At 57.1% G+C, this 57,671-nt stretch carries 48 protein-coding genes, 1 tRNA gene, 2 rRNA genes and 2 pseudogenes (2 of these 53 running past the window's edge); 21 read left to right on the plus strand and 32 right to left on the minus strand.

The features are described from left to right. From ABDK74_RS10285 to ABDK74_RS10295, 3 genes are all read left to right on the plus strand, one after another. Positions 1-1,623: ribosomal RNA gene (locus ABDK74_RS10285) — 23S ribosomal RNA — on the plus strand (it extends 1,114 nt beyond the left edge of the window). An 85-nt stretch (positions 1,624-1,708) separates the two neighbouring features. Then, positions 1,709-1,823, plus strand: a 5S ribosomal RNA gene (gene rrf, locus ABDK74_RS10290). A 48-nt stretch (positions 1,824-1,871) separates the two neighbouring features. Further along, positions 1,872-1,945, plus strand: a tRNA-Met gene (locus ABDK74_RS10295). Positions 1,946-2,135: 190 nt separating this feature from the next. Here ABDK74_RS10295 and ABDK74_RS10300 read toward each other — a convergent pair. Together ABDK74_RS10300 and ABDK74_RS10305 are read right to left on the minus strand one after the other, a co-directional pair. Next, the gene (locus ABDK74_RS10300; RefSeq protein ID WP_346003717.1) at positions 2,136-2,849 is read right to left on the minus strand and encodes a response regulator transcription factor; all 714 of its coding nucleotides are present in this window, start codon (positions 2,847-2,849) and stop codon (positions 2,136-2,138) included. Next, on the minus strand, positions 2,846-5,752 hold the full coding sequence (locus ABDK74_RS10305; RefSeq protein WP_346003718.1) for an ATP-binding protein: 2,907 nt from the start codon (positions 5,750-5,752) through the stop codon (positions 2,846-2,848). The genes ABDK74_RS10300 and ABDK74_RS10305 overlap by 4 nt, the downstream gene beginning before the upstream one ends. Positions 5,753-6,102: 350 nt before the next feature. Between ABDK74_RS10305 and ABDK74_RS10310 the strand changes: the two genes are divergently transcribed. From ABDK74_RS10310 to ABDK74_RS10320, 3 genes are all read left to right on the plus strand, one after another. Continuing rightward, a complete protein-coding gene (locus ABDK74_RS10310) occupies positions 6,103-8,535 on the plus strand; it encodes a TonB-dependent receptor (RefSeq protein ID WP_346003719.1) in 2,433 nt (810 codons plus the stop codon). Positions 8,536-8,679: 144 nt separating this feature from the next. Then, on the plus strand, positions 8,680-9,837 hold the full coding sequence (locus ABDK74_RS10315) for an MBL fold metallo-hydrolase (protein WP_346003720.1): 1,158 nt from the start codon (positions 8,680-8,682) through the stop codon (positions 9,835-9,837). A gap of 36 nt (positions 9,838-9,873) precedes the next feature. Then, positions 9,874-10,794, plus strand: a complete 921-nt coding sequence (locus tag ABDK74_RS10320; RefSeq protein WP_346003721.1) for a LysR family transcriptional regulator — start codon at positions 9,874-9,876, stop codon at positions 10,792-10,794. Here ABDK74_RS10320 and ABDK74_RS10325 read toward each other — a convergent pair. The 7 genes from ABDK74_RS10325 to ABDK74_RS10355 form a co-directional block, all read right to left on the minus strand. Then, complete coding sequence (locus ABDK74_RS10325) at positions 10,758-11,192, minus strand: CopG family transcriptional regulator (protein ID WP_346003722.1); 435 nt, start codon at positions 11,190-11,192, stop codon at positions 10,758-10,760. The genes ABDK74_RS10320 and ABDK74_RS10325 overlap by 37 nt on opposite strands. 115 nt (positions 11,193-11,307) lie before the next feature. Further along, positions 11,308-13,104, minus strand: coding sequence for a DUF3363 domain-containing protein (locus ABDK74_RS10330; RefSeq protein WP_346003723.1), 1,797 nt, complete (start codon positions 13,102-13,104; stop codon positions 11,308-11,310). 244 nt (positions 13,105-13,348) lie between these two features. Further along, positions 13,349-13,966, minus strand: coding sequence for a lytic transglycosylase domain-containing protein (locus tag ABDK74_RS10335; protein WP_346004209.1), 618 nt, complete (start codon positions 13,964-13,966; stop codon positions 13,349-13,351). A 46-nt stretch (positions 13,967-14,012) separates the two neighbouring features. Further along, positions 14,013-14,351 (minus strand): DUF736 domain-containing protein, encoded by a 339-nt coding sequence (locus ABDK74_RS10340; protein WP_346003724.1) that lies wholly within the window; start codon positions 14,349-14,351, stop codon positions 14,013-14,015. Further along, positions 14,348-14,887, minus strand: a complete 540-nt coding sequence (locus tag ABDK74_RS10345; protein WP_346003725.1) for a S26 family signal peptidase — start codon at positions 14,885-14,887, stop codon at positions 14,348-14,350. The genes ABDK74_RS10340 and ABDK74_RS10345 overlap by 4 nt, the downstream gene beginning before the upstream one ends. Next, on the minus strand, positions 14,884-15,378 hold the full coding sequence (locus ABDK74_RS10350; protein WP_346003726.1) for a DUF2840 domain-containing protein: 495 nt from the start codon (positions 15,376-15,378) through the stop codon (positions 14,884-14,886). The genes ABDK74_RS10345 and ABDK74_RS10350 overlap by 4 nt, the downstream gene beginning before the upstream one ends. Next, positions 15,375-15,701 carry a helix-turn-helix domain-containing protein gene (locus ABDK74_RS10355; protein WP_346003727.1) on the minus strand — a complete coding sequence of 109 codons (327 nt, stop codon included), beginning with the start codon at positions 15,699-15,701 and terminating at the stop codon, positions 15,375-15,377. The genes ABDK74_RS10350 and ABDK74_RS10355 overlap by 4 nt, the downstream gene beginning before the upstream one ends. 254 nt (positions 15,702-15,955) lie before the next feature. On the opposite strand from ABDK74_RS10355, the gene ABDK74_RS10360 reads away from it, so the two are divergent. Together ABDK74_RS10360 and ABDK74_RS10365 are read left to right on the plus strand one after the other, a co-directional pair. Continuing rightward, positions 15,956-16,960 (plus strand): hypothetical protein, encoded by a 1,005-nt coding sequence (locus ABDK74_RS10360; protein WP_346003728.1) that lies wholly within the window; start codon positions 15,956-15,958, stop codon positions 16,958-16,960. 44 nt (positions 16,961-17,004) lie between these two features. After that, a complete protein-coding gene (locus ABDK74_RS10365; RefSeq protein ID WP_346003729.1) occupies positions 17,005-17,562 on the plus strand; it encodes a hypothetical protein in 558 nt (185 codons plus the stop codon). A 32-nt stretch (positions 17,563-17,594) separates the two neighbouring features. On the opposite strand, the gene ABDK74_RS10370 is transcribed toward ABDK74_RS10365, so the two are convergent. The 3 genes from ABDK74_RS10370 to ABDK74_RS10380 all read right to left on the minus strand — a co-directional run bounded on the left by ABDK74_RS10370 (position 17,595) and on the right by ABDK74_RS10380 (position 20,447). After that, complete coding sequence (locus ABDK74_RS10370; RefSeq protein ID WP_346003730.1) at positions 17,595-18,755, minus strand: site-specific integrase; 1,161 nt, start codon at positions 18,753-18,755, stop codon at positions 17,595-17,597. Positions 18,756-19,145: 390 nt separating this feature from the next. Next, the gene (locus tag ABDK74_RS10375; RefSeq protein WP_346003731.1) at positions 19,146-19,616 is read right to left on the minus strand and encodes a hypothetical protein; all 471 of its coding nucleotides are present in this window, start codon (positions 19,614-19,616) and stop codon (positions 19,146-19,148) included. 198 nt (positions 19,617-19,814) lie between these two features. Beyond that, positions 19,815-20,447, minus strand: a complete 633-nt coding sequence (locus tag ABDK74_RS10380) for a recombinase family protein (protein ID WP_346003732.1) — start codon at positions 20,445-20,447, stop codon at positions 19,815-19,817. Between the two features lie 41 nt (positions 20,448-20,488). On the opposite strand from ABDK74_RS10380, the pseudogene ABDK74_RS10385 reads away from it, so the two are divergent. Together ABDK74_RS10385 and ABDK74_RS10390 are read left to right on the plus strand one after the other, a co-directional pair. Continuing rightward, positions 20,489-21,148, plus strand: a pseudogene (locus ABDK74_RS10385) (FkbM family methyltransferase); the annotation flags it as partial. 108 nt (positions 21,149-21,256) lie between these two features. Further along, positions 21,257-22,633: an IS1182 family transposase gene (locus tag ABDK74_RS10390; RefSeq protein ID WP_346003733.1), complete on the plus strand. Its 1,377-nt coding sequence runs from the start codon at positions 21,257-21,259 to the stop codon at positions 22,631-22,633. Between the two features lie 294 nt (positions 22,634-22,927). Here ABDK74_RS10390 and ABDK74_RS10395 read toward each other — a convergent pair whose 3' ends face one another. Together ABDK74_RS10395 and ABDK74_RS10400 are read right to left on the minus strand one after the other, a co-directional pair. Beyond that, complete coding sequence (locus tag ABDK74_RS10395; RefSeq protein ID WP_346003734.1) at positions 22,928-23,842, minus strand: hypothetical protein; 915 nt, start codon at positions 23,840-23,842, stop codon at positions 22,928-22,930. A gap of 392 nt (positions 23,843-24,234) precedes the next feature. Continuing rightward, positions 24,235-25,089: an oxidoreductase gene (locus ABDK74_RS10400; RefSeq protein ID WP_346003735.1), complete on the minus strand. Its 855-nt coding sequence runs from the start codon at positions 25,087-25,089 to the stop codon at positions 24,235-24,237. Positions 25,090-25,157: 68 nt separating this feature from the next. Here ABDK74_RS10400 and ABDK74_RS10405 point away from each other — a divergent pair, with 68 nt between their 5' ends. Beyond that, entirely contained in the window at positions 25,158-26,069 is a 912-nt protein-coding gene (locus ABDK74_RS10405; RefSeq protein ID WP_346003736.1) for an AraC family transcriptional regulator, read from the plus strand. A 184-nt stretch (positions 26,070-26,253) separates the two neighbouring features. Here the strand turns inward: ABDK74_RS10405 and ABDK74_RS10410 are convergent, their stop codons facing one another. Beyond that, on the minus strand, positions 26,254-26,985 hold the full coding sequence (locus ABDK74_RS10410; RefSeq protein WP_346003737.1) for a helix-turn-helix transcriptional regulator: 732 nt from the start codon (positions 26,983-26,985) through the stop codon (positions 26,254-26,256). Between the two features lie 194 nt (positions 26,986-27,179). Here ABDK74_RS10410 and ABDK74_RS10415 point away from each other — a divergent pair, with 194 nt between their 5' ends. Together ABDK74_RS10415 and ABDK74_RS10420 are read left to right on the plus strand one after the other, a co-directional pair. Beyond that, on the plus strand, positions 27,180-28,061 hold the full coding sequence (locus tag ABDK74_RS10415) for an NAD(P)-dependent oxidoreductase (RefSeq protein ID WP_346003738.1): 882 nt from the start codon (positions 27,180-27,182) through the stop codon (positions 28,059-28,061). Between the two features lie 70 nt (positions 28,062-28,131). Then, positions 28,132-28,643, plus strand: a pseudogene (locus ABDK74_RS10420) (NADPH-dependent FMN reductase). A 558-nt stretch (positions 28,644-29,201) separates the two neighbouring features. On the opposite strand, the gene ABDK74_RS10425 reads toward ABDK74_RS10420, so the two are convergent. Genes ABDK74_RS10425 through bdcA form a run of 4 tightly spaced genes read right to left on the minus strand, consistent with a single transcriptional unit; the run spans position 29,202 to position 31,443 of the window. Further along, complete coding sequence (locus ABDK74_RS10425) at positions 29,202-30,062, minus strand: NAD(P)-dependent oxidoreductase (protein WP_346003739.1); 861 nt, start codon at positions 30,060-30,062, stop codon at positions 29,202-29,204. Continuing rightward, the gene (locus ABDK74_RS10430; RefSeq protein ID WP_346003740.1) at positions 30,059-30,418 is read right to left on the minus strand and encodes a hypothetical protein; all 360 of its coding nucleotides are present in this window, start codon (positions 30,416-30,418) and stop codon (positions 30,059-30,061) included. The genes ABDK74_RS10425 and ABDK74_RS10430 overlap by 4 nt, the downstream gene beginning before the upstream one ends. Positions 30,419-30,427: 9 nt before the next feature. Further along, positions 30,428-30,733 carry an EthD family reductase gene (locus ABDK74_RS10435; protein WP_346003741.1) on the minus strand — a complete coding sequence of 102 codons (306 nt, stop codon included), beginning with the start codon at positions 30,731-30,733 and terminating at the stop codon, positions 30,428-30,430. Continuing rightward, positions 30,730-31,443: an SDR family oxidoreductase gene (bdcA, locus tag ABDK74_RS10440; protein WP_346003742.1), complete on the minus strand. Its 714-nt coding sequence runs from the start codon at positions 31,441-31,443 to the stop codon at positions 30,730-30,732. The genes ABDK74_RS10435 and bdcA overlap by 4 nt, the downstream gene beginning before the upstream one ends. Positions 31,444-31,512: 69 nt before the next feature. On the opposite strand from bdcA, the gene ABDK74_RS10445 reads away from it, so the two are divergent. After that, positions 31,513-32,115, plus strand: coding sequence for a TetR/AcrR family transcriptional regulator (locus ABDK74_RS10445; RefSeq protein WP_346003743.1), 603 nt, complete (start codon positions 31,513-31,515; stop codon positions 32,113-32,115). A gap of 225 nt (positions 32,116-32,340) precedes the next feature. Here ABDK74_RS10445 and ABDK74_RS10450 read toward each other — a convergent pair whose 3' ends face one another. Both ABDK74_RS10450 and ABDK74_RS10455 read right to left on the minus strand, forming a co-directional pair. Continuing rightward, positions 32,341-32,916 (minus strand): DUF6998 domain-containing protein, encoded by a 576-nt coding sequence (locus tag ABDK74_RS10450; RefSeq protein ID WP_346003744.1) that lies wholly within the window; start codon positions 32,914-32,916, stop codon positions 32,341-32,343. A 404-nt stretch (positions 32,917-33,320) separates the two neighbouring features. Continuing rightward, the gene (locus tag ABDK74_RS10455; protein ID WP_346003745.1) at positions 33,321-34,184 is read right to left on the minus strand and encodes an NmrA/HSCARG family protein; all 864 of its coding nucleotides are present in this window, start codon (positions 34,182-34,184) and stop codon (positions 33,321-33,323) included. Positions 34,185-34,289: 105 nt separating this feature from the next. Here ABDK74_RS10455 and ABDK74_RS10460 point away from each other — a divergent pair, with 105 nt between their 5' ends. After that, a complete protein-coding gene (locus ABDK74_RS10460) occupies positions 34,290-35,180 on the plus strand; it encodes a LysR substrate-binding domain-containing protein (RefSeq protein ID WP_346003746.1) in 891 nt (296 codons plus the stop codon). An 81-nt stretch (positions 35,181-35,261) separates the two neighbouring features. Here the strand turns inward: ABDK74_RS10460 and ABDK74_RS10465 are convergent, their stop codons facing one another. After that, positions 35,262-36,179, minus strand: coding sequence for a LysR substrate-binding domain-containing protein (locus ABDK74_RS10465; protein ID WP_346003747.1), 918 nt, complete (start codon positions 36,177-36,179; stop codon positions 35,262-35,264). Positions 36,180-36,267: 88 nt separating this feature from the next. Between ABDK74_RS10465 and ABDK74_RS10470 the strand changes: the two genes are divergently transcribed. Together ABDK74_RS10470 and ABDK74_RS10475 are read left to right on the plus strand one after the other, a co-directional pair. Beyond that, positions 36,268-37,284, plus strand: a complete 1,017-nt coding sequence (locus ABDK74_RS10470; protein WP_346003748.1) for an NADP-dependent oxidoreductase — start codon at positions 36,268-36,270, stop codon at positions 37,282-37,284. A gap of 69 nt (positions 37,285-37,353) precedes the next feature. Beyond that, positions 37,354-37,656: an antibiotic biosynthesis monooxygenase gene (locus tag ABDK74_RS10475; RefSeq protein ID WP_346003749.1), complete on the plus strand. Its 303-nt coding sequence runs from the start codon at positions 37,354-37,356 to the stop codon at positions 37,654-37,656. Between the two features lie 924 nt (positions 37,657-38,580). On the opposite strand, the gene ABDK74_RS10480 is transcribed toward ABDK74_RS10475, so the two are convergent. Next, the gene (locus tag ABDK74_RS10480; protein ID WP_346003750.1) at positions 38,581-38,997 is read right to left on the minus strand and encodes a hypothetical protein; all 417 of its coding nucleotides are present in this window, start codon (positions 38,995-38,997) and stop codon (positions 38,581-38,583) included. Between the two features lie 746 nt (positions 38,998-39,743). On the opposite strand from ABDK74_RS10480, the gene ABDK74_RS10485 reads away from it, so the two are divergent. Next, positions 39,744-40,013 carry a hypothetical protein gene (locus ABDK74_RS10485; protein WP_346003751.1) on the plus strand — a complete coding sequence of 90 codons (270 nt, stop codon included), beginning with the start codon at positions 39,744-39,746 and terminating at the stop codon, positions 40,011-40,013. Here ABDK74_RS10485 and ABDK74_RS10490 read toward each other — a convergent pair. From ABDK74_RS10490 to ABDK74_RS10520, 7 genes are read right to left on the minus strand one after another with little or no spacing between them, the layout of a single operon-like run. Continuing rightward, on the minus strand, positions 39,974-41,374 hold the full coding sequence (locus tag ABDK74_RS10490) for a TolC family outer membrane protein (protein WP_346003752.1): 1,401 nt from the start codon (positions 41,372-41,374) through the stop codon (positions 39,974-39,976). The two genes, ABDK74_RS10485 and ABDK74_RS10490, sit on opposite strands and share 40 nt — an antisense overlap. 51 nt (positions 41,375-41,425) lie before the next feature. Continuing rightward, positions 41,426-43,861, minus strand: a complete 2,436-nt coding sequence (locus ABDK74_RS10495; protein ID WP_346003753.1) for an ABC transporter permease — start codon at positions 43,859-43,861, stop codon at positions 41,426-41,428. A gap of 5 nt (positions 43,862-43,866) precedes the next feature. Continuing rightward, entirely contained in the window at positions 43,867-45,066 is a 1,200-nt protein-coding gene (locus tag ABDK74_RS10500; protein WP_346003754.1) for an ABC transporter permease, read from the minus strand. 5 nt (positions 45,067-45,071) lie between these two features. Continuing rightward, positions 45,072-47,501 (minus strand): ABC transporter permease, encoded by a 2,430-nt coding sequence (locus tag ABDK74_RS10505; RefSeq protein ID WP_346003755.1) that lies wholly within the window; start codon positions 47,499-47,501, stop codon positions 45,072-45,074. A 5-nt stretch (positions 47,502-47,506) separates the two neighbouring features. Then, on the minus strand, positions 47,507-49,951 hold the full coding sequence (locus ABDK74_RS10510) for an ABC transporter permease (protein ID WP_346003756.1): 2,445 nt from the start codon (positions 49,949-49,951) through the stop codon (positions 47,507-47,509). A gap of 27 nt (positions 49,952-49,978) precedes the next feature. After that, positions 49,979-50,662, minus strand: coding sequence for an ABC transporter ATP-binding protein (locus ABDK74_RS10515; RefSeq protein WP_346003757.1), 684 nt, complete (start codon positions 50,660-50,662; stop codon positions 49,979-49,981). A 26-nt stretch (positions 50,663-50,688) separates the two neighbouring features. Next, the gene (locus tag ABDK74_RS10520) at positions 50,689-52,008 is read right to left on the minus strand and encodes an HlyD family efflux transporter periplasmic adaptor subunit (RefSeq protein WP_346003758.1); all 1,320 of its coding nucleotides are present in this window, start codon (positions 52,006-52,008) and stop codon (positions 50,689-50,691) included. Between the two features lie 162 nt (positions 52,009-52,170). Here ABDK74_RS10520 and ABDK74_RS10525 point away from each other — a divergent pair, with 162 nt between their 5' ends. The 3 genes from ABDK74_RS10525 to ABDK74_RS10535 all read left to right on the plus strand — a co-directional run bounded on the left by ABDK74_RS10525 (position 52,171) and on the right by ABDK74_RS10535 (position 56,620). After that, positions 52,171-53,373, plus strand: a complete 1,203-nt coding sequence (locus tag ABDK74_RS10525; protein ID WP_346003759.1) for a response regulator — start codon at positions 52,171-52,173, stop codon at positions 53,371-53,373. 1 nt (position 53,374) lies between these two features. Further along, positions 53,375-54,595, plus strand: coding sequence for an ATP-binding protein (locus tag ABDK74_RS10530; protein WP_346003760.1), 1,221 nt, complete (start codon positions 53,375-53,377; stop codon positions 54,593-54,595). 909 nt (positions 54,596-55,504) lie between these two features. Then, positions 55,505-56,620 (plus strand): hypothetical protein, encoded by a 1,116-nt coding sequence (locus ABDK74_RS10535; protein WP_346003761.1) that lies wholly within the window; start codon positions 55,505-55,507, stop codon positions 56,618-56,620. A 234-nt stretch (positions 56,621-56,854) separates the two neighbouring features. Here the strand turns inward: ABDK74_RS10535 and ABDK74_RS10540 are convergent, their stop codons facing one another. Both ABDK74_RS10540 and ABDK74_RS10545 read right to left on the minus strand, forming a co-directional pair. Beyond that, positions 56,855-57,127, minus strand: a complete 273-nt coding sequence (locus tag ABDK74_RS10540; RefSeq protein ID WP_346003762.1) for a hypothetical protein — start codon at positions 57,125-57,127, stop codon at positions 56,855-56,857. A gap of 163 nt (positions 57,128-57,290) precedes the next feature. Then, positions 57,291-57,671, minus strand: the final stretch of a protein-coding gene (locus ABDK74_RS10545; RefSeq protein ID WP_346003763.1) for a TonB-dependent receptor domain-containing protein. The gene runs 1,875 nt beyond the window's last position; 381 of the gene's 2,256 nt are visible here — the last part of the coding sequence; its start codon lies off the right edge, out of view; the stop codon is at positions 57,291-57,293.

Genomic DNA, 57,671 nt, shown 5'->3' on the forward strand with positions numbered 1-57,671 from the left:
TAACGGGGCTCAAGCCACGTGCCGAAGCTGTGGGTGCATTCTTTAGAATGCGCGGTAGCGGAGCGTTCCGTAAGTCTGCGAAGGAGACGGGGTGACCCTCTCTGGAGATATCGGAAGTGCGAATGCTGACATGAGTAGCGACAAACAGTGCGAGAAACACTGTCGCCGAAAGTCCAAGGGTTCCTGCGCAAGGTTAATCCACGCAGGGTGAGCCGGCCCCTAAGGCGAGGGCGAGAGCCGTAGTCGATGGGAACCAGTTTAATATTACTGGGCCTGCCAGAAGTGACGAATGAGAGATGTTGTCTGTCCTTAACGGATTGAACAGGCTTTTCAATCATTCCAGGAAATAGCTCTGGCGTATAGACCGTACCCGAAACCGACACAGGTGGACTGGTAGAGAATACCAAGGCGCTTGAGAGAACGATGCTGAAGGAACTAGGCAAATTGCTCGTGTAACTTCGGGATAAACGAGACCCGCTCGTGGGCAACCATGGACGGGTGGCACAGACCAGGGGGTAGCGACTGTTTAGTAAAAACACAGGGCTCTGCGAAATCGTGAGATGACGTATAGGGCCTGACGCCTGCCCGGTGCCGGAAGGTTAAGAGGAGGTGTGCAAGCACTGAATTGAAGCCCCGGTAAACGGCGGCCGTAACTATAACGGTCCTAAGGTAGCGAAATTCCTTGTCGGGTAAGTTCCGACCTGCACGAATGGCGTAACGACTTCCCCACTGTCTCCAGCATCGACTCAGCGAAATTGAATTCCCCGTGAAGATGCGGGGTACCCGCGGTCAGACGGAAAGACCCTATGAACCTTTACTGCAGCTTTGCAGTGGCATCAGAGACATTCTGTGTAGGATAGGTCGGAGGCTTTGAAGCCCGGGCGCCAGCTCAGGTGGAGCCATCCTTGAAATACGACCCTGAATTTTTCTGATGTCTAACCGAGACCAGTAAGCCTGGTCCGGGACCCTGCATGGTGGGCAGTTTGACTGGGGCGGTCGCCTCCCAAAGTGTAACGGAGGCGCGCGATGGTGGGCTCAGGCCGGTCGGAAACCGGCTGTCGAGTGCAATGGCATAAGCCCGCCTGACTGTGAGAGTGACAGCTCGATCAGAGACGAAAGTCGGCCATAGTGATCCGGTGGTCCCACGTGGACGGGCCATCGCTCAACGGATAAAAGGTACTCTAGGGATAACAGGCTGATCTCCCCCAAGAGTCCACATCGACGGGGAGGTTTGGCACCTCGATGTCGGCTCATCACATCCTGGGGCTGGAGCAGGTCCCAAGGGTTCGGCTGTTCGCCGATTAAAGTGGTACGTGAGCTGGGTTTAGAACGTCGTGAGACAGTTCGGTCCCTATCTGCCGTGGGTGTAAGAGACTTGAGAGGATTTGTCCCTAGTACGAGAGGACCGGGATGAACATACCTCTGGTGCACCGGTTGTCACGCCAGTGGCACAGCCGGGTAGCTAAGTATGGACGGGATAACCGCTGAAAGCATCTAAGCGGGAAACCCACCTCAAAACTAGGTCTCATAGAGCCGTGAAAGACCATCACGTTGATAGGCCGGGTGTGAAAGTGCAGTAATGCATGCAGCTAACCGGTCCTAATCGCTCATACTTCTCACATCAAAACACATGCACAGAAATCAGCCACACTCTCTTCACACCGCACCAACCTCCACCCTCTCTCAAAAGACAGGGTGGGCTGGAAGACCTGGTGGCCATTGCGAGGGCCCTACACCCGATCCCATCCCGAACTCGGCCGTGAAATCCCTCAGCGCCTATGATACTGCACCTTAAGGTGCGGAAAAGTCGGTCGCCGCCAGGTCCCCCAGCCCACTCACATAACCCAAAAAACCAACATCAATCACACCACCGCGGGGTGGAGCAGCCCGGTAGCTCGTCAGGCTCATAACCTGAAGGCCGCAGGTTCAAATCCTGCCCCCGCAACCGTGAATTTCGTTTAATATCAAACGCTTAGGCCGCCCGTAGGGCGGCCTAAGCGTTTCCACACCCACAACTGGAATCATATAGGAATCATCCGGAAGCGAATTCCAGCGTAGCAGACGCGCGCGGGGCGGGGCTCTCGTGGGTTTGAGGGCACGAAGATGGAGGAAGAACTTCTTCAGCCTATAGCCAATCATCGGACGATTTGCGTACGTAACGCATAGCCTTGGTTCCGGATCGTCAAAATCTCTGGGAAAGCTTTACCCAAGGGAACTGTTTTGTGCCGCAGTCTCGCGACGATAACGTCGACAGTTCGCGTGTTGGGACTGGTTGCCGAGCCTGCAGAGATTGCTTCAGCGAGTTCGTCCCGACTGCATGGAGCGCCTGCCTTTGAGAGCAAAAGAAGGAGCAGAGCGAATTCGCCGCCCGTAAGGGGGACTGCTTCGGCGCTTTTCCCTTCGATCTGGCGCATGACCAGATTGATGTGATGTTCTCCGATTGGCACTCTCGGCCTTGCCTTGAGAACGGCCTCTTTCGCCCGACGTCGGGCGACGGATCTCACACGGGCGGCGAGTTCTCTAAGATTGATCGGCTTGGTGATGTAATCATCGCCGCCGTCGTCCAGCGCTCTGACCCGGTCGCTCTGACTGTCCTTCGACGTCACATAGATCAGGCCGGCCTCATCCTGGATGCGGAGTCTTTCGGCCATTTCACGTCCATCGCCATCTTGAAATACGATGTCGAGAATGACGATATCGGCATAGACCGTGGACCATATCTCCTCAAGCTCGCTCAGAGACAGCACCGATTGGACCTGATGACCACACGCTCTCAGATAGTCAGACATCAACTCGACGATCTCTGGGACATCGTCGGCGACGAGAATCGACAAAGCCCGGTTGTTCATCGTTCCACTTTCCTGCCGCCATCTGCCGTATTCTGAAGGGTACGGATGACCGATTTCAGGACGAGTTGCAGGCGATCGAGCAAGAAACCGTCTGTCGTGTCGGTCTTGATCGCGTGTTCCACCCGATCGCAGCAGTTTTCGAGTTCGCGATAGCCGAAAGTGGCCGCGCTCCCCTTCAGGCGATGGACGGCTCGCCTCATGCGCGTCATGTCGCCGACCGACCGGGCGTCCTCCACGTCAAGGGCACATTCGATGCAAGTGTGCGCAAAAGCGGGGGCAGCTCGCCTGATCGCTTGCCGGGCTATACTGTCCTGATAGGAAGGTGAAAGATCCCCGTTTCCGAGCACCAGCCTAAGCGCATCGAGCAATTCGTCAAAATTCACCGGCTTGGCCACCACGCTATCCACGCCCGCGGCGAGATAGGCCTCGACGTCCTCCGCCATCACGCTGGCCGTGACCGCGATGACAGGCGTGAGGGCTGCCACAGGGGATGTGTGCTGTCGCAATGCCGAAAGTACCTCCAATCCCGACGTACTGCCCAGGTTCATGTCAAGGAGGATGACATCGACGTCGGTGCGTTCCAATTCGGCGACGCATTGGGGAGCCGAATCGGCGCAAACGCAGGAAAAGCCCAAAAGAGCGAGATAGTCGGACATCATGATTCGTGCCTCGGGACTGTCATCGACGATCATGATCGTCACCCCGGTCCCTATGGGCTCCCATGCAGTGCCGTCCGTTGCCCCGCCGCCCTCCTTCTTCCGCCACGGGAGAGCGACCTCGAAGCGAAATATACTTCCACCGGTCGGTTTGGTGCCAACCGAAATATCGCCTCCCATCGCGCGTGCGAGTTGCTTCGAGATCGCGAGACCGAGACCCGCGCCCGAAAAATTTTGCGTCCGCTCGCCTCGCCCGAACTCTTCGAAGATACGATCCATGTCGGTGGCGGCGATTCCTGGCCCCGTGTCAGCGATCTCCACATGAAACGACGATCTGTCAGGGGATATGATTTCGACACGGGCCACCATCTCGACCGTGCCGGACAGTGTGAATTTCACAGCATTGTTGAGGATATTGGACAAGATTTGATGAATACGGGGAGCATCACCTTCCAACGTGACGTCGGCGCAGGCGATCCGACTCTCGAAAAGGAGATTTTTCCCCGCACATTGTGACGCATGGATGTCCGACAGTTCCTTGAGAAGAGCGCCAGGATCGAATGGTTCCGACCGCAAGTGTGTGGCGTTCGATTCGAGTCGAGCCATATCGAGAATATCATCCAACAAAGCGACGAGCTTGCTGCCGATGCTCCTGATGGTATCAAGCGACGCAGCCATCTCCTTGTCTAGCAGTCGGCGCCGCAACAGCGTCGCGGTGCCGAGAATGACGTTGAGCGGGTTCCGGACCTCATGGCTCAGATGGGATAGGAAGCGTGTGCGAATCTGGAGTGTTCGCTCGGCTTGGACCTTGGCGTGCTCGAGCCCCTCGATCGCGGCGCTAAGCGCGACGGTACGTTCTTGCACGCGGGCGTCGAGTGTCCTGTTTGCGGCGGCCAAATCGACGGAAAGATTCCGTGCGTGAGCGAGCGCTGTCGAGAACTGCCTTCCCTTGAGTGCGACATGCGCGCACATCAGGATCAGAGCGCCGGTTGGCGCGAGCTCGGTTACCGGCATGTATTTTCGATATTCGACGAAGTCATGAAGCATCATCTCGATAAAGATGACCAGGCCACAGGTCAGAATGATCGAGCCGCGTTCATTGCGGATTTCAGAAAGCATTAGGACGAAAAGGAAATATATCGCGCACGAGGCCGAATAAAAAAAGTTATAGAAATCATGACCCATAAAGAGATTTTCCGGAAGTGTACAAATCGCAATTGTGCCAGACAGGCTTGCAAGATCGATAATCCATCCGATCAAAGGTGGTCCGGAATTCCTCAATTCATCTCGAAGGACACGAGAGTAGAGCGGCCAAACCAGAAAGACGCACAGCATCTCCAATCGATAAACGACATCAGAATCGACGCTGCTCACCATCTTCGGTAAAAGTCCGGTCGTGCATACTTCCCGAATGATGAAAATGCACAGAAGACACGCGAGCCAGAATGAGCCGCGCGCATCGTCCGCCCTGCCGAAAGCCATGGTAAAGACCAGCATCGACAAAAGGGCACCTGCAATCAGGGCTGCGCCGACCAACTCCCCTTCCCGCCTCTGACGCATGACGAAGTCGCCACCGAGCAGAACATGTTTCGCAATGCCGCCCATTTCGTTCTGGTGGTTGGAAACCTCGATGGCTATCGCCGTCCTCTGTCCGACGACCCTGATCGGAGCGATTCCCGTTAATGCACGTGCTTGTTCGTGGTCCGCCGAGAGAGACGGGTGGCCGATCGAGGCCAGCAACTCTCCATCCGCCCAGATGTTCAGGGCCGATCTGGGGTCGGGCACCTCAAGAATGATCCGTTCGCAGTCTACAGGCAGCGTGGCCGTCAGCCGATAGGTGACGGCGCCTCGGCCATCGGAAAGATTTAGGTTCGGCGCTTGCCGCCAAAACCCGGGGACCTGCATCAAGGTCCAACCGAAAGGCGAGAAAGGTCTGGCGCGTGAGGAGGCGGTTAAGCCGGCAAGTGTGTTTCCTATAGCTTGCCACTCCCCATCCAATGCAACCGGGCTGCGGCAATCCCACGAGGAGAGATCAACCGTTCCCCCGATCACAGGGGCAATGCGATACGGACGATCGATCAGGAATAACAGCGCGCCTATCCCCGCAATGCCGATGACCGTCGCCAGTTTTGCGGCTACGCTTATGGCTTTGCGCTCCGCACTGAAACGTCCAAGGCGGCGGCCAATTGCGAAGGGGAACCAAGCACTTTCGCGTCCCCGCGATCGGGGTGGGGTTGAACTGCGCACGATGGTTCGCCTCTGAGGGAGAGATGCCGAAAGCATGCGCCATGTTGTATCGGACGCGAGCATCCGACCATGACCAATGGATGCGAATCTGCAAGAGGCGATATCGCGTTTAAGTGGAAATCCAAGAATTTAGTACAAGCAGAAGAAATATGACAGTTTTGTTTAATAAATGACCGTTAACAAATGGTCCGAAGGAGCGTCGTATATCAATCGTGGTTAATAAACAGTGGTAATCGTGCCGCATGGTAATCAAAATACGAAAAGAAACATCCAGTCAGACGAGACTTGACGTTGAGAGATCGGTGATCTTGCGCCCTGCGCCCACACCCTAACTTGATGGATGGTGTTCGATGACCCGCCGAATAGACACTCGCTTTCTATCCCTTTTGCTCGGTATCGGGGCGATTGCGCCCGTGGTGGCATGGAGCGGTACCGCCCAGGCCGATACCACGGAAAGCCGCAACCCGCGTCCTCCGAGGCCAGCGGCTCAGAAGGTCTCGGCGCACAAGACGGCGCCAATAAACACGAATGCATCCGTTCCTGAACAGATCACTGTTGTGGCACGCACCAATCGGGGACGGACGCCAGGTGCAGGCTTACTCCCCGCCCAGACCGAGGCGAGAGCCGTTCAGGAAGTGACGCGCGAATATATTGCCAAGCAGTCTCCGACCAATAATATTCAGCAGCTTCTTACAATGCTACCGGGCGCCAACATCTCGAATACCGACCCGTACGGGCTGTATAATGGCGCGGCCAACGTTCGCGGGTTCGCTCAGACCGATATCGGCTGGACCCTGGATGGAGTGCCGCTGAATGACATAGGCGGTGGAGGATTTTACGCTCAGGAAGTTCTGGAAGCGGAAGATCTCTGTTCGGTCAGTCTGATTCCCGGTGGGGTGGATCTCGACTCACCGACCGTTAATGCGGCTGGAGGTCTCGTCAAGGCCACAATGTGCTCGCCGACTCAGAAGCGCGGCGCGCTCATGGACGTCTCGTTCGGTGCTTACGATATGAAGCGCCAATTCATACGGCTCAACTCCGGCGAAATTGGCAATACCGGCGTGCGCGGAATGTTTTCTTTCAGTCATACGACGGCCGACAACTGGCGAGGTGCCGGTGGCGCTGAAAAATTTCATTATGATTTCAAGGCGATCAAGGAATTCGAGTCCGGATCGAGCATTGGTTTGATGGTGTCTTATAACGATCAGACCAATGACAATTATCTTTACCCGTCTCTTACCGCTTACGAGCAGTCTGGTTATAGCAATAATTATACTCCGAGCTACGCAGGGGCGAATGCAACTGGCGCGAAGTATTACAAGCTGTATGTTAATCCCTTCCGTGACGTCATCGCCTCGGCCCCTATCCACGTCGCCGTGACTCCGAGTCTTTCGATCGATGAAACGCCTTATATCTGGTACGGCTCAGGATCGGGCAGCGGAGGATTGTTCGCCAATAGCAGCAACCTCTATTATGGCGGCCAAAAAGCTGACGTGACGCTCAATGGTACAGGCTCGTCCGCAGTGGTGTTTGTTCCCGGCACATCGGTGCAACTGCGGCCAGGAAACACGCTGAAGCTGCGTTGGCACGTCGACAATCATAACATTTTCGAAATCGGCTGGTGGTATGAATACTCCAACGAGGTTGCGGCTTCCTCCCTCGCAAGAGTTAATCAGTCGACCGGCGAGCCTTATGACATTTGGGGCACACAGGGTTTGTATACGCTTCCCAACGGAAGGCCTTATTCGTATCGAAATATCCTTACTCTGACGCAGGCGAACATGCTGTTCCTCGGTGACAGCATGAATTATTTCAATGATCGTCTGCATATCGATCTCGGTTTCAAAGAAGCCATGGTGACACGGCGGACCTATAATTACGTTCCGGGAACAACTTATAACCGGAATCTCCACACCGCTCTTCCGCTTCCTTCGGTGGGGGCCAGTTGGCGGTTCAATAAAGAGCATCAGATCTATATAAACGGGACCACGAATTTCAGGATGCCGAGCAATACGTCGCTCGTGGACTATCGAAACAATATGTCTGCCAGCCTTTCACAAGTAGGCGGATCGTCGCAGCCGGAGTACTCGATTGCCGAAGAAATCGGATATCGATATTCTGGAAAGGTAGTTTCCGGGTCGATTTCGTTCTTCAACTACAATCTTACCAACAGGCAGTTGTCTCTACTGTACTACGACAACGGGTCAACCTACATGCGGACGGTCAACGCCGGAGGACAGACCTCCCGTGGGGTAGACATCCAAGTGGCGACACGTCCCATCCTGTATCATCTGCGGCCCTATGTGTCTTTCGAATATCTTGATGCGCGCATCGGCAATAACATCCAAACGACCGGCACCCTGAATGAGAAGACAGTGGTCGATTATCTCCCCACAAAGGGAAAAATACAGATCCAAAGCCCAAAGGTGCAAGCGGCATTTGGTCTTGATTACGACGATGGCAAATTCTTTTTCAACGGACAGATCAAGTACATCGGAAGCCAGTATTCTACCTTCATGGATGATAACAAAATTCCCGGCTATATCACGGACTCGATCGCGCTCGGCTATCGCTTGCCGAACCTTGGCATCGTGAAATCGCCTCAAATACAGGTCAATATGTCCAATCTGACGGGCGCGCATTTCAGAAATGGTGTCTATACGTTCCAGACAAATGCAAAAGCAACAAAGGGCGTCTATGGGAGTACGATTTCGGGAAGGGCTCCTGCGTATTATCTTCAGCCGCCGTTTGTGGCGTCGGTAACGCTTTCAGCGGGGTTTTGAACCATGACTGATAAAATTACACGCCGTGGTTTGATCGGGGCGACGATGAGTCTGGCTACATGTCATGAGACGGTGCGCGCCGCGTCAACGGCGTTGAGTCGTCAACGTGGCTTGGGCACTCTGCCTCCCCGCAAGGACGGAGAGATGGATATTCATCATATCGACACGGCTCGCGGAAACGCGACGCTGATTGTCGCACCTGATGGAACGTCTATCCTCGTCGACTGCGGGGCCAGCGCGGAATCGTTCGAAACGTCTTCGCCGACACGGCCGAACACGACAAAGCGCGCCGGGCAGTGGGTGGCGGAATATCTCAAGGCAAACGGCGTCTCGACACTGGATTATTGCGTGGCAACGCATGTACATCCCGATCACGTCGGCGATGTCACAGCAGATTCTCCCTGGAACGCAGATCGGAGTTATCGACTTACGGGAATCAGCGATGTTGACGCGGTAGTCCCTATTCGGCGCTTCGTCGATCGCTGTGCAGCTTTCCCACGGGTGGCGCCATCCGAATATGCTCCCCCGGACATGCCGTTCGCAAAAAACTGGAGGGCATTTCTGGCGTCCAAGCAAAGAGAGGGACGTGTTATCGAAGCGCCAGCCGTCGGGTTGGATGAACAGATACGGCTAGGGCAATCGGCGGCGGGCTTCCCAGCGTTCTCGCTTCGGTTCATTGGTGCGAACGGGTACGTCTGGGATCGCGATCACAATCGGGTCCGTTATGTTTTTGCCGAAGGCAGATCCGATCAAGACAGAGGCGTGCGGCCCGACGAGAACGCGCTGTCCATGGCGTTTCGTCTCGAATATGGGAACTTTTCCTATTATTCGGGGGGAGACCTTATCTGCGATACCCGTGGCGGGAAATACCCGTGGCTGGACACCGAGACGCCTGTAGCCCGTGCGACAGGCAAAGTCGATGTCGCAGTCGCAAATCATCATGCGTACTTCGATGCCTGTGGGGAGGGGTTTACCCGGAATCTGGATGCGCAAGCCTACGTTGCCTTTTCGTGGGACGTCGGCCATCCCGATCCTGCTCCATTACAGCGTTTGCTCAATGGTTGGCCGGGTGAAAAAATAAAAGATGTTTTCCTAACCGGCACTCAACCTTGTGCAGAACTGGTTTCTCGTCGCTTCATGAAATTGGTGAAATCGAAGCAGGGACATGTTGTCGTGCGCGTAGATAAGAATGGAGATAAATTTAGAATTTTTGTTATTGATAGTGGTTATGCAACTTCAAATATTATTTCTTATAGAAGTGATTATTTTAGAGTAAATATATCTGCAAGCGATAGAATATAAAATATTGTGTGCCTAAAACCGAAAAAATCCGCATAAATGATGCGTGATTGCAGCTTCAGCATTCGTGATCTGCGTCGGACGATCGCGCTGGCGGAGCACCGGAGCTTTCGCCGCGCGGCCTTGGCGCTGGGTCTGGATCAGGCGACGCTGACCCGCGCGGTCACGGCGTTGGAGCACGGCACGCGGATCAGGATTTTTGAGCGGTCGCAGAAAGGCGCTCAGGTCACGGAAGAGGGCGCGGAGTTCCTGACGATCGCGGCAGGCGTGCTGGTCAGCATGGATCAGGCGATGACGCGGTTGCGTCTGCGCCATCGCGGTGAGGCAGGAACGTTGCGGCTGGGCGTGCAGACTTCCTTTGCGGCCGGCCCGATCGCGGGCCTGCTGGCACATTACGAGGCGGCCTGTCCCGAGGTGGAAATTCAGTTGACCGACGATGCGCGGGACGGGCTGCTGTCGGACCTGGCGGCGGCGCGGTTGGATGCCGTGATTGTCGCCTCGGGACAAGGCGGATGGCCGGGGGCGCGGGCGATCCTTGGCCGTGAGCGGTTACTGGTAGCCATGGCGGCCGATCATCCGCTGGCTCGGCGGGAGATCGTCACCTGGGAGGCGTTGGCGGGTTGTGTGTTCCTCGTGCCGAGCAAGGAAGCGGGGGCGGAGATGTTGCATCTGCTCGCGCGTCATGGCGTGGCGTCCGATCGGATCGCGCTGCATGACGCGGGGATCGACCGGCTGCTGGCGATGCTTCGTTGGCGAGGGAGCGTAATGATTGTCACGCAGGGGACGGCCGGGCTGACGGTGGAAGGAACCGCGTATCGTCCGTTGTTTGCGGATGGTGAGGCGGAGGCACTGCGCTACACGCTTTTCTGGCGCGGGCACGAGGAAAGCCCGGTTGTGACGCGTTTCGTGGAACTGGTGCGTGGCTATGGTTGGGACGATGCTTCGCCTCCCGGTGCCTGACGCATGGCGGGAATATCGAGCGGGATGAAGGATCGCCCCTGAGAAAGACGCCGCCCCAGCGTGTCCAGAAACCGGGCGAAGCGTTCCTGCCCCAGCGCATTGGCGGCGGCCTGGGCTTCGGTGGGCAGGGGCGGCATCTGCCCCAGCCAGAAGCGGATGAACAGGGCATGGGTTTCCAGCGCGATCATCAGGTCGCGCTCCTGGCGCTGCATGTGGCGTGTCAGCCGGTCCAGCCGCCGTGTCAGGGCCGCTTCGGTTTTCTCAGCACTGTCGGGTGACAGGAGCGAGGCGACCGCTGCTTCCACCACGGCGGAGCGCGTCACCTTCCGGCGTGCGGCAAGATCGCCGATCTGCGAGATCATGGCGACGGGCAGGGAGACGTTCAGGCGGTCACGCATGGAAATCCTCCATGAAAAGTCATGATGTGACCGAACGATTTTTTCAGAAACAAGATCGAAATCGGGTTTGTCGTATCGGGGCGAGCCATGACGTAAAAGGAACGGGCAACGTGGTTTACATGCTGATCCCGAGATCGCGTTTGCGGTCCTGTCGCCAGTCGACTCCCCCGTCATCGCGGGCGACGCCATCGACATGCCGGTCGTGCTGCTTTTCCAGCGACGGTGCCCAGGGCACAAGCTGAAAGCCCAGACCGTTGTCGATCATGGCGAAGCGCCCCGAGGACAGGCTGAGACGTTTCACATACTGGCCGGTGACAAAGTGGCCCGGAATGCTGCGCTCATAAGTCAGCCCGCTTTCCTTCGCGAGTTTCGCGCCCACCTGATCCAGTTCCTGCTGACGCAGCGTCGCTAGGAGATTGCGCTGATTGCGCGCGGACCCGTCATGTTGGAACGATGCCAGCCCGCGCTCTGCAAGATGCCGGGTCCGCTCCTGCATCGCCTGCCGCACCTCGGCCCCGAAGCCGGTACGGGCGAGGTCCATGGGCTGGCGTTCCACCAGCCGATGATCCAGCCATGTCGCACCCGGCGCTTTGACCTGAGCGGCAAGGTCCAGATCGGAACGCGCGGACAGCACCAGATAGTCCTTGCAGCTGCTCTTGCCGGTGACGGTCCGCACCTCAACGATGCCGCCATCGGGCGGGGCGTCGCGGAAGGCTTCGACGCCGGGGAAGCGGACATGATGCACGCGTCCGTCCGTGGCGTCGATCACGGCATAGGCTTCGCCGGTCAGTTCGTTGTGCAGATCGCGTTCCAGCAACCGCCCCGTCAAGGCGATGGGCTGATCGTGCCCCGGGATCACGTAATCACCGGGAGAGATCACCCTGTCATGGTCGCGCCTCGTCATGGCACGGTGCATGGTTTTGATGATGTCGCCGCGCGCGCCCATCTCGTGCAGCGTGTCCGCCATGCCGGGCGTGAGCGCCCAGCATCCCGATCCTTCCGGCGTAGCTAGTCCCATGCGCTCAAGCGTTTGCGCCCTACCAGCGAAAAGGGTGCGATGTATTGCATCATTCTCAAGACCACGCGCGCTCCCAGAGCCGGGCCGCAGGTCCACGATCCCCAGATCATCAGCATGACGCTGCAATTCGGCATCAAGCCGGGTCCAGCGCTCCGCCGTCACGTCCCGACGGAGAGCCATTTCGATTTCGTGTTCGGCACGCGGGCCAAGCTCCAGCGACACCAGATCCTCCGCTCGCGAACGCAGGCCATGGCTGATATAGTCGCGGGCGATCACCAGATCGGCCCCGGCCTGATCCACGCCGCGCACGAGCAGATGTACATGCGGATTGTCGGTGTTCCAGTGCGACACGGCGGCCCAGTCCAGCCGCGCGCCGAGATCGGCTTCCATCTGCTGCACGAGATCACAGGTGAAGCCGTCGAGGTCCGCCATCTCCGGCGCGTCCTCGGGCGAGACGATGAAGCGGAAATGATGCCGGTCGTCTTTGCAGCGCGCGGCAAAATCCTGTGCGTCCACCTCCTGACCATCCGGCCCGAACAGATGCGCTTTCTCGCCGTCACGGGTGACGCCATCGCGGCGTAGGTAGGCGAGGTGATCGGCCAGCGATCCGGGACGCGCGCCGCGCCCGGTCTGTCGCACCACGCGGGCCTTGACGGTGACGCGGCGATGGGCGTCGAACAGGCGGCTTCTGCCAAACCGGGAATGGCCTCGCCCGAAGGTCGAGGGGCTGGAGCGCGGACCGTAACTTTTTCCCCTTCCGGAGCTGCCGCTACTGCCTCCGCCCGCGCGTCGGGAGGCATGGAGCACCTGCGCCAGAAAGCTCCGGGGACGGGCCGCATTGCCTCTGCTCCGGATGCGGCCGGGACGGACGTGGAAACCCTCGTCACGGGCCATCAGAACCTCCCTGTGCAGGAAAACCCCGTAGAAAAGCAGCACATAATCCAAAACCCTGCACACGACCGACCCAGCCTGCACACCAGAAGACGAAGCGCGACCGCGCTTTGCCGTCCGCCGTGGCAGGCCGTTTTATCTTGCCTTCCCTTTCCTTCATGTTTCCCGATCCCCCCAACTTCCGACGCACACCCGAACCGCTCCCGATAGGATGGCAGTTTCCCCCGCCCGTGACGTAAAACCCTCGTCATGGCGCGCGCCTTTGCGAAACGGAGACGAACAGGCCATGAGGTGGGGCTACAAATCGCATCACGTGATCAGAAACAGGCATCACTTCCAGCGCATTCTGGACGACGGTTTGGGATGCAAACGGGCCGACGAAAAGCGGACTCCCAAACGGCGTTTCGCGTGGCGTTCGTGCTGCGAAATCCGTGTCAGAAACCGCGCCCCTGACCGTCTTCCCACGCAGCAGTCCGATGACTTTGGCGACGTATTTTCTCGTCTCGTTGGGCAGCGCTTTTCCTGCTGTCAAAAGCTGTTCATACCTTCCGGGACCAGCATTATAGGCAGCGAGAAAACCCGCATCGCCGTAGCGGTCATGCAGCCAGCGAAGATACGCCCCACCTGCGACGATATTGTCGTGCGGATCGTATGCATCGGCCCCCAGTTTCAACGCCGCGCGCAGTTCCCGCCACGTGTCGGGCATGATCTGCATGAGGCCCATCGCACCCTTCGGTGATACCGCAGAAGCATCACCCTGACTCTCCGCGCGCATCACCGCCGTGATCCATGCGGACGGGATGTTCGCCCGCGTGGCCGCCTCGCTGACATAGGCATCGAATGGCACGGCGCTGGTAGTCTGCATGGGGATGGCAAACCCGCCGCAGACTACCAGCACACCAAGCGCGTTTTTAACGTGACGCATGACGCGGATCAGGTCGGTGCCAGACCAGCCGGAAACTGTCGGAACCATCACGCTCGGGCATCAGCCGGGCACGCAACGGAGAAGCAAACAGCGGGTCGTCGATCAGCACGGCCAGCCACAGGCCGATGCGCTCATTCTGTCGTACCCAGGCGCAGCCAACCTGCGCGGCCCCGTCCTCCAGACCACGCAGGACACGATAATCGGGGGCGTTTTCGGATGTGCGGTTTTCGTTCGGAACGATGGAGAGATCGTCGGCCAGAAGGAAGGTGGTGATCTGCCCGAAAAACCCGTTGGTCGTGTGCGTAAACGTGCCAAGATGGATCATGACCGATCTCCTTTTATGTGGGGAGCATGAGAAGCGGGAAGCCAGAGCGGGACCGCGCGCCCGATCACGGCGCTTGCTGGAAGCGGGCCGAAATACCGTCCATCGAGGCTGCGCGGTTCCGCCGGGTTCATGACGAAAATCTCGCCGGGCGAAAGACGATGACAGCCCTGCCAGACGGGCAACGGGCGTCCGCGATGATCGTTGTCGAGCGCATCGCCAGCATGGTCGCCGTCGATTGTGACACTGTCTTTGGCCCGGCACACGTTTTGCCCCGGCAAGGCCGCAACGGGCTTCAGAAGCGGGATGCCGAACGGCAGATACCCGCGCGACGACAAGAGTAGCGCCAGCCGGTCGGGCAACCGGATCGCGGTGATATCTCCGACATGCAGGGCGCTACCGGGTTGCACCCGATACAGCCCGATGGGAACGCTGGCCGTCTCGTTCCACAACAGCCGGGGCGCGACATGCAGAGACGCCGACGCCGTGACGATGGCGATCCCGGTGAGCGTCGCGGCCAAGACGGAACGCTGGGTCATGACGCGAGCCTCTTGCGCGCCAGCCATGCCTTGTGCATGGCGCGCGTATAGGGACGGGAGGCTACATTGGTGGCGATGCGCCCATTGAGGGCGCGCCAGTGATCGGGACAGATGTCGGCGGGGTGCAGCCCCAGTTCCTCGATGGCGTCGATCTCTTCCAGCACGCGGCGGACTCTGGGCCACCCGGACACGTCGAGCAGCAATTCGCCGCCAGGGCGTACGAAAGGTATCGTCTGGAAGGCGGCCCCCGGTTCCACCACGCGCACGATGTCGAAGCAGGAGACAACGGTCCCGTAATCGTTGGCGGTCCAGCGGATGAAGCCGAACACGCTGCCGGGCGTGAAGGCGACCAGACGGCGGCGCTTGTCCAACACCTTGTCTGAGACCGGCTGACCAAAGCGCAGCCAGTGTTCGACGCGTTTCTGGATGAAGGTCAGTTCCACCGTGCTCAGGCCGAACAGGGCGTCGTCGGAGGCGTCTACGTCGGTCATGACCTGTTCCTCCATGATGCCCGGTTGCGGAGTGCGGCGACAAAATTTTCATCGGAAGTGCTGTTGCAGCGGTGACGTTGCAGCCAGTTCTCGACATCCTGCCGGGCGTAGAGGACACGGGTGCCGATTTTCAGGAATGGTGGCCCGTCGCCAATGCAGCGGTATTTTTCCAGGGTGCGGATGGAAACGCCGATCAGATCGGCGGCTTCGCCACTGCGCAGATAGGGGCGCTGGATACGGGCCGGTGCGGTCAGGGCGCGCGGTGGCGTCTGTGTTGCTGGGGCCGGAGGCTGTTCCGGTTTTGGTTCGGGTCTCGTGGTCATGGAAACCTCCCTTGTCGATGCGGTCCGCTTCGGGGGTGAAGCGGTGCCGGTAAGGGGAGGCTGACGGGAAAAAAGCTGTCTGGGAGTGGAGGATATGATGTGCGCGAATTTCTCCACCCCAAAAGCGTAATGGGGCGCAGGATAAGGGCGGGTCTGTTACAGACCTGCTGTGCACATCAGATTTTGTTCATCCAGATACTTGCGAAGGAGCGGAAAGCCCTGCATCAGAAATGTAACTGGAGGTGTCGAGCGCGATGACTGAACGAAAGTCCCTTACTGTTCATTACCGGCGGATGGATGATCCGGTCGGAGCGCTCAATGGCGCGACTTTAGAAGCTAGTATTCGGAATGCGATAGCCGATCAATTTGAGGGTGGTTCTCTCGGCGAGCATTGGAGGCGCCGGGCGTGGCAGGTTCCGCCGGACCATTCTGATACGCTGCTAATGAATATATATCAGGATGATGGTACAAGTTTTTTTGGTGATCTGACGATATATACGAGGGGATTTATGCAGGCATTGCTGCATAATGAAGAAGACGTGGCTATGCTTCCAGTAGAACAGCAACCTCCACCGCAAGGGCGCGAATATATTCATTCGATGATGTTCTGGTTGGTTATCGGTAATCACGTGATGACCATCCAAAGTAGATCTCTTTCTACGAAACATCTTGAACAGTACATGACGTGGTTGTTGAGCGAGCGAACCCAGCAGATGAGGTCTGATGGCCATATCATTCTGACAGCTAAATTCGATAGTGAAGAGGTTGGTGGAAATTTAGATGATGTGCGCGAGATTATAATCGGAGGTACTGGGGCAGTGGAAGCGGCTCCGGCCCGGCTCCCTGATGGAATAACAAGGGAACGTGCTGTTGATCAGCACGTTGATGTCGATGCACGTCGGTCATGGGGTGATCGTGCTATTGATGTTCTTCGAGCAATTATGAGCAATGAAGCTGACGTTCAAAAGTTGCTTGGAAGCATTCCAGAAGGAGCCGATTTGGATGTGTCTGTCCACATTGGGTATAAAACGAGAAAACGTCGCGTAAGTCGTGCTCCTATGCAGCAGGCTCTTAGAAATTTGCCGGAAGGAGAAATCACGGCGATAGGAAAGAGCGGGCGTCTAACGGGGAAAGATATTCGCCTTAGTTTTCCGGTTCGTGTTTTATCCAATGGAAATCTTCTTGATCCAATAGATGTTAGGGCTAAACTTCTGTCTGCATATGAATACTTTGTTGAAAACGGAAAAATTGAACCATAAGGACCATTAACATGAGGTGGGCCTTAAAGAAGTGGGATTTTTTTGTGTCGACTGCATTGGCAGTTATAGGAGGAATTTACCTAAAAAATGATGCGGTTAAAGATATAACCGGAGAATTGATAACATTTTTTAGTATTCAAAGTGCAGTTATTCTTCCGGCAATGATTTTTTCTGCGGGTATACTTAAGCCTGATGGTTTGGAATTAGAAGATGCTGATAGATACCATCGCGCGTTGAAGATGCAAATGGTATTTTGGGTGGTTTTGCTGGCTTTGGATTTTATCGCTGTCGTTGCTTTGATAGCAGGGAAAGCGTTGGCTTGGAAATTGGTTCTGCCGATTTTCGGAACGAATAGACATGTAGATTTAGGCTGGATTTTTCCAACGGTGCTTTATTTTTCTGGCAGCTTGACGATTTTCAGAACTGTGCCTTTTGTGCAAGGAATTTTGAGTTTATTGGATCTTACTAGTGAGATGACGCAAAAAGCTATTAAGAGACGGAATAAAATGGAAATAACAGAAAGAACAACTCAAAAAACATCGGGCAAGATGGTTCTTCCTCCGGGTTACGGAGATATTATTTCTAGTGAAGATGATAGGTAGAATTTCGTCATTTATGCTTAATATATTCAAAGTTATCTTGGATTTCCGCAAGAATTCAATGCTTGGATAATGGTGTGTGCCACTTTGTCAGCTGTTTCTCTTACGGGATCAGTTTTAAGGTGAGCATACCGCGCGGTGGTCTGCACTTGCGTATGGCCCAGCAGCCGTCCGATCATGGTCAGGTCCGCGCCAAGCTGGAGCGCATCAGAAGCGAAGGAATGGCGGAGATCGTGGATGCGTAGCGTGTCCAGTCCAGCCCGCGCGCGCAGCCGCCGCCATGGTTTCTGGATGTCGGTCAGATACTGGCCCTCCACTTTCCCTGTGATGACATAAGGATTGCCTTCGATCCGGGGAATGTCCGCCAGCACGTCCAGCGCAGCCTTGCCGATAGGTACGACCTTGGCCCCGGTCTTGGAATCCGGCAGGCGCAGGACGCCCGCTCGGGCGTCCACATACTCCCATTTCAGCGTCTGGATTTCACCAAGGCGGCAGCCGGTGAGCAAGAGCAGGCGAATGCAGGTTGCGGCTTCCGGCTCGCCCTCGGCCTCGCGGAGCACCTTGCCCAGCCGGGCCAGTTCATCGGGTGTCAGGTAACGCTCGCGCTTCACTTCCCTGTAGCGCTTGACCTTCCAGCACGGATTGATCCCATCCGTCCGAACGCCCCACGTATCGGCTAGGGTGAACATGATCGACAAGACGCCCAGCACCCGGTTGGCCTGATAGGGCGTCTCTTTCAACCCCTGATGCAGTTCGACGACATCGGCGCGGGTCACGTCGATGACTTTGAGCATTCCGAGCTTGGGGGTAATGAACAGGTCCACGCAGCGGCGATATTCATATTGAGTCGAGGGCTTGCAATGAGAGGCGACGTGTTCGTCGAGGAACCGCTTGCCGAACTCCTTCATGGTCGCGGCGGCGCGGAGCCGGTCGCGCTGTGCGCCCGGATCGCTGCCCAGCCGGACATCGGACAGATGTTTCATCGCCTCGGTGCGGGCCTGATCTGGAGTGATCGGGCCATGCGGGCCAATGTTGACCCGCCGGATGCGTCCGCCAGCGCGGAACTGGGCGAGGTAGATTTTCCGGCCAGAAGGATGGACCCTGAGACCGAAGCCGCGAAGCTCGTCATCCCAGAGGAAGTATTCCTTGCCGGTTTTGGCAGCGGCCTCGACGGAACGTTTCGTGATCTTGACCATGCTCTTGCCTCCAGCGCCGGAATCACTGGAATCAAATAGGAATCATTTGGGGACGAAATCAGGCGATCCCGGTCAGGGGGAAGTGTACCCTATCTAGAGTAAAAACTTAAGGAAAACCGCCATTTATCGTGGAGAAATCGGCCATATGCGGTAATTGTGTAAGTATTAGACTGGAACTCATAACCTGAAGGCCGTAGGTTCAAATCCTACCCCCGCAACCAATGTATCCTGCACCAAGAACTTACTAAGAACGCCAGCATCAGGGTGATGCATGGCGTTCTTCCTGTTTGACGCAAATCCCAGCATTGCTGCAAGATCACCCTCAAGAAAAACCCCGAGTTCCCCATTCTCTGGAATGAGTTTGATCCGCGTGATCAGGGACCGGATCGCTTATGCTGTTTGTGTTCTGCTGACTTCATTCCGAAGACTCTCGTGGAGAGACGCGATCTTCTGTCGATACAGCTCCGCCATGTTGGGATGCAGCAGAGGCGGCGGGGAAGGCGCGTCGGCCAGTCGTGTTTCGATCTCCGCCTTGCGGGCTTCAAGTTGACCGATGCGGTCTTTGAGGCGTGATCCCGGGACGCCATCGAGAATAGCCTGAATGGCCTTGTCCAGTTCACGCTCGATTTTGGAGTGCTCAGATTTTAGAGCGATCAGATCGGCCCCTTGCTCCATCCGCAGACGGTTAACCTCACGCGTGAACTCGTCACAGAATTCTTTGAAGAGTGCGGGCTCCATCATCAGGGTTCGCAGACCGTTGAGCACGGATTTTTCCAGAACATCCCGACGGATCGCCAGGCGGTTCTCGCAGGTGCCCTTGTTTCGGGCGGTTGAGCAGCCGAGGTGATGTTGTGAGATCATCGAAAACCCACCCCCACAACAGCCGCATTTGATCAGGCCCGTCAGGAGATGGGTTGGACGTTGCAGGGCGTTGAGGGGGTGTGTGCCGGTGCCGCGGTTTTTTTGTGATCAGGTCGTTTTGCTCTGGCGGTCTTTGACCCCATCCCAGAGATCCTGCTCGATAATCCGGAGGTCAGGCACGTCCTGAAGAACCCATTCCTATTCATGGTTGAGGCGGGAGACGCGTTTCTTGGTGCTCGGGTCCTTAATGTAGCGCAAGCGGTTCCAGATCAGTCGTCCGATATAGAGTTCGTTGTTGAGGATGCCTGTACCGCGTTCCCGGCTGCCATTGATCGTTGACGGACTCCAGGCCCCTGACAGGGGACCGCGGTATCCTTCGGCATTGAGAGACAGGGCAACGGATTTGGGGGATTTTCCGTCGGCATAGTCCCGAAAGATCCGGCGGACGATCTGGGCCTGCTCGTCGTTAATGGCGCGCTCTCCGCAGATCGCCTCGCCATGGGTGTCGCGCTGTTTGACAACGTCATAGCCGTAGCACAGGCCACCACCGGATTTACCCTGTTCGACGCGGCCACGTAGCCCCCGGCGGGTTTTGTTGGCCAGTTCCCTGAGATACAGCGCATTCATCGTATCGGTCAGGCCGATATGGAGATGATTGATCTCACCCTCTGAAAGCGTGACGATTTTCACGCCAGCAAAACTCATCCGCTTGAACAGACCGGCGATATCTTCCTGATCGCGGGACAGGTGATCCATGGCTTCTGTCAGTAGGATCTGAAAGCGACCCGCATTGGCATCTGCGATGAGGTCCTGGATACCAGGACGGATCAAGGACGCTCCCGAAATTACCCGGTCGCTGTAACTGTCAACGATCGTCCAGCCCTGTTGATGCGACCCTGTTCGGGTTGAAGGTGCGGTTCTATCCGCAGGACAACCAGACGGAAGTAAAATCGGCGGTTTGTGGCGCGTGCTACAATCATCGTGAACTGAAATGGCTGCGGCGTCATCTGCCGAAAGGCAGGACGTTTGTGGCTGTCGGCGCGAATATGGGGTTTTTCTTCCTCTTTGCTGCCCAGCGGGAAGCCCGCGTGATCGCCGTTGAGCCGAACCCGGTGCTGTTCGAGCGTCTGACGACCAATATGAGGCTGAACGGGATGCGGGCCGATCTCTTGCGTGTGGCCGTGGGCGATCAGGACGGCTCTGCTCAGCTCGTGCAGGTGAACGGGGATTTCGGCGGTGGTCGGATCGGTACGGAACGCGGTGCCGCGGTGCGGATCCGTCCGCTTCTGAACATTCTGCAGGCCTGTGATGTCACAGTCGTGCATGTTCTGAAAATCGACATCGAAGGCTATGAAGACCGGGCGCTGCTGCCGTTTTTTCGCGAGGCGCCTGCGACGTTGTGGCCCGATCATCTCATCATGGAAGATACCGAGCATGGCCGGTGGGCCCAGGACGTTTTTCCGATGCTGCGGCGCTGTGGGTATGAACGCTGTTCCCGCAGTCGGGGGAATATTCTCCTCTCCAGGCTTTGAGGGGATCTGGAGAGGAGAAGCTTGTCAGCTATGGGGGATAGTGTTGAAAAAGTCTCGCTTGCTTTGAGAGTGAAGCACTGATTCACTCTTCGCAGGAGGAACCTGCCAATGATGGGTGATCGAACGAAAATACAGGAGGCACTGTTCTACGAGTTCCGTCTTGAAGATCATGTGCCATCTGGCCACCTTTTGCGTTCAATTGATCGCTTTGTTGATCTGGACGGCCTGCGTGAGCATCTTCGTCCATTTTACAGCGGCACGGGGCGGCCTTCGATCGATCCAGAGCTGATCATCAGGATGCTAATCGTTGGCTACGTGATGGGTATTCGATCCGAGCGACGGCTATGTGAAGAGGTCCATCTTAACTTGGCCTACCGGTGGTTCTGTGGCCTTGGTCTCAACGGCCCTGTACCTGATCATTCGACATTCTCGAAAAACCGGCACGGACGCTTCAGGGACAGTGATCTGCTTCGCCAAATGTTCGAAATGGCCGTCCGGCAATGCATCGCCGAGGGGCTGGTGGGCGGTGAAGGCTTTGCAGTCGATGCCAGCACAATCAAGGCCGACGCTAACCGGCAGCGCAGTGTTCCGAGCCCGGATAAGTTGCCAATCGAGGTAGCCCATCGTGCTGTGCAGGAGTATTTCTCGGTGCTGGACAATGCTGCATTTGGGTCTGCTACGCCCGTGCAACCAAAATATATCTCTCCGGTCGATCCTGCGGCACGTTGGAACGCTGCAAGCGGTGGCCTTGCTTATTATGCCTACTGCACAAATTACCTCATCGACCTTAAATCGGCTGTCATCATGGATGTAGAAACCACGACAGCCATCCGGCAGGCCGAGGTTACGGCGCAACGCCGAATGATAGAGCGTACGCAGGAAAAATTTGGAATATGGCCCGAAAGGCTTGCTGCGGATACAGCTTATGGATCCGCCGAAAATCTTGCTTGGCTGGTTCATGAGCGTGGCATAGAACCTCACATTCCGGTCTTCGACAAATCTGCCCGGCAGGACGGGACTTTCGAACGCCGAGATTTCACATATGACCGCGTGCACGATCTTTACGTCTGTCCTGGTGGACAGGAACTGAAGCAGCAGTGGCGCAAGATCAACTCGGATCGACCAAACACCCCTCCCGACAACCTCCTTCGATACCGTTCGTCGAAACTGGCGTGCGACGTATGCACTCTCAAACAAAAATGCTGCCCCAATCAGCCCAATCGTAAGGTTCTGCGCTCTGTTCATGAAGGTACTCGTGATATGGCCCGCGACATTGCCTTAACCGACGCCTATATTGTCTCCAGACGAGAACGAAAGAAGGTCGAAATGCTGTTTGCTCACCTCAAGCGCATTTTGAAGATCGATCGGTTGAGGCTCAGAGGACCAAACGGCGCCCGTGATGAGTTTCATCTCGCCGCAGCTGCCCAAAATCTCCGCAAAATGGCGAAACTGATACCTCCCGGAGCGCCTGCCTTATCCACCTGAGGCAAGAAAGCCGCATGCATATCGAAGTGGTTTGGCAACACCCTCACTCTTCACCATGAGTTTTTCAACACTATCGGGGGGAAGTGGAATGTCTGCTCCTAGGTCAAATCGTGCGAGAGCAGACACAAACGATTCCGTATTCATTTTTGAGCGGATCGTGAACAAATATAGAAGTGGGGCATGATAAGATTATTTACTTGTATTTTAGCATGTATCATATAATATTAGAAAATTATATCATTATGAATGTATAATATACATTCATAACTCTAATTTTGAAAATTCGCATATTTCTTACTGGGTCCCGCTTTGATCCATTCTTGTGACCATGAAGACACATTGATATTTTTCGTGTTCTTCAAAGTATTCTCGTTCAGCCGCACCGAAAGCTTCTAACATTCTTTCATCGGGCATAAAATCTAAACCGTTTGGAAGCCAAACATTTCTTAAAGCGCCTGATGTCGATAGCACAAATGGATCAGGAGTATGGCTAAAGGGAGGATTTCCTGTTCCGAAAGAAAGTGCATCATATCTATTTAACAGCATGATGCCATTGATTTGTGGAAACCAGTTTACAGCCCCAGATTCGTCTTTCACCCAAGTATTTTCAGTAAAAATCCCACATTCTGTGTCGAAAAGAAGAGATATGGCCCTATACATATCCTCGTACCAGAATAAAATTAGAATTTCAGCATGTATCTTTTCTTGATTGAATCCAATAAATTTCTCGCTTGCGCTTTCTAGAAAGCTACGAATGCTGTTATCTCTCGGGAGAGTTATACTTTTGTCAAACGACGATTTGATTTCGTCGAGATTTTTGTTTCTGACCACGATTTCCACAGCCGATCGCTTGCTTCTTTCTAGAAGAACGTATGGGCATTTTACTTCGAATAGATAGATTTTTTCTGGCGTCTTAACTAATAGATCTAGTCTCTTCCCATTACTACCTTCTGGTTCAATGATAAACGAAGAGCCTGGAGGCCAGTCCATGTTTAGGACCGTGCTGATGGCTGTTATCTCCGAAAGCTTCTGGATAACCTGCTCGAAGCTTTCTGTTTTTTTGTTTATATCTTTGTCCTGCGAAGCAGGGATACCTAATAACTCGTTCAAAAGTCTAATGCCGCTGCTTGGCAGAATCTTTTCACATCTTCCCAAAGCACGAATTAAATTTATGCCAAACGGGCTATTGGGGCGCGGGCAAAGATGCACGTCAAGAAAATGGCGATCCTTTCTGACCCAGAAATGCTACAAAGTATGATAGAGGATCCGAAATTCAGTGGGATCAAACAGCACGCTATTTTCCATATGCTTTCCAGATTTCTTTTTTTGTAGACTTGTTAGTTGGGACTACGCGAAAACAGGCTAGGGCAGCTTTGTAAGGCTGCTACGCCAAACAACGAACTTTATCATATTATGGACCGCTCCGGAGTTGGCATAGCCATTTTCTACAAGCGGTGAACTGCGTCCGCTATTTAGAAACGCGTTCCGACGCTTCGACGGCCGAGAAAAGGGCGTAAGCGGACCTGCTGGTTCCGCCCTCTTTGCGGACATTTGGCTCGGAAAATTCAGCTTCTGACAGCTGCCACCGTGTGCGAAAAAAATTACCCGTCTGTTGATCGAGTTAATTCCTCCCAATCCTCAATTTCTCTTTCCATGCGAGAGAGACGGTCACGAACCAGGCGCAGAGCATCGCTTCCCAAAAGGAGTTGAGGTGGAGGCGTGTCCGACGCAACGAGATGAAGCACTGTCGCAGCAAGCTTTGCCGGGTTGCCCAATTGTTTGCCGTCCTTCTCGTGGCGAGCGGCCCGGATCGGATCGAACAGATCGTCGTAGTCCTTGATCGATCGCTCGGTCCTAACCATCGAGCGACCGGCCCAGTCTGTTCGGAAGGATCCAGGGCATAGCGCGGTGACGTGAACCCCGAAAGGCGCCATCTCTGCACGCATGACGTCCGAAATGCCCTGCAAAGCAAATTTGCTGCCACAGTAATACGAGATACCCGGCATGGTGATCAGACCACCCATTGATGTCACGTTCACAATAAACCCGCTGCGGCGTTCGCGAAAACGCGGCAGGAAGGCTTTGGCAATCGCAACAGCTCCGAAGACATTGACGTCGAACTGGTGACGCATTTCCTCAAGGGAAGATTCCTCCAGAACCCCTTCGTGCCCATATCCGGCATTGTTGATGAGTACGTCGACTGGACCATGGTCTTCTTCTGCCTGCGCGACGATGGCGGGGATAAGGTCGAACTCGGTGACGTCACACAGGACCGCGCGAACATCCGGCAGTCGCTCCAGTAAGGACGCTCTTGCGGCTTGCGACCGGACCGTACCAATCACCCGATGACCGGCCTCAAGGGCGGTCTGGGCAATGGCCAACCCAAATCCCGAGTTGGCGGCCGTGATAAAGAAAGTTTTCTGTGGCATGGCTCTGCTCGACTGGATTTCGTTCATGCCTTGACCAATAATATCGTATTATCCTGCGATATACTGCGATTTCTCTAATATCCTTGCCCGATCCTATGAATCATCAACTAGATATCCCGTCACTCCTCGCATTGGCCGCAGGACTCGCACCGCGATCTGGCTACAACGCTACGTCTTTGCCGAGTGTCCGTATCCTGCGTTCCGAGACTGTCCTCGAAGATGTGCCGGTCCTTTATCGCCCAGGTGCGGTTTTCGTCCTGCAGGGGTCCAAGCAGGGTTTCCTCAATGGCGAGATCTACCGATATGATGCCGAGCATTATCTTGCCGTTTCGATCCGTGTGCCTTTCCGGATGGCTTCGCAGGCCAGTCCTGCTCAGCCTCTGCTCGCCATATACTTCGATTTTGACCTGCACCTTGCTGCTGAAATAGCGACGACACTGAAGGAACAAGCTGGTCATGACGAAAAAATTCCGGCGCGAAGTCTGATTTCAAGTCGAATGGCACCCGCCATGGCGGATGTACTCCAACGCCTGCTTCATGCTCTCCATCACCCACAGGAACTCGCTATTCTCGGTCCGGGACTATTGCGTGAATTGCATTATCGCATCTTGGTCGGGCCTCAGGGCGGATCGCTGATGGCAGCTTTGTATCGTAATGACACGACAGACAGGATCGTACAGAGCCTCGCGCTGATCCGCGAACGTTACAAGGAAGGCCTATCGGTTTCGGAACTCGCTGTGACAGCCGGCATGAGCGTTCCGTCATATCACGTCGGCTTTAAGCGCCTCACCGGGAACACTCCGATCCAATATCTCAAGGCGCTGCGGCTACACGAAGCAAGGCTGATGATCGCACGACGTCAGGGGACACTTGCCGTTATTGCCGCCGAAGTCGGCTATGCCAGTCCCGCCCAGTTCAGTCGGGACTTCAAGCGCCATTTTCATCGCACCCCAACCGAGGAGGCTCAATGGATGCGAGAACATCTGGGTGAGCCACCACAGGCTTGACGCGCAAATCCCGCGCCTGGCAATGACCGATTGCTTAGTAGACAGTCAGGATACGCCTTCATATAAGTCATGCAATACGTATGAATGATTTACCAAGAGCAGACATAAGCCGCTTTCTCACCATTGGCATTGTGCCGTAACCAGTGGGTTATCCAAGATCTGATCTGAGATGGGCAAATAAACTCTACGAACCTTTGTCACTCGACCTGCACATTTTCATATAGGCTGCGGGACTATGCCCCGTGATCTTCCGAAATATTGCCGCGAAGGCACCCGGACTTTCGTAACCGACGTCAAGTGCGACGCTTGTAACCGCTTCCCCGCGTGCCAGCCTTTCCTGGGCATTGAGGATACGCAGCCGCTGACGCCAGGCCGTAAACGGCATTCCCGTCTCAGCCCCGAAATGCCGGACGAAGGAACGCACTGACATGGAAGCCTCGATCGCCCAGTCCTGCTGCTCGCGCGCATCGGCCGGGTTTTCGCTCAGCGCATCCGCCACACGACGCAAGCGGCCATCCGTCGGAAACGGCAGGGAAACCGATGCGCGGGGCAAGGATAAAAATTCATCCCAGAAACTCTCGGCCAGACGGGCGAGACTATCGCTCCAGGATTGATCCGACGCACAATGCGATAGCCGTTCGGCTTGCGCGATCAGGAGGGGCGTACCCCGCACGAGAAACGGCTGGGCGGATAACATCGTGGAGCGTGCCTGATCGATGAACAGGCTCCATCCGCGCACGGCGCCGTGCGAACGGGCTGTATGGCACAGATAAGGTGGCAACCACAAAGCCTGGCCGGGGCCAATCAGCCAGTATGCCTCGTCCGTCCGCATACCCATCACCCCATGCCCGATCCCGAAGATCTGACCACGAGAATGGGCATGAAGGTCCGCCGTCCGGCGGGTTTTCTGCTGCATGTGCCCTCCCAACAGCCAGGGAAGGCCCGCATCTGGACCGTCCATACAGGACGGAATTAGGGATGATCTGGCGCGCATGAGTCGAAATGTGGCTTACGTGATGAAGCACGCCAAGCCCCGCCTTTTTAAAATCTCGCATGAAGCGACACGGGGCCCCTGAGGATCTCGCGCAACCACAGCAAAGAGACATCATCATGAAAATCGGATTTATCGGGCTTGGCGCCATGGGCCATCCTATGGCGAGACGCCTGCTCGACGCGGGACACCATCTCGTTGTCTATAATCGAACAGCAGCCAAAGCAGACGATCTCGTGGCTATGGGAGCGGCCCTGGTGGAAACGCCCGCCGCCGTCGCGTGGGAAGTCGATGTCGTCTTTTCCATGATGTTCGACGATGCGACCACCCAGGAAACAACGTTCGGCAAGGGCGGGATCGCGTCCGGATTGTCGTCGAAGGCCATTCACGTTTGCTGTAGCACGGTCTCCCTCGCCCAGGCGCGCCGTCTGCGCGACGGTCATGCGGAGCGTGGCCAGACTTATGTCAGCGCCAATGTTCTCGGGCGCCCACCTGCGGCTGAAGCGGGGGAATTGTTCGTCATGGCGGCGGGAGCCCGTGACGGGCTGGACCGCCTGGAACCAGTGCTCAAGTGCTTTGGACCGCATATCTTCAGGATGGGCGATGACCCCATACAGGCCAATCTCGCCAAGCTGTCGCTGAATTTCATGATCTATTCGACCATCGAGCAGATGGCGGAGGTGTTCGCGCTCAATGAGAAAGCCGGAACCGACCCCCGCATGATCTTCGAGGTTATGACGGGCAGCTTCTACAATGCTCCGGTCCATAGGAACTACGGCAAGCTGATGGTCGAGCACGATTACGACTATCCCGGCGCGCCGGTGACGCTCGGTCTGAAGGACGTCAAGATGTTCATGGATGCCGGCGGCGATTATGGCGTTCCGCTGCCTTATGCCTCGGTCGTCCGCGATCGCCTGCTCAGCGCCGTCAGCGCCGGAGATGCCGATCGCGATTTCGTCGTGCTGCTGGAACGCGTGCGGCAGGAGAGCGGTTTGAAATAGGATGGACGGCAACCGCGCGGACACATCGGAAGGCTTAGCCACAAAAATGACGAAACGGGTTCTGGTGATTATGGGCAGTGTGCGGGCCGGACGTCATTGTCCCACCATCGCGCAATGGGTTTCCGGGGTCGGACAGGAAAAGACCGATCTCGCGGAATGGTCGCTTCCGATGGACGACGAGCCCGGCATTCCGGCACTTGGGCTTTACAAGCAACCCCATTCAAAAGCCTGGAGCGCGAAGGTGGCACAAGCGGATGGGTCGTCTTCGTGACACCCCAATATAACTGGGGGTATCCCGCCGCTTTAAAGAACGCAATCGACCATTGCTATCTCGAGTGGAAAGGAAAACCCTTGATGATCGTTACCTATGGCGGTCATGGCGGCGGGAAGTGCGCGGCGCAACTGCATCAGGTGGCGGACGGACTTAAAATGAGACCCGTCTCTCCGATGCCCGCGATTACCCTTTCAGACGCTATCATCCGAGAAAATGCTCCTCTTGATGACGCGACCTTTGCAGCGGTTCTTTCCCCGGTCCAGGACGGTTGGGCAGCGCTCGCTGAAAGCCTGTCCTCTTCGACGTAACCTGCAAGCACCCTGATCATCAAACAACACCCGTCTGATGATAGGGGCCGACGGAAAAATCGTCCGGCAATGCCTACCTGGCGGCGTATTGGCGTCAGCCGGAAGATGACAGGCCGCGGAAAAACGCGGGCTGCCCTCGTTCGAAGCGAGCATCGAAATCACCGGCAAGAACTGCGTCCAGGCTTTGGGGCAGGGCTGAAAATGGATCGCCAAAACCCTGTTCGCGGCTTGTGAAGCAGCCCGTTACGCCGATATTACCAACGCAAATACATGTGAGGAAGTCGAATTTACAAAGAGGCAACGACCTCATTATCATTACCGAAGTAATCTGCGCTGGAAGTGACCGTTATGTCCGCTTCGCAGTGTTTCCGATGAGGAGCGGACACTCCGCTTGCCCCCCCAATCTGTCTATCCGCGCATTGATGCCGTGGCAGACAGTCTGCTTCTGCCCCTTCTCGGACATGTAAAGTGCCATAGAGACTTCCCAAAACCGGGCACACACACTCTGTCTGCCGGCTTACTACCGCTCATGCGCCTGACTTTGCATCCCATAATCTCTCAGGAATTCCTATCCGCTTCACCCAATGTCTGTGCCGCAATGATCGACCAGTCTTTTTCTCCATGCCCAGCCGCAATGGCTTCTCCCATCCGTCCGAAGATCGCAGCCAGCATTGGCAGTTCACGACCGGTCGCAGCACCCGCTTCTGTCGCAAGCCTCAGATCCTTGAGGCCTAGAGCAGCGCGGAAGCCGGGTTCGTAAACCCGGTGCGTGATATTCTTCGAATAGACCTGATAAGATCGACTGCCGAACAGCGTGTTAAGAATCAGATCAAAAAATGCTTCACGCGCGACACCATTAGCCTCTGTCAGCACGACTGCCTCAGCCATCGCCTCAATCGCCATTGTAATCATCATATTGCAGGCAATCTTGGCCGCATGAGCCCCCGAAGGTTCATCCCCCAGCTGCCAAATACGCTTGCCCAACACCTCGAACAACGGCGCAAGCCTGGCCAAATGTGCCGGATCGCCAGCCGCCAGGATCTGCAACGCGCCGTCTGCCGCCACATCCGGCCTGCCAAGAACAGGGGTTGCCACGAACGCCACCCCGGCTTGGGTGTGGAGTGCGGTCAGCTCGCGCGAAAACGCGACTGAAATCGTGGACATCATCACATGGATCACACCTGGTGCTGCGTCTGACAACAAATCTGGATCGACGATTACGGAGCGAATAGCCGCATCATCCGACAATACCGTCAGCACGACATCGCCCTCGAAGGCCTTGTCCGGTGTTTGCAGCGCGGTCACACCTGCAAGTATGCGGCCTGAGCGTGTCCAGGCGGAAACGTCATGGCCGTTGCGGACCAGATTGGTGGCCATAGCACGGCCCATCGCACCGAGGCCGATAAAGGCTATCTTCATGCTGACGCCTCCGTGTTCAACGCAAGCCATACAAGCACTGCGTCGGAGTTTTTCTCGCAAATCAGGCCATGCCTGTTGCCGTGCCCGCCATGATCCGGCAGGTGCATCAACGCGGCCGAGGCCCTTGCATTATTCAAAAACGCAGCGGTGTGCGGTTTGGCGGCAGCAAAGTCGCCGGCCTCGGTGGTGACGATCAGGTAAGGATGTGAAACCTGTTCGGGCGCCTCCCACTCCTCATACATCGGTGCATGCTGATAGGTTCGACCAGATCGGGCTACGCGCTCGCCCGGGATCCAAAAATGGCCTCGGCGAATACTGCGGAGCGGCGCATTCGACCATGGGTGATCAAAACTCATGTCAAAACCTCAGAGAGGCAATGCGCGCATGCGCAGCGGTTCGAGATCGGTAAAGCGGGGTACATCCGCCATGATGACTGGAACTTCCGGACTACTGAATGCGACCTCGATACTGGCTGCGTCGATAAAGCGGCATTCGCAGATCGCGACGGTACCGGGCGCGTCCTGTGCTGGATAGAATGCTGCGAGCGACACAAGCCCATAGGCAGCAAAGGCGTTTCTTACTAGCGGCAGGTGGTGCTCCACATAGTATGCCCGGTCGAAACGATCGGCTGGCGTGCCGCGATAGATCACATACAGGACTTGCTCGCTCATACGCCGAACCCACCGTCAATCGTATGCATGGCACCTGTGATTCCACTCGCATGCGGACCTGCGAGATAAGCTATCAAGTTTGCCACATCTTCTGCTGTGCCGTGCCGTTTGAGCGCCATCTCGTCATGCATTACCTGTACGAGGGGGCCGTCATCGGGATTCATGTCGGTATTCGTCGGGCCCGGCTGCACCACGTTGACCGTGATATCACGCGCGCCAAAATCTCGTGCCAGACCGCGCGCAAGACCCTGCAATGCCGATTTGCTCATCCCATAAGCCGTAAGACCCTCGAACGGCATCCGGTCCCCATGCACAGAACCTATCAGGATAATCCGCCCGCCCTCACTCATCAGACGCGCAGCTTCGACGGATGCGAAATAAGGGCCGCGAATATTGACGTCGATCAGATGGTCCACTGCATCCGGCTCCAGCGTTAGCGGGTCGCCTGGCAACAGAAGAGCAGAATTATAGACCAGAACATCAAGCGGCCCTATTTCGCGCAGGAGGGCAATCGTCGCATCGCGATCTGAGGCATCGCTGCGGATCGCGTGTGCGCCAGTACGAGCCGCGACTGCTTCCGCCGCCGTCTGCGATCCAGCCCAGGTGAATGACACGTCGTCGCCTTCTGCAGCAAAGCGCGCGACGATCGCCGCCCCAATTCCACGACTACCGCCGATGACCAAGACTTTTCGTGTTGCCGAAGCCGACATAAGGAGCTCCTTGAATTTGTTGATTGGTCGCTACATAATTCACTCAGCACTAACGTCAAGGCTTTTTGAGTGACCGATCATTTATTAGCAAAAGGAGCGCGTGGCCGCCCCCGCCGGTTCGATCCAAATGCTGCTCTCATCACCGGGCGTGCATTATTTCACACGCACGGCTATGAAGCGCTTGGTATTGCCGCCATTACCGAGGCACTCGGTATCCGGCCGGCCAGCTTCTACGCTGCGTTCGGGAGCAAGGCCGCCTATTTCGAGCGAATTGCAGAAGCGTACGTGGCCGAAGTTCTGCCGCTGGAGACTTTCTTTCGTGATGACTGTCCGATTGTCGACAGTATTGCCGAGCTGCTGGGCGAAGCCGCACGCACATACACGACCTGCAGTGATCAGGCAGGATGTCTGATCCTTGAAGCGTTGCGGGCCGATCGTAACGACGAAGGAAGGCGCATTGCCATGCGTATTGCTCAGATCCGTCGCGAAAAGCTGCAAGCTTTCATCGCTCGCGGTGCATCAGCGGTAGCGTTGACCGCGACCGACGTCGTGACGGTGACGATGGCCGGCATGTCGGCGGCTGCGCGCGATGGTGTCAGCTGCGTATGTCTGGAGCAGGTCGCCGCAGTTGCTACGGTCGGGTTACGTTCACTTATCGAAGGAAGCGCGTAGGCAGTTGATCAGTAGTGATGATGTGCTGTTATGGCCGCAATCCTAACTCTGTTGACTGATCGCAGGCTGACTCCCCTTAAACTGCCTGTCTACTCAAGGAATTTGAAGCAGACAGGCGGGATGCGCCTCGTGTAAGCCGTTCAGCGTGATTCAGTGCTCACCGGATGGCGGACATTATTCGTTACAATCCGTTATGTCAGCGGGCGCTTTCAAACGCTGTTAACTTTATGGCTTCTCTAAAGCTTTGATAGCCGAAATCACTTCAGATCCAAGCTGGCGGGTATTTCTCTTATTTCCTGTATTATTGAGAAGACTGACACTCAATGATGTGGCTAGTTCACGCAAAGCAGGCTTTGTGATCCTCACGGGAATACCGTCTTTTTCCACTTGGATTGTGCCGCTTTCATATTCAAGTACCTTGTAAGCTCCATAGGAAGCTTCCCTGACAACGCCCTGATCATGTATGGGCACGGAGACTTTTTGTTGACGTGGGGAGTAAATATAGACGCCTTTTCCTTCACGGCATAAGAGACGGAAATCAGATGCAGACATATCAGCGACCTCCTCGATTGATATGTCATCATCATCAAAATTCAATCGTAGAACGACGACACGGTGAACAACATCGAAAGTGTTTCTGTTAAATCTGACGTGTTGGGTAGACGTGACAGTTTTGACGGATATATGTTCGCCTTCGGCTGAAACAACATCGTAGCCCTTCTGATTGACTTCCGGTGTCATTTGGCCACGGGTTTTTATCGCGACGTACAGTTCGCCAATTCGGCCGGATTGACTCCCCATTGAATTTCCTTTTCAAGCCAGCCTAAAGCTTCTCTAATCGAACGAATAACTTGTATCTGAGACAGGGCCATTCAGAGCCTTCGCGTCCGATCTAAAAATTATATCTAATCAGTTTAGCCGACGATGCGGAGCCAAGGAATATCGAACCGCGCCTGCATTGATAACCTCCGTTTTCAAGTGGTGCTTGGCTCGAGGCAGGTACGTCGTCTCCTGATCCGTCTTTCTGGTCAGGGATGTGAACCAGACAGGCGGCAGACGCCTTCCTGGCAGACCTCGCAGTCAAGAATATCTCTTACGGTTAGCTGACCTGAGCGCGTGACAACACAGCGCTAACCTGTCTGACTCCAACGGGGCGCAATAGGGCGCCGCCGCTGGACAGATGAAACCTCGTTACCTCATCAGGATCAGTCTGCGAGTGCCACCACGTAATCGCGGTATGTGCGCAGCGGGCGATCCAACATCTTCGTCAGACGTTCGACGTCGGCCGCCCCGGGAATCATGCCGTCGCTGACATAACGCTCGGCCATCAGGCGCATCTCATAGGCCATCCATTTCGGCATGAGCGTTCCCATGTTCGTCTCAAACCCGCTCGGATCGTCGCCGCCATAGGCGATTGGACGACCAAGCACTTCAGTCCAGATCGCGGCAAGGTCAGCGCCCGTCAGTGTATCGGGACCGGTGATGTTGATGGTCTCGATCGGTAATTTATCCGGCGCCTTGTCGCGACGTATCAGTTCGATCGCAGCGATTTCTGCGATGTCGCGCGCGTCCACCATGGCGACACCCTTTGCGCCGATCGGCATCGGGTAGATGCCATGGTTCATGATCACGTCCCTGATCATGACCTCGTTGTCGATGAAGTAGGTCGGACGCAGGATCGTAGCGTTGAACCCCATGGCTTCGAGCATCCGCTCGGCGCCGTACTTCACCGCGAAGTGCGGGACGTTGACGGCGCGGTCGGCATCGAACACTGACAGGTAGACGATCCTCTCCACTCCAGATTCACGGGCAACGTTCAGCGTGATAAGCGCCTGAGTGAATTCATCGCCTGTCACCGCGTTCAATAAGAACAGCGTGCGCACCCCACTGAAGGCGCTGCGCAGCGCATCGAGATCAAGGAGGTCGCCCTTCACCACCTCGACATTTCCATTGACATTGGCCTTGGCTGGATCTCGAGTCAGAACGCGAACGCTGGCGCCGCGCTTGGTGAGTTGCTCGACGACGTTGCGGCCGACGCGGCCGGTGGCACCGGTGACAAGAATGGTCATTGATTTGCTCTCCTGGTTAAGCCTTCTGGCTGAGACCAAGATCAGCGATCCACATCTGCGCCGATAGTCAGTATATTTGAGCGGTCTGTCTCATAGGGGGAACACATGGATCTTCTGGCGCTCGCTGACTTCACTCTTGTTGCCAAACACAGTGGGTTCGGCCGCGCCTCCCGCGCCGCTGGTCGCCCCAAGGCCACGCTGTCCCGTCGCGTTACGGAACTGGAAGAGGCCTTGAACCTGCGCCTGTTTGAACGCGGTGGCCGCATGATCAAGCTCACTGATGAGGGGCGCAGGCTGTTCGAGCGCGCGCATGCCCTGCTCAGTGAGCTTGATGACACGGCGAAGATGATCGCGTCGGGCAGTGAGACGCCACGGGGTCGCCTGCGCATCAGCGCCCCACTTCTGTTCTCGCAAATAGCGATGGGCAAACTTGCGGCGGAGTTCGCCTTGAAATACCCGGAGGTCCAATTGGAAGTGACGACTGATGATCGAGAGGTCGATATGATCGAAGAGGGCTATGATCTCGTGATCCGGGTCAATCCCAAGGTCGACGCTGGCCTGATTGGCCGCGTCTTCCTACGCGACCGGCTTGTTGTAGTGGCGCCCCCCCAACTTGACCGCCCCGCGGATGGTCAGAGTGTTCGCGCTGTTCTGCGTGGTTCGGGTGACGAGAAGAGATGGACGGTGGGGAGCGGTGGCGCGCAATCTCACATCGCCTTCGACCCGGTCCTTCGGCTTTCCTCGACTATGATGGTCCGAGATGCGGTAATGACCGGCGTCGGTGCCGCGGCGCTTCCCTATTCCCTGGTCTGCCGCGATTTGGCAGCCAAGAGACTTGTCTCCTGGGGCGATGTCGATCTCCCGCCGACGGCGCTATGGACGCTCTATCCGTCGCGACGATTGCTCAGCGTTCGCGTATCGTCGTTTTTAGATTTTTTGCGTCAAACCTTTCCAAAGGGCACACCGGAAGAACTGGCCGCCTTCATACCCATTTGAAGTTCAGACCTGATCTTCTGAGGATGGTGCCTCAAAACATGGGACTACTTCGTGGCGCTGCAAAAAAATGCACGCAGCTGGTCATTCGGCGACTTGATTAAACGCCTGTCGAAGCATTTCCAGCGCGGCGCGGACGGCCGGGTTAGACCGGCGGCTTTCAGGCCATAGCGCCGTGATGCTGCTACGCTCGACCGCGAACGCCTCAAGCACGGGTACAAGTTCGCCGCGCGCGACGTAGGGGGCGGTAACGAAGGTGGCACACATGCCGATTCCCGCCCCGGCAGCAAGCATCGCGACCAGCGCCTCGCTAACGTCGGCAGTCATCGTAGAGGGGGGATCAAGCTCAGTCACGCGGTCGGCGATCTTGAACTGCCAGCTCAGAGGTTGGCCGCTACTTTGATAACGTAACGTCACAGTGTCGTGATCAGCGAGATCGTCGGGATGCATGGGTGTGCCGCGTTCGGCCAGGTACGCGGGCGAAGCAAAGCAGCAGAACAGGAGCGAGGACAGCTTACGCGACAGCAGGCGTGAGTCTGTGAGTTCACCGATGCGAACCGCAATATCGACGCCTTCATCCACCACGTCGATGATTCGATCGGTAAGCCTGAGATCGATCGACACCTTGGGATGCCGCTTCCGAAAGGCCGGGAGTTCCGGTGCGATCACGTGCACACCAATCGGGAGCGAGGCAGCGATCCGCAACGTTCCTGACGGCTCCGACTGGACCGCTCTCGCCGTCTGCTCGATCTCCTCGGCATCGAGCAGCAGCTTCACCGCCCGCCCATGCAGTTCGCGCCCTTCGGTCGTCAGCGTCAGTGATCGGGTGGTCCGTGTGAAAAGCGGAATGCCTAACTGTTTCTCAAGTCGCTGGATACTTTTGCTGATCGCCGACGGAGATATCGACAATGCATGTGCGGCGGCTGAGTAGCTGCCAAGGGATCCCGCTCGCGCGAACGCGATCAAGCCCGTCAGACGTTGAAATGCGATTTGTTCCTTCATGGCATGATTGAAGCGCCGTCAGACCCCATTATCAAGCAGTATCGCCATGCTTACCCTCAATTCAGTGAGACAACTGCAGGAGGTTATATTGAGCGAGACCATGAAGGCGGTGCGGCTACATGAATTCGGAGGACCCAACGTACTCCGCTACGAAGACGCGCCCCGACCCAAGATCGGATCGGGCGAAGTGCTGGTCAGGGTTCACGCGGCGGGCGTTAATCCACCAGACTTATATCTGCGTGACGGCTATCGTGCGCTTCCGCCTGAGTGGCGGCCCAATCCCGTGTTTCCGCTCATAATCGGTACAGATGTATCAGGCGTGGTCGAGGCGGTCGCGGACGACGTGACGGATTTCGCGATCGGCAACGAGGTGTACGCCATGATCCGTTTCCCCAAGGATTTAATGAAGGGAAGCGATGCCTACGCCGAGTATGTCCGGGTGGCGGCCACCGAATTGGCGCACAAACCTGCCAGCATTGATCACGACTGTGCTGCGGGCGCTCCTATGTCGCTTCTCACCGCTTGGCAGTTCCTCATTGAGTTAGGACATGACGCACCTAACCCATTTCAGGACTTGCCCCACGTGCCGGTGCCACTCGCTGGCCGCACGGTGGTAGTCAACGGCGCAGGGGGCGGCGTGGGGCACGTGCTCGTTCAGTTGGCCAAGTCACAAGGCGCGATCGTCGTTGCTGTTGCGTCAAGCAAGAACGAGGCGCTGATGCGCGAATTCGGTGTCGCTCGCTTTATCGACTACACCAAAGTGCAGGTGGAGCAGGTGGTCCACGACGCCGACCTGGTGATCGATGCCGTGGGCGGCGAAAATATGGAGCGCCTGCTCGGCGTGCTAAAGCCAGGGGGCGCACTGTTCCTCGTCAATCCACTCGGCTTTAGTGGTCACGATGCAGCACGGAAGCGTGGGATCATCGTGTCCTCGACGCAGGTCCGCTCCAACAATCGCCAGCTCACCGAAGCGGGTCGACTGCTCAATGACGGCACGATCCGTGTAGTGCTCGATAGCGCCTATCCTCTTAGCGAGGCAGCCCGGGCACATGAACGTGCCTCGAAGGGCAGCATCCAGGGCAAGATCGTCCTGACCGTCACCTGACGTCTCAATGCCAACAAAGACCATGCCGAAGTGGCTGGGAGAAGTTGGCACCAGCACAAGGAGATTGCAATGTTGATTGTGACCGGTACGCTTTCTGTGGTGCCTTCCGATCTGACAAACTTCATGGCCGATCTTGGGCCGCTCGCGGAAGCCACGCGCCGACGCGACGGAAGCCTGTTCTATCATACCGCCGTGCTGGACGCCCGGACCGGCCAACTCCTCGTCGTAGAACGATGGCGGGATGAGGCGGCGCTCGCTGCATATCTCCGTTCGGCTGATACGATCGCCTTTTTGGCGTCGTGGCAAGGTCGGCTTAAGAGCGGCATACGCGTGTACGACGCCGAAAACGAGAGGCCAATTGCGACCGAGTAATAAATCTCGGAGAGGCAGCGGCGAATCAGGCTTCCCGCCCCTGCTGTTGCGGTGTTTCCCGTAAACTCGATCCCGAACGCTTTTTCTGAGACTGCCAATCGTAGATGGAGGAACGGGACCATTGCGAGCTCCTGAGACGACCGGTTTGGGGGGCCGTTACAGATACGCGTCCTCATGTAATTTTAATATTTTCCTGCATCCATCAACGCGTGCATAGAGGGGAAGGTCGTTTTCGTAATAATTATACCGTGTTGACTGTTTTTTAATTTTAACACCGGAGTTGCAGGGTGCAACGTCGAGGACAGATCGTCATGCACACAAGACATGTCCTTTTTTGTGGCGTTTCTGGGCGCCTTCGCGGCACGCGCTATAATATTAATTTCAAAAATTACGACATCTATGGGGCCCAAACTTATAGTGATGACGTAGCCGAAATCCGTTCCTCGTTCGCCTCATGACGCTTATATCCGGATTTCATTATGGCTCTTTAACGGTCATAAATGCGACATCTCGGGTGTCGTCCAATGGGATGGCGAGTTGCTTGTTTACAAGCCGGCTCCACAGATGCCGCCGCCAAAACCATGCTTCCTCGCGATCCGTAAGCTGGGTAACAGGCTACGACTTAATGACGACGAGACCTGCAAGGCATACTACTGCGCGATGAGAGGAAGCTTCAACGGTATGACCTTTCCCATGTAGAGCCGCCGATCGATCACCTATCTACCGAGATTGCATGCGTCTCGCGAGTATCATGCCGCCATAACCCAGTGGCATCATAAACCGTCCTTGGATCCACAAAAACATCTTCTTTCAAGTCGTTGCGTCGTACCGGACCTTCCGTTTTTGGCCCATCCGTTCAAGGAATATAAAGCAGACGGCGGGATAAGCCCTCATCAAAGACGTCTGATGAGCCGCTCGTGCCGCTTAGAAGGATGGATAGGAAAGATGCGTCTTAACTCCTGAATGGGCCAAAGCATCATTCAGGTTATCAACTATACCATTGCCAACCTTTGGGATGACTTGGGATAAAAGTTGATCAGAATGACTGTGGCATTCAAGCTCCATCCTGATAAAGAAGCTCCGTATAATCTGTCCTATGACCTCTTGTCCCAGATGAAGCGAGGCAAAATCCGTCATATACGGTTGCATGATTTTCATTGCCGAGATCACTCTGTTTCGCGCTTCCTGCGTGTTAGGAGATGCTTTGTCTCTATTAGCATAGTCCAGATAAGTCGCACATGATGTCGACGGTACGAAGATCGTCGTATCTGAGGCCACAGCTGCTGTAACCCCAAATGCGAGCTGTAGTGTCAGCAAAAACAAACCTTTAAAAATACGCATCTGATATACTTATTCCGAAAAATATACGTGCCTGATCGGCCGCGCTGTTCTGTGACGATCATAATCGATGCCAGTGTTCTCATGATTTCATCAAGCGGCTCCTGAGGCAAGCAGCATAGGACTTGATTGCGGCTTACAAGTCTCTGGCTGGGCTGAATCCGCTCTTCAAAGTCCTGAGAGACCCGCTATAGGCCCGTTCTGCTCTCTTCCGCGGGGCTCCGGGCTGTTTGCCGTCGCCCTAACACATGGTCATGCACGGAATTAATTTGCTGTTTTATGAGACAATGTACGCTTCCAGAAAAATTCATGGGTTATTTGAATGACCTGAATATAGTGAAAGCCTTCGCGAGGGTCATCCATGTGAATATCCGGTTTAACTGGTCGCCCTACACAAAGAAGACCTTCCGTTTCCCTGAATAAGGAGGCGGCGGGTGGCAGGAGCACGAGTTATGTTCTGGTTCTTCCCGAGATGTAAAATGCCTGTCGGAGATGATGATCGTGGCAGTGGAATTTATCGGAATAGCCCCTTCGATGAATATATTGATTTATCAATGTGTTGTGGGAACTTTAAAGGCGATCAATCAATCCGCTCGTCAGTAGCAGTTTTCTTGGGTTGTGTGGTCCCGCAACCATACATATCCGTCTGAAAAAACTAAAGAAAAGCCCCCCTCACGGGTGGCTTTTTTTGTGTTCGGAAAAGGTCGCAGGAAACAAACGAAAAAGTACCAGGGCGGGGTTTTGTCGGAGTGTCGATTTTTGGCGGCAGCATCGCCAACGGGCTGATCTCCGCAGCCCCTAGCTTGGAGCAGGAGCTGCGGTCGGCACTGGCATGGTGGTTGGTGCCATGGGGGCTGCGCCGGTCGCTGGGGGGCGAGAAGGGGCAGTGCGAAGTTGGCCGTGCGTGTCCGGCCGGGCGGCTGTGCGGTAAGGGTGCGCCAGGTTGCTCTGAAGGTCTCTGCAAACATCGGGTTTTTCCTTACCATCCGGCCTTGTCGATGGCGGAGATCGGAGCCTGAAGGGGTTCCCAGTCGCGCGTACGGGCGCGCTGGAGCTTCGCTGCGGCGTCGTAATGCGGAAGGTTTGGCAACAGGTCGTCAGCCTGCAGACGGCCCATCGAGGCGAGAAGGGTGGCTTCGGCGACGATGGTGTCGTGGCGGCTGCCGGCGAGTTCCACCTGTGCTGAGCGCAGGTTCTGATCGGCATAGAGCACGTCAGTCGTGCTGCGCAGTCCGTAGTCATATTCGATCTGATAACCCTTGAGGGAGGTCTCGCCGGAGCGGACTTCCGCCGTCCCGGCGCGGATGGCCTGCAATCCGTTTTCGACCGCGTGCCAGTTGGTCACCACATCCTGCAACGCGGTGCGCCGGGCGAGTTCGACGCTCTCGCGGGCCTGTTCGTCCCTGTTGCGGGCCTGACGGATCTGGGAGTTGTACAGGCCGCCATTGTAAATCGGCTGAACGAGCTGGACGAGGCCCGTGACCTGTTCGCCATACTGGTCGCCGTGGAAGGGGGAGGCCGGGCCGATCGTGCCGAACGTGCCCTGCACCTGAATCTGGGGGCCCCATTGCGAGCGCGCCGTGTCGATATCTGCGGCGGTGGCTTTCCTGGTTTCCTGCATCTGTATCAGCTGCGGATTGAGCGCCAGTGCGGTTCTCAGCGCCTGATCCAGTGTCTCGGGCAGGCCGGGCAGGCCGTCCGGCATCGTCAGTGTGTCCGGTTCCGTTCCGATAACTGCGCGGAACTGCGCGACCGAGGCTGCGAGCGTGGCCTGAGCCTGCGTGACGGCGACTTCCGCCGAACGACGTCGGGTTTCCGCCTGTTCGACATCCGTGCGTGTGACCTGTCCGGAGGGTTGGCCGCCAAGATTGTAGCGGGATGTTGTGAGCTGTACCTGACGTGTCAGCATGTCCAGATCGGCCTGGCGCACATCGAGAATATTCCGGTCGCGCAGGACGTTCATGTAGGCCGTCACGACGCCGGTGAAGACCTGTGCTTCAACCAGCCTCAACTGGTGCTGCTCCGCTCGCGAGCGCGCATCCGCCGCGCGGACCTGATTGGCGACGTGACCGAAAGAATAGAGCGTCTGTTTCGCGGAGAGATACCCTTCGGCGGAGTTGGACGTATAGGACCCCAGTGCGAAGGCGCTGGTGTAAGGCCCCTGCTGGTAGGAGGCGTCCATGTTGACCTGAACGGTCGGTCGCCAGCCGGACCGGGCCTGCGCGGAGTTTTCGGTGACGGCGCGCTGGTTGGCCTGTTCTCCCCGCAATGTCGGATTGCTGCGATAGGCGAGGGCCAGCGCCTCCTGAAGCGTCAGGGCCTCTGCGGGAGCGGGCACCAAGGCCAGCAGGGCGAGAAGGAGGGCTTTATGGTGGGTCATGGGCGTATCGGGTCCGGAAGAAGCGGAGTGTATGGGGGCTTACTGGGCGTGTTACTGGGAGCTGAGAGCGATGGCGGGCGCGCTTCGGGCGCCGCGGCGGATCTGGAGCAGGGTGGTGAGCGTGGCGAGCGTCAGCACGATCAGCGCGGTCACGGCGAAATAGAGCGGGGAGAGGCTGATGCGCCGGTCGAACCCGGACAGCCAGCCCCGCATCACCCACCAGGCGACCGGCCAGGCGATGAGGTTTGCGATCAGGACGGGGCGCAGGAATTGCAGCACCAGAAGGCGTGTGACCTGTTGTGCCGTTGCGCCGAGCACCTTGCGGACGCCGATCTCGAACAGGCGGCGTCGCACGTTGAACACGGCAATGCCGTACAGACCGATGCAGGAAATCGATAGCGTCACGAAGGACGCGACGATCATTAGCGTTCCGCGCTGCTGTTCGGGCCGTGTGTCGTCGTCGATGATGTTGCCGACACTGCGCAGGTTCAGTGCGCTTTCGGGATAGACCTGCTTCCACACCGTGGCGATCGCGGTCCGGACAGCGTTTTCGGGGGCGTGGTCAAAGCGGACGGAGAGTACGCCGTAACCGATCGGGCCGGACACGGCGTAATACAGTGCGGGCGTGACACTGGCGCGGCTGTTTTTGAACCGCATGTCCGCGACGACGCCGATGATCGTCTGGACGTCCTTGTTGTGCAGCGTGATGGGCGTTCCGATGGCGCTGGCAGCGTCTGCAAAGCCGAGCGCGCGGATGGCGGACTCGTTGAGGACGACGTTATGGGCGCCGAATGTCCAGGTCTGCCCGGCCAGAAAGCTGTCGAACGGTGCGACCGGCATTGCGCGGCTGTCATAGTCGTGGCTCGTGTCGAACAGACGACCGGCGAGGAGATGCGCACCCCAGACAGGCAGCGTGGAAGGCTGCATCGCGATTACGGCGAGCAGGGGAGGCGGGGCTGAACGTCCCGGACGGGTCGTATCGAATGTCATGCCTGCGGTGCCGCCGCCGGGTGCGTCGTCAGAAATTGTGACGCCGGTGACGCCGGGAAGGCCGCGGACAAGATCGCTCAGGCGTTGCTGGCGCAGGCGCTCGGCCTGTTCGTTCGGCAGATAGCTCATCAGGAGGCCGGACTGGTGAAAGCCGCGATCCATCGTCTGGAGCAGATGCGTCTGGCGCGAGATGACCAGTGTGCAGATCGTCAGCGTCACGGCGAAGGCGAACTGCACGACGGTCAGCCCCTCACGCAGACGGCTGCCAAGACGCCCGCTTCCCGGCATCCGGGCCGAGGCGAGGACAGCCGCCGGGCGGAAGCGCGAGAGCATCCAGGACGGATAGGCGCCCGCGCAGGCCCCGCCGATGATGGCGGAAGCCAGCAGCAGGGGCAGGGCGAAACCGAAATCGAGGCCGACCGGCCAGCCGCTTAATGTGCTGATCCAGGGGAGGCTCAGTTCGGTCAGGACGAGCGCGATGACAGCCGCGATCAGGGCCAGACCGATGGCCTCCGCCGTGAAAGACAGTCCGAGTGTCAGGACTGTGGCGCCCAGCACCTTGCGCATCGCGACTTCCCGCGCGCGGGTTGCGGCAAGGGCCGTGGAGAGCGTGACGAAATTGACTAGTCCCGCCCCGAGTGCGAGCAGTCCGACGATACCGAGAATGATCGGCAGGCGTTTGTCTGTTCCGCCCCAGCCAAGGGTCGCGTCGAAGAAATGGAGCGTCGTGAGGGGGCGTGCGCGAATTTTGAACGCTCTGGCGTCTTCCGAGGATAATCTGGCGGCATGACGCTGTACGATACCACTGAGAAGATCGGGCAGTCGGGATACGACGGCTGGTGAAACCCGCGCCCAGGTCTCGGCTGCGCTCATTTCCCACGACGATCCGGCCTGCATTTCGGAGGCGGACGTCGGGACGAGAAGATCGAATTGTGGCGTGGTGTTCGGCGGCAGATCCTTCAGGACGCCGGTGACATGTAGCCGTTCGGTCCGGCCCTTCTGCGTGATGTCCAGTGTCTTCCCCAGAACATCGTGATCCTGCCCAAAGAAGCGCCGCGCCTGCGTCCGTGTCAGGACCACGCCGTCCGGCACAAGGGCCGTGCGCGGATCGCCTTCCGCTAGCGGGAGCGCGAAGACGTCGAACAGATGGGCATCGGTTCGGGCGATGAAAACGTCCCAGGCGTTGTCATTGATGCGGACGGTTGCTTCGGAGAAGCCGCGCAGGATCGCGGTCGCGTTCCAGTCCGGATGCTCCGCGCGGAGTGCGTCGATCAGCCGGATGCTGGAAACTGTGGTTTCCTCGTCGGAGAAGGCATCCAGCCGGTAGATATGCCCCGCATCGGGGATCCAGCGATCGAAGGTGAATTCGTAACGCACGATCAGCGCAAGCGTCAGGAACGTCGCCATGCCGAGTGCCATGCCCAGCACGTTCAGCGTCGTGAACAGGCGGCGCTGGAGAATGCCGCGCCAGAAAACGAGGGCGATATGGGAAAGCATGGCGTTTACTCCGCTCTGAGCGCGCGGGCCGGTTCGGCACGGGCGAGGCGCAGGGTCTGTCCGAGGACGGTGAGGGCGGCGATAAGCAGGGTCACAAGGACGACGGCTGCGAAATCGAGCCAGGAGAGCGCGATGCGCTGGTGGAAGCCGGACAGCCAGGAGAGCATCACGAACAGCGCCGGAAAGGCCGCCATGACGCAGGCCAGCAGGACAGGGCGCAGGAAATCGCCGAGCATGAGGGTCAGCACGTTGTGCGTCGTGGCAAGATTAATGGCGTTGAGCACTGCAAGAAGAAGCGCCAGCACCCCGATCAGTGCGAGAATATTCACCACTGAGCGATCGGTCGCGTCATCGCCGGCCACGACATGAAGGTCGCTGAAATGTGTCTCGCGCAGACTGACGAGGGACAGGACGAAACGACGTTCGGGATGAACGCCCTCGCTGCTGTCGTCATTTGCCGTACCGGACGCATGATCGATCACGAAGCGGGTCAGGTTCCTTGCGATGGCGGTACGGTCGGCTTCGTTCCGCACGCGCAGGAAGATATTGCCCGAGCTTGAACCCCAGCGTGTGAACTGTGGTTTCTGCATTTCATCGGACGGGAAAGGTGTGATGGCATCCGGCGCGATCGTGACCGGACCTGCGGCACGGGCCAGTACGCCTGTAACCGTCTGACTGCTGTGGTGCCCTTCATGATCGGTTGTGAGCGTGCGGCCCAGTACGTCCGCCGTGCCAAACAGGGCCTGTGCCGTATTGGCGGAGAGGATGATGGCGTCGGGCCTGCTCAGGGCTGAACGCGGGTTGCCGTGTTCAAGCGGGAGGGCGATGACGTTGAAAAAGGACGGGTCCACCATGGCGTCGTCGGCGGAAATGCTTCTGTCGCCGTTATGGAGCTGGTAGTCTTCCGTTTCGTAGCGCGTCGCATCGGCGATCTGCGGGAAGTCTGCGCGCAAGAACGGAAAGGCGATGAACGGGACATCGGCATATTCCTGCGGTACGCTGCCCGGGAACATGAGATGGGAGTCCAGCCGAAGGATATGCGCCGCGTCGGGAATGGTCGCGTTGAAGTTGTATTCGTAACGGACCTGGAGGGTCAGCACGAGGCAGCCCCCCATGCCGAGCCCCAGCCCGAGGACGTTGAGCGCCAGATAGAGCGGCTGACGCCGGGCCTGACGGATGATGCTGCGCAGAATGGTGAAGAGCATGACGATCACTCCGCGCGCAGGGCGCGGGCGGGCTCGGCCCGGGCAACGCGCAAGGTCTGGAACAGGACGGTCAGGGCGGCCACAAACAGCGCCGCCGCGAAAACCAAGGCGAAATAAATCGGAGAGAGCGCGATACGCGCGTCGAAACCCGACAGCCAGTTCCGCATCGCCATCCAGGCCATGGCACAGCCGATCAGCCCCGCACCTACGACCGGCCTGAGAAACTGGCCCATCAGCAGGCCCAGAACCCGGCCGGTTGTTGCCCCGAGGGTCTTGCGGATACCGACCTCAAGCATGCGGCGGGCGACGGTGAATGACGCGAGAGCGTACATGCCCATCACCGCGATGAAGATGGCAACACCCGCGCCGATGGCCAGAAGCTCGCCGCGCCGTTCGTCGTCGCGATAGTCACCGGACAGCAGATCGGTGGCCAGAACGGCGTTAAATGCGAGACTAGGTGCTCTTTGCCGCCAGATCGCCTGAAGAGCGCTTTCGACGTCCTGCTTCGAACGGTTTTCAAAGCGGATTCCGGCGCTTGTGAAACGGTACGGGGAGGACGTGTAGAAATAAACATGCGAAACGCTCTGTTCGCGTGCCGATTTCAGGCGGATATCATTCACAACGCCGATGATGCGCCATGACGCACGATCAGTATTCTTGCGGATCGTCTGGCCCAACGCGGCTTCTGGCGTTGTGTAGCCCAGTGCGCGTGCGGAACTGACGTCAATGATGGCTGAGTGGATGCCGCTTCCTTTCTGCTGGTCGTCTTCGCCATGCGCGTCGTCGAACAGACGTCCCGCTATCAGGTGCATTCCGAAGAGCTGAAAGTAGTCGCGTCCGATATCCTGCCATTCGAGCCGTGGGCGGTGATCCGGCATGGTTGCGGGCGAAAAATAATCACCTGCGAAGAAGCCGTAATTACCCGGCATCGTGTAGAAATAGGACACCGTCGTCACACCCGGAATGCCGCGGAAAGCATCCATGAGCGACAGTTGTGTGGCCGATGGGCCGACATTGTCGATGAACGGAATGAAGGCCAGCCCACTGCTTTCGAACCCGCGGTTCATGTCCCGCACGAAAACGGACTGGCGCAGGATCACCACGCTTGAGGCACTCAGCCCGATCGCAAAGCCGAACTGAACGACCACAAGTCCGAGACGGACGATGGCGCCAAGGCGGCCCATCGTCGCCGCGCGCGAGGCCGCAAGCACTCTTGCGGGCTGGTAAGACGAAAGCCAGAGCGCCGGATAGGCGCCCACCATCAGGCCTACGATGACCGTCAGCCCCAGAAGTGCCGACAGCACAAGGCCATAGGGAATGACGATATCCCAGCCGCCCAGCGCGTTGACCGTCGGGATGGCGATTTCAATCAGGGCCAGGGCCGGGATGGCTGCGCACAGGACAAGCAGCATCGCTTCGCCCATGAACTGGACGATCAGATCGCGTCGTGTGGCGCCCAGCGTCTTGCGCATCGCCACTTCGCGTGCGCGGAGCAGACCACGGGCGGTGGAGAGGTTGATCGTGTTGATGAGGGCGGAGAGGAGTGCCAGAACGCCGATGAGGCCCAGCATAATGACGCCGCTCCGGCTGGCGTCGGACGCGCCAAGCGTTCCGTCAAGAAAATGTATGGAAGGCTGGGCGCGGACCCGCCAGTCCCGTAATTCCCCTTTCTCCCGGATCTGTGCGGGCACATGGTCGGTGGAAAACTGCATCACCGCGTTTTGCATGTGTCTGGCGTCGGAGGGGCTGCGGAGACGAAAGAAGAGATATCCGCCTTCGATGCCCCACTGCGTGAAGGCCGTGGAGGCCAGCATCGCACTGTCGATCGGGATCAGCATGTCGGGTCTGAGCGTTGTATTGCCCGGGACCGGGCCGAGAACACCGGTTACGGTGAGGTCCGCCTTGCGCCCGTCGTGATCGACCGTCAGTCTGCGCCCGATCACGTCGATCGTATGGAAATAGGCCAGCGCGCGTTCCTCTGAAAGGACGATGCTGTTTGGTGCCGACAGCGCAGAGGCCGCATTGCCGCGTAAAAGCGGATAGGGAAGCGTCGCGAAGAAATCGGGATCGACATAGAGCGCGTTGGACGAGTGGATATCGTCCGGCGTGATGATGGAAATACCCTCCGGGCGGATGCGCGTGGCATGTGTGATTTCCGGGAACGCTATCCGGAGCGCGTCGTAAACCCGGAACGGGGCATCCGCGATTTCCGCCCGTTTCCCGTCCGACGCATTGACGGCGTCCAGCCGGTAAATGTCGCCGGCGCTGTTCAGCCACCGGTCGAACGTGAATTCGTAACGAACGATCAGCCCAAAGGTGAGGCAGGTCGCGAGCCCAAGGGCCAGTCCTGCGATGTTGATGGCCGTATAGAGCCGATGATGACGCATCTGGCGTAAGAAGGCCGTGAAAACAGGGGAGACGTACCGGGAGAGCATGGCGATCACTCCGCCCGAAGGGCACGGGCGGGTTCGGCCCGGGCGAGGCCGAAAGTCCGGCCGAAGATTGTCAGCGCACACAGCAGTGCAGCGAGCAGCGTGGTGAGCACGAAATACAGAGGTGTGAGCGCGATCGGGTTGTCGAAGCCCGTGAGCCAGTTCCGCATGAACACCCACGCCACCGGCCAGGCGATCAGGCTGGCGTATAGGACGGGGCGCAGGAACTGCCCCAGCAGCAGGCGCATGATCTGCGCTGTCGTGGCGCCCAGTGTCTTGCGGATGCCGACTTCGTGCATCCGGCGTTCGGCATTGAAAGCCGCCAGTCCATACAGACCGAGACAGGCGATGACGATGGCGACGGCCGCGCCAATGCTGAACAGACGGCCGCGTGCGATATCGGCCCGGGTTGATTCCGCAATGATTTCGGTCATGGTCTGGGGCTCGAACGGAACGCCGGGCGCCAGTGTCGGCCATGCCTTGCGCAGTGCGCTCAGAACATGGGGCATCGCACCCGGTGCGGTGCGGAACGCAATGATCCCCTGCTCGATCGGGCTTGTTTCAAGTTCGTAGATTGAGGGAGGCAATGTTTCCTGCCCTGAATTGAGAATGACGTCCTCGACGACACCGACAATCGTGCGTTTCTCGGCGATATGGCTGTCACCAAACATGAAGGTCTGTCCCAGAGCGGCCTGCGGCGAGGAAAAACCGAGCTTGCGTGTTGTTTCACGGCTGAGGACAAAGTTCTGTGCCAGGACGTCCGGATTGCCGTTTTTCGTATGTGTGACATCTGTCGCGCGGGCGGATGTTGTCAGGCGTCCCGCGAGCAGGTGCAGCCGGAACGTCCTGAAGAACGCTTCGTCATGGGCGACGGTCTGCGCCATGAAGGCTTTCTGGCCGGGTGCGCGGTGGACGCTCCCGACGTCGTAACGCCCGAGTGTCCCTCCCGCCGAGACGGACAGGTCGGTGACTTCGGGCATGGCGCGCAGGAGGTTCACGATGGCGGTCTGCTGCCTGTCCAGCGCGTTGAGGTTTTCCGTGGCGATAATGGCGAGGCCGGGGATCGTCATGCCCCGGTCCAGATGACGCAGATGCAGCGCCTGCGCGTTGACGACGAGGGTGCAGATCCCGAGCGTCACGGCGAATGCGAACTGGAGCCCCACCAGAAAGAGCCGGATCCGTGCACCGAAGCGCCCCTGTGCCGGAAGGCGGGCGGAGGCGAGGACGGGTGCGGGTGAAAAGGAGGACAGCATGAAGGCGGGGTAAAAGCCGGCTCCCAGCGTGAGGACGACAATGACGGCGCACAGAAGCGGGAGCGCCCAGCCATAATCCAGCGTCACGGCCCAGCCCGAGAGGCTGGCAACTGTCGGGACGGCGATCTCCGTCAACACCAGCCCCAGCATAGCCGCCAGCGTCGTCAGCACGAGGGTTTCCCCCAGAAAGCGGATCATCAATCGGGTGTGGGAGGCGCCGAGAACTTTGCGGATGGCCACTTCCCGCGCACGACCCAGAGACTGCGCGGTGGCGAGATTGACGTAATTCATCGCCCCCGCGAGCAGGGACAGGGTGCCGATTGCGGCGAGTGCGAACAGCACGCTGCGCGATGCCCCGTCCTCCGCCACGCCATCGGAGCCGAAATGAACGAGCGGGAGAGGAACAATCTTGAGGGTCATTTTTTCACCCCCCGGATCTTTCTGCTCAATGGCGCGGGACATCGGGGAGGTCATCAGGACGTCATGGGCGTTTTGCAGAAAAGACTGGCGCAAGGCGGGTGTGGGCAGCACCGCGTAGGTTTGCGCGCACATCGTGTCCCAGCCGTCGCACGGGCGGTCCGCAGCAGTTTTCGGGATAGCGGCAATCAGATCGGTCGGGATCGTGGTGTTGGACGGATGGTCGCGAAGCACTCCCGCGACACGATAGACGGAAGTCTTGCCATGACGCGTGACCTCCAGTGTCTGGCCGAGCGCGGGTTTTTCCCCAAACAGCTGCCGCGCCATGGTCGCCGACAGGATGATGTTTTCGGGCGAGGAAAGAACGGCTGGCGAACCGACTGTGAATTTCAGGTCGAACAGGTCGAAGAAATTCGGATCGACGAAGCTGACCGTCTGGTCGTAATGCACCGTTCTGCTGATGTCCGAAGGCGTCACCAGATCTGCGGAGACCTGTTCAAGGCGCGTGCCTTGCAGACCGGGCATACGGGTCTGGACTGCCGGAAGCACCGGGTCATGAAGCGCGGCCATATGAAATGTGCCGCTGCCGATCACGAAATCAGCCTGTAGTTCGTAGATCGACGCCGAGTGCCGGTAAAAGCTGTCCCAGCTCAGTTCGTAACGCGCCACCAGCGCCAGTGTGAGAAACGTGGCTACGCCCAACCCAAGACCGATCACATTCAGGGCGGTATAGAGCCTGTAGCGCACGGCCAGCCGCCAGAAATCCGATATTATCGTCCTCATGGCCCTCGTTCCTCCCTTGCTGTCGCTTCAGATCGCGTTGTGGACGGAGACGACGACCTGTCCGTCGAGCATGTCGATGCGGCGGCGGGCAAGGTCGGCGTGGCTGGGGGAATGGGTGACCATGATGATGGTGGCGCCCTCGTCGTTGAGGCGCTGGAGGATGTCCATCACCTGTGCGCCGTTTTCGGTGTCGAGATTCCCGGTCGGTTCGTCGGCGAGGATGAGGCTCGGTTCGCCCACGATGGCGCGTGCGATGGCCGCGCGCTGCTGCTGGCCGCCGGAGAGCTGGGAGGGGTAATGCCGCGCCCGATGCGCGATGCCGACATGGTCCATGGCATGGGACACACGGCTCTGCCGCTCGGCTTTGGGCATGTTGCGATAGATCAGGGCGAGTTCGATGTTCTCCTCGATCGTCAGTTCGTCGATCAGGTTGAAGCTCTGGAACACATAGCCCAGATGTTCGCGGCGGAATTTCGCCAGTTCGGCTTCGTTCATCGCCGTCAGCTCATGCTCGCCGAAGCGGTATGAGCCCCCGGTGGGGCGGTCGATCGTGCCGAGGATGTTGAGCAGCGTGGACTTGCCGCAGCCCGACGGCCCCATGATCGCGACGAATTCGCCTTTTTCGATCTGGAGTTCGATGTCGTGCAGAGCGGTCGTTTCCACTTCGTCGGAGCGGTAGAGGCGCTGGATGTGCGAGAGTTCGATCAGCATGGTGTCCGGTCCTGCAATGCGTTGCGTCAGTGAATCGCGAGATGGCTGAAATTCTTGTAGGAATTGTATGAGGAGACGATCACCCGATCGCCGTCATGCAGGCCGCCGGTGATCTCGACCTGTTCGGGATTGCGGCGGCCCGATGTGATCGACACGCGGTCCGCACTATGCTCGCCCGAGGCCATGACGAAGGCCGAAGAACCGCCGCTGGCCTCCAGCCACGCCCCGTTCGGCAGAACGAGCGCGCGGTGCGTCTCTCCCAGTGTGATGCGCAGATCGATGCTCTCTCCGCGCCGCAATCCGGCTGGTGGCGGCCTGTCGAATGTGAGTTCCGCGCGGAACTGACCGTTCGTGACCTGCGGGTGAACCCGTGAGACGGTCATGGGCAGTTTCGTGTCGCCCAGATCGGCTTCGGCCCGCTCGCCGATCGCGACGCGGCCGAGATAGAATTCATCGATATCCGCATCGAGCCTGTACTGGCCTTCGCTGTCGATCTGGCCGATCTTGTCTCCGGCCTTGAGCGATTGGCCGGGCTGAAGATCGAAATTGGTCAGGCGTCCATCCAGCAGCGCACGGAGGTCGAGCGCTCCGAGACTGGCTTCCACCACGTCCAGATTGGAGCGCAGACGCTGGGCTTCCTCGTCGATTTCGCCCCCCTGCCGGTCCGCGACTTTCAGGTCCTGCGTCAGGGCGCTTTCGAGGCGTTTCAGGCGCTGGGCGTAATAGTCCGCCTCGTCGCGGTAGGACTGGACGTTGGCGTCAGATTCAAAACCCTGATCGTGAAGCTGCTGGCGGATGGAGAGTTCGCGCTGGGCCTTGAGGAGATTGTAGCGGGCCTCCGCGCGCTGCGTTTCTTCGGTCGTGCGGGTCTGTTGAAGGGTCAGGCGCTGGGCGCTGACTGCCCCAAGCTGGCTTGCGATCTGGGCCTCGCGGGAGGTGACGTCGAGTTGGAGCTGGGGGTTGGTCAGATGCGCCAGAACGTCTCCTTTTTTCACGAGCGCGCCGTCTTTCGCCACGACTTTAGCCACCTCGCCACCTTGAACGGCGTCGATGAAGGTCACGTTGAGCGGCGCCACGGTGGCGCGGACGGGAAGGTAGTCGAGAAAGGGCGCGGAGCGGACAGTCGCTACCATCAACTGGTCCTGGGAGACCGAAAGCGTTCCCGATGCAGGAACGAGGCGCCACCCGGCCCAAAGCAGGCCCGCAACTGCGACGGGGGCGCCATAGCGCAGCGCCCTTCGGGTTAGTATCCTGCCCCGCGAGGGCTCGACGGCCCGGTCCATGACCGCACCCGAGGCCGGACGGATCGTAGTACCTGACATGGCTTTGGGAACGGGTCGGTCCATGCACTGTTTCTCCTGTTGGCAAACAGTGTATCATGGGAAAAATGGAAGTTATCTCTTTGATAAAAAACGATAAAAATACGATGATTTTACGGAAGTGTCCGCTTTTGAACGGAGTGTCCGAAACCGGACACCCCTGAGAGGCCCGTCAAGACCGAAATGAACATGTTCCGCAACGAATCGGGTGAGGCCACGCCTTCCGCGCCCTGTATTCTCTTCGTCGACGACGATCCGGACGTGCAGGTCGCCGCACGTCTGCTCTTCCGCCGCCGCGGGATCGACATGCTGTCCGCCTGCGGAACGGAGGAAGCCCTGACGCTGCTTGCGTCTTCTCCCGTGGACCTCGTTCTGCTGGACCTCAATTATACCAAAGGCATGACGACCGGCGCGGAAGGGCTCGCGCTGCTGCGTGACATGCTGGTCCTGCGTCAGGATTTGCCTGTTATCGTCGTGACCGGTCATAGTGGTGTGACGATCGCGGTCGCGGCAATGCGGGCTGGGGCGAGCGATTTCGTTATGAAGCCCTGGAACAACGAACGTCTTCTCGCGCTCGTCGAAGGGACGCTGAAACGGCGTCAGACCGCAGAGGCGCTGGGGGCTGAACCGGTCATGATCATGGCATCGGACGATCTGCGGCGCATCGTCGCCGAGGCCGACCGTCTGGCCGCCACGCGCGCGCGCCTGATCATCACCGGAGCGGCGGGTTCAGGGAAAATGCTTCTGGCCCGGCGTATTCATGCCCTGTCTCAGGAAAGCGATCCCGTGACGATCATCCGTGCGGAGGATTGCGAGGCCCTGCCGCAGGAAAGTGGGACATGGATCTTCCGCAATATCGACGCCCTGTCCGTCTCCATGCAGCGCCGTCTGGCGGACAGGCTGGACGAGCGCGTGTCGCCGCGGATCATTGCGCTGTCATCGCTGGATCAACCGGCTCTGGAAGCGGCTCTTGATCCCAGGCTCATGCTTCATGTCGGCATGGTGGTGCTGAGTCTGCCGCCTCTTTGTGAGCGGCCCGAGGATGTGCTGGCCCTGAGCGTCCATTTTCTGCGGTATTTCTCAATCCGTCATGGTCTCGCCGAACCTGTGCTGAACGAGGAGCGAAGCCGGATCCTGTGCAGGGAAAGCTGGCCGCAGAATGTGCGCGGCCTTCGCGCGGTCCTTGAGCGCGCGGTCTTGACCGGAATATGGGGCATTCCTTCTAATGCACCGGGAATGGCCCAGCAGGACGCTCCGACGCTGCGTGATACAGAGCGTTCTTTAATCGAAACGGCGCTCCGCAGGCATGGCTTCAACGTCACGCAGGCCGCACGGGAACTGGGCCTGACCCGTCCGGCGCTTTACCGCCGCATGGCCCGATACGGGCTCTAGGATGCGCGCTGCGTTTGAAACACTCCTCAGGGTGTCGGGAATCGTTGCCTCGTGCCTGCTCTCAGCGCCGATGTGGAACCGGGGTTTTTACGCGACTTCCCTCCTGTTCTTCTGTCTTGGAGTGCTGTGTGCTGCTTCGCTCGTCGCGGCGCAGATCCGTATTGCACAGCGTGTGAAACGCCATGAACCGTCCGTCGTGCATCCGCTGGACCGGGAAAAACTGCGCAATCGTGCGCTGCTCGATCATGCGCCCGTGCCTTTGCTGATCCAGCAGGTGGACGGGACGCTTCATGCCGCCAATCGCGCGGCACGGCGGCTCTTTATGACGGATGGTATTCTTCGCGAGTCCCCGACATCCCTGATCGATGCGCTGAAAAATGATGCGCCCGCACCCGGTAAGCGCCTGATACGACTGTCTTCAAAAGACGGGGCAAGCAGGGTTTATGCGCTTTCGGTTGGAAAAGGAGGCGGCGTTGGCGGCATCGTGGCCTATCTGGCGCTGACCGATGTCGAGGCCGGACTGAATGCCGCGGAAGCCCAGGCACTGCGGGACCTGCTTCAGGTCCTGAGCCATGAAATCATGAATTCCCTCACGCCAATCGTCTCTCTCTCGGCTACTGTCGAAGATCTGTTTGCCGAACAGACAGATCTTAAGAAAAATCAGGATGAGATTGAGGCTCAGATTTTAGAGGCGCTCAGCACGATCCGTCATCGTGCAGAAGGGTTGGATCGCTTCGTTCGCGGTTATCGCGAGCTTGCACGTCTGCCAGAACCGAATCTGAAATTGACAGACCTTGGCGCGTTGGCGCGGGAGATTGCCAAACTCTTCAATGCGCGATGGGAAGCAAGCGTGACGCTTGATGTCGTCATGTCCCCGGGGCGCATCATGGCGAAACTTGACGCCGTGCAAATGGAACAGGCGCTTCTAAACCTTCTGAACAACGGTGCGGAAGCCGCTCTCGGGCAATCCGGTGCTCGCGTACAATTGTCTGTCGAGGTCACGAATGATGCAATCTTCATCAGTATTCGCGATAATGGCCCGGGTATAGATATGGCCCTTCGGGAAAGAATTTTCGAACCGTTTGTTTCATTCAAGCCAGGGGGGAATGGGATCGGCTTACCTCTCGCGAGGCAGATTATTCAAGGTCATGGCGGTAATTTGGTCTTAAAAACTAGCGATGAACGATCATGTTGGGCGGCGACATTCGAGGTGCGGCTATGAGCCATGTTACAAAAGCCGGTTTATAAGGCCGCTCGCCAGTAGCAGTTTTCTGTTGTTGTGTGCCCCCGCAACCAGTGATACCGACACTACCGTGAGCATCGCTCCGGGAGTGTTTCTTTTTCCAGTCTTCCCAATGGCTTGCCGTTTGATCCAGGTCAGGATCGTCCCCAGTTCTCCTAAGCCTCTAAGCAACAATACTGACCACCACGATCAGAATGATGGATTTAGCCTGCTGGTGGCTGATGCAAGGCAATAAGGCAATAGCACGTTGTGATGTCCGGCAAAAAGCCACGAGTTCCTCCTGTTATGCTTGGGTGTCTATAGCCAGGGGGTTTGCACAATGTAATCCTCATTCTCATGCAATAACGTCGTATAATCCGGTGTGTCAGCAACGACAGTGTGGTGCTTCGGGGTATCACAGGTCCATGTCTTCAACGTCGAAGACCCAACTCCCCGAACCTGAGCAATAAGCTTACGCGCCAGGCCGCTGGTTCCTGTATCTTCTTGAGAAAATAAGTCACTACATATCTCGCAGAATAGAAATCGAGAAACCATCTGGTTTTTGGGGCTTTTCTGTGGTTGTATTTCTTCTGTGATGATTGGGAAGATGAACTATCAGGTAGCCTGGTTTCTTTGGTGTTAAAGAGCCCCTTGCACAGACCGATTTAATTGGAGGTCTATTTAATAATTTTGAGGAAATCTATATTTCAGGCATATATCTTGGAATACACAGAGATTTTTTCTGACTGCAGATTATATTTCGGTCTGAAAATTAACAACCATTTCTAGCTTGGCAAGTCTTACGATTATATGCTCTGAGTACGATGAAAACCAAGCAATGTTTTAAGGTTCAAAATGAGAGATTTTTCTATACGGATATGGGCCGAAGGCAATCCCGGAAACATTATCATGATGTATCTGACGGCCTTGAACCTTAAAAACACCCTGGGTTTTGGTACGCTGCGACATGTGCATATTCCCTTGTTTAATATCAACATACCGGACTGCGATCTTCATGGAATGATCGGGCTGCATGATCGTAATTCAACCAATGGTCAACTTCGAGGTGAATTTCCGATCGGGGGCTACAATAAGGCTATTCAGCAATGTGATGCTTCTTTTCTCGCGCTTGAAGGTTTTTACCAGAATGTAAATAATTTTCCTGATAGAAATACATTCGATTACGACCGAGAATTTCCTGCTCTTTCTGATGTGAATGATCATGGAGGGGAAGATGACCTTGTCATCAACATTCGTGGCGGAGATATTTTAAAAGCGATCCACCCTCATTATACACAGCTTCCACCTGAATTTTATGAAGCATTGATCGCCAGGACCGGAAAACATCCGATTTTCTATGGTCAGCTTGATCCTTCGCCCTACCTGGAAGAATTGAGGCAGAGATTCCCGAACGCGACATTCATATCGTCACGTGGTGTTGAGCGTGATTTCGATTTCATTCGCAAATCACATTATATCGTTCCTGCCTTGAGTACATTCTCTTGGCTAGCGACGTGGCTTTCAAACGCGAAAAAAATCTTTTTCCCTGTAGCAGGGATTTTTTCGCCAATGCAGCATCCTTCTGCAATGTTGTTACCCTTTAACGACAAACGATATGAATTCTTTACTTTTCCTATTTATTTCGCCCGCAATATTCAGGAATATAGGGAATATATGGACCCCATCCGGAACTTGTGGGAGTATACTGATACAGATACACTTCGGGAGATGTGTAAATCTAAGGAAAGATCTTTGGATGCAGCGCTAAATCTGTTTAACGCAAATAATTATTTAAATTTATACCCTGAATTCACTGATCTTTATCAGAAATTTGGAGCGACCGGACTCATCAATCACTTCTGTGAAGCCGGTTTTTGGGAAGGGCGGAAGCCATTTTTCTTTGATGAGACTTCTTACAGTGCCCGTTACCCTATGGCCGCATTGTCAGTAGCTCAAGGTCATTATAGAAATATGCTCGATCATTATATAAATATCGGTCACAAAATGGGTTATAGAGCTGTATGATCAATATAGAGTACTAAAAACCTCTTTGGTAGTGAAGAGTGTCTGGTTCGTTAAAACGGGCCGGGCACCTGATGCGAAGCCGATGCGGCTGTTTAGAAATTACCTGATGTGGGTTGTCGTGATCGAAGTTCTGTTGAAGTCCTTTGATACGCCTCCAAGAAATGCCTTTTTTCTGTCGAGGTCTGATCAGTCGAGATCATCCGTCATCAATGCGGACGGCAGCCCCAGATAAGATCAAGCTTCGCTGTGAGCGTTTTTTGCGCGACGATTGCGACGGAATGCGAGCAGCCGGGCCGTAGTCATGCTTTGAAATATCGATAGCATCATGCCCTGGAAAAAGCAGTTCACACCAAAAATGGCGATCAGATAGACGGCATTGTTTGGGTCATACGTGCACATGGCGATACTTATGACCGGAACCAGCACCATTTCCCCCCTCAGGGCACCCGAAACACCCATCGTCAGCAAATATCTAAATTTCTCTCTGCCGCGGCCAAACAGGTCCATTATGGGGGCAGTTGATGATCCGGCCAGCAAGGCGAATGATAGGGGAATTATTTCAAGTAGGATCGGACGTGTCCCCCGAACAGGATTTGACGGTCGATCGGATATCCACTGACCCGGTTTGCCATACTGCTTATCCATACGCGCGAGAAGTATTAACAGGGTGTTAGAAGTCTGCCTTCACTCCACCGAAGAACTGGCGGGGTGCGCCTATGACCAGCGACTGATAATCGCCCGAAAGCGGGTTGCCGCCGTCATCGCCTGTCATGATCAGGTAGCGTGACCCTGTCAGGTTGGTGACGTTAAACGATGCCGTCAGATTTTCCAGGCGTCCGATGCGGCCAAAGTTGTAGCGTGCTCCGAAATTGACCAGCCAGTAGGATGGAAGAGATGTGTCGGTCGTGTAGCGGAACGGACGGCTACTGGTGTAGAGGGCATCGATGTTGAAACTGGCCTTCCTGTATGTGTACTCCGCCGTCGCTTTGTACATCAGGTCCGGATAGTTCACGACATGCCTGTCCTTGATAGCGTAGGTCGTGCCCTGCTG

This window comes from Gluconobacter sp. OJB (assembly GCF_039638275.1).
GTDB lineage: Bacteria > Pseudomonadota > Alphaproteobacteria > Acetobacterales > Acetobacteraceae > Gluconobacter > Gluconobacter cerevisiae.

Bases quoted from the DNA above. Each gene is read 5' to 3' on its own strand.
- ABDK74_RS10300 (WP_346003717.1), bottom strand. From the start codon at position 2,849: ATGAACAACCGGGCTTTGTCGATTCTCGTCGCCGACGATGTCCCAGAG.
- ABDK74_RS10310 (WP_346003719.1), top strand. From the start codon at position 6,103: ATGACCCGCCGAATAGACACTCGCTTTCTATCCCTTTTGCTCGGTATC.
- ABDK74_RS10315 (WP_346003720.1), top strand. From the start codon at position 8,680: ATGGATATTCATCATATCGACACGGCTCGCGGAAACGCGACGCTGATT.
- ABDK74_RS10320 (WP_346003721.1), top strand. From the start codon at position 9,874: ATGATGCGTGATTGCAGCTTCAGCATTCGTGATCTGCGTCGGACGATC.
- ABDK74_RS10325 (WP_346003722.1), bottom strand. From the start codon at position 11,192: ATGCGTGACCGCCTGAACGTCTCCCTGCCCGTCGCCATGATCTCGCAG.
- ABDK74_RS10330 (WP_346003723.1), bottom strand. From the start codon at position 13,104: ATGGCCCGTGACGAGGGTTTCCACGTCCGTCCCGGCCGCATCCGGAGC.
- ABDK74_RS10335 (WP_346004209.1), bottom strand. From the start codon at position 13,966: ATGCAGACTACCAGCGCCGTGCCATTCGATGCCTATGTCAGCGAGGCG.
- ABDK74_RS10340 (WP_346003724.1), bottom strand. From the start codon at position 14,351: ATGATCCATCTTGGCACGTTTACGCACACGACCAACGGGTTTTTCGGG.
- ABDK74_RS10345 (WP_346003725.1), bottom strand. From the start codon at position 14,887: ATGACCCAGCGTTCCGTCTTGGCCGCGACGCTCACCGGGATCGCCATC.
- ABDK74_RS10350 (WP_346003726.1), bottom strand. From the start codon at position 15,378: ATGACCGACGTAGACGCCTCCGACGACGCCCTGTTCGGCCTGAGCACG.
- ABDK74_RS10355 (WP_346003727.1), bottom strand. From the start codon at position 15,701: ATGACCACGAGACCCGAACCAAAACCGGAACAGCCTCCGGCCCCAGCA.
- ABDK74_RS10360 (WP_346003728.1), top strand. From the start codon at position 15,956: ATGACTGAACGAAAGTCCCTTACTGTTCATTACCGGCGGATGGATGAT.
- ABDK74_RS10370 (WP_346003730.1), bottom strand. From the start codon at position 18,755: ATGGTCAAGATCACGAAACGTTCCGTCGAGGCCGCTGCCAAAACCGGC.
- ABDK74_RS10375 (WP_346003731.1), bottom strand. From the start codon at position 19,616: ATGATCTCACAACATCACCTCGGCTGCTCAACCGCCCGAAACAAGGGC.
- ABDK74_RS10390 (WP_346003733.1), top strand. From the start codon at position 21,257: ATGATGGGTGATCGAACGAAAATACAGGAGGCACTGTTCTACGAGTTC.
- ABDK74_RS10400 (WP_346003735.1), bottom strand. From the start codon at position 25,089: ATGAACGAAATCCAGTCGAGCAGAGCCATGCCACAGAAAACTTTCTTT.
- ABDK74_RS10405 (WP_346003736.1), top strand. From the start codon at position 25,158: ATGAATCATCAACTAGATATCCCGTCACTCCTCGCATTGGCCGCAGGA.
- ABDK74_RS10410 (WP_346003737.1), bottom strand. From the start codon at position 26,985: ATGCAGCAGAAAACCCGCCGGACGGCGGACCTTCATGCCCATTCTCGT.
- ABDK74_RS10415 (WP_346003738.1), top strand. From the start codon at position 27,180: ATGAAAATCGGATTTATCGGGCTTGGCGCCATGGGCCATCCTATGGCG.
- ABDK74_RS10425 (WP_346003739.1), bottom strand. From the start codon at position 30,062: ATGAAGATAGCCTTTATCGGCCTCGGTGCGATGGGCCGTGCTATGGCC.
- ABDK74_RS10430 (WP_346003740.1), bottom strand. From the start codon at position 30,418: ATGAGTTTTGATCACCCATGGTCGAATGCGCCGCTCCGCAGTATTCGC.
- ABDK74_RS10435 (WP_346003741.1), bottom strand. From the start codon at position 30,733: ATGAGCGAGCAAGTCCTGTATGTGATCTATCGCGGCACGCCAGCCGAT.
- bdcA (WP_346003742.1), bottom strand. From the start codon at position 31,443: ATGTCGGCTTCGGCAACACGAAAAGTCTTGGTCATCGGCGGTAGTCGT.
- ABDK74_RS10450 (WP_346003744.1), bottom strand. From the start codon at position 32,916: ATGGGGAGTCAATCCGGCCGAATTGGCGAACTGTACGTCGCGATAAAA.
- ABDK74_RS10455 (WP_346003745.1), bottom strand. From the start codon at position 34,184: ATGACCATTCTTGTCACCGGTGCCACCGGCCGCGTCGGCCGCAACGTC.
- ABDK74_RS10460 (WP_346003746.1), top strand. From the start codon at position 34,290: ATGGATCTTCTGGCGCTCGCTGACTTCACTCTTGTTGCCAAACACAGT.
- ABDK74_RS10465 (WP_346003747.1), bottom strand. From the start codon at position 36,179: ATGAAGGAACAAATCGCATTTCAACGTCTGACGGGCTTGATCGCGTTC.
- ABDK74_RS10475 (WP_346003749.1), top strand. From the start codon at position 37,354: ATGTTGATTGTGACCGGTACGCTTTCTGTGGTGCCTTCCGATCTGACA.
- ABDK74_RS10480 (WP_346003750.1), bottom strand. From the start codon at position 38,997: ATGCGTATTTTTAAAGGTTTGTTTTTGCTGACACTACAGCTCGCATTT.
- ABDK74_RS10490 (WP_346003752.1), bottom strand. From the start codon at position 41,374: ATGACCCACCATAAAGCCCTCCTTCTCGCCCTGCTGGCCTTGGTGCCC.
- ABDK74_RS10495 (WP_346003753.1), bottom strand. From the start codon at position 43,861: ATGCTTTCCCATATCGCCCTCGTTTTCTGGCGCGGCATTCTCCAGCGC.
- ABDK74_RS10500 (WP_346003754.1), bottom strand. From the start codon at position 45,066: ATGCTCTTCACCATTCTGCGCAGCATCATCCGTCAGGCCCGGCGTCAG.
- ABDK74_RS10505 (WP_346003755.1), bottom strand. From the start codon at position 47,501: ATGCTCTCCCGGTACGTCTCCCCTGTTTTCACGGCCTTCTTACGCCAG.
- ABDK74_RS10510 (WP_346003756.1), bottom strand. From the start codon at position 49,951: ATGAGGACGATAATATCGGATTTCTGGCGGCTGGCCGTGCGCTACAGG.
- ABDK74_RS10515 (WP_346003757.1), bottom strand. From the start codon at position 50,662: ATGCTGATCGAACTCTCGCACATCCAGCGCCTCTACCGCTCCGACGAA.
- ABDK74_RS10520 (WP_346003758.1), bottom strand. From the start codon at position 52,008: ATGGACCGACCCGTTCCCAAAGCCATGTCAGGTACTACGATCCGTCCG.
- ABDK74_RS10525 (WP_346003759.1), top strand. From the start codon at position 52,171: ATGTTCCGCAACGAATCGGGTGAGGCCACGCCTTCCGCGCCCTGTATT.
- ABDK74_RS10530 (WP_346003760.1), top strand. From the start codon at position 53,375: ATGCGCGCTGCGTTTGAAACACTCCTCAGGGTGTCGGGAATCGTTGCC.
- ABDK74_RS10535 (WP_346003761.1), top strand. From the start codon at position 55,505: ATGATGTATCTGACGGCCTTGAACCTTAAAAACACCCTGGGTTTTGGT.
- ABDK74_RS10540 (WP_346003762.1), bottom strand. From the start codon at position 57,127: ATGGACCTGTTTGGCCGCGGCAGAGAGAAATTTAGATATTTGCTGACG.